At 37.5% G+C, this 57671-nt stretch carries 50 protein-coding genes, 1 tRNA gene and 2 pseudogenes (2 of these 53 cut by a window edge); 33 read left to right on the top strand and 20 right to left on the bottom strand.

The annotated features are described in order from the left end of the window. Window positions 1–824, top strand: partial view of a ParB/RepB/Spo0J family partition protein gene (locus ACFIM1_RS00475; protein ID WP_375607901.1) — the 3' portion only. 73 nt of this gene lie to the left of the window's left edge; only the last 824 of its 897 coding nucleotides appear in the window; the start codon falls outside the window, past its left edge; its stop codon occupies window positions 822–824. Window positions 825–846: 22 nt separating this feature from the next. Here the strand turns inward: ACFIM1_RS00475 and ACFIM1_RS00470 are convergent, their stop codons facing one another. The 6 genes from ACFIM1_RS00470 to dapF form a co-directional block, all read right to left on the bottom strand. Then, a complete protein-coding gene (locus ACFIM1_RS00470) occupies window positions 847–1314 on the bottom strand; it encodes a hypothetical protein (RefSeq protein ID WP_375606089.1) in 468 nt (155 codons plus the stop codon). A 695-nt stretch (window positions 1315–2009) separates the two neighbouring features. Beyond that, complete coding sequence (gene gloB / locus ACFIM1_RS00465; protein ID WP_375606087.1) at window positions 2010–2771, bottom strand: hydroxyacylglutathione hydrolase; 762 nt, start codon at window positions 2769–2771, stop codon at window positions 2010–2012. A gap of 62 nt (window positions 2772–2833) precedes the next feature. Further along, on the bottom strand, window positions 2834–3520 hold the full coding sequence (locus tag ACFIM1_RS00460) for a septation protein A (RefSeq protein WP_375609003.1): 687 nt from the start codon (window positions 3518–3520) through the stop codon (window positions 2834–2836). Continuing rightward, window positions 3517–4740, bottom strand: a complete 1224-nt coding sequence (gene ftsY / locus ACFIM1_RS00455) for a signal recognition particle-docking protein FtsY (RefSeq protein ID WP_375609004.1) — start codon at window positions 4738–4740, stop codon at window positions 3517–3519. Before ftsY ends, ACFIM1_RS00460 begins: the two co-directional genes overlap by 4 nt. A 14-nt stretch (window positions 4741–4754) precedes the next feature. Then, window positions 4755–6038 (bottom strand): tRNA (N(6)-L-threonylcarbamoyladenosine(37)-C(2))-methylthiotransferase MtaB, encoded by a 1284-nt coding sequence (gene mtaB, locus ACFIM1_RS00450; RefSeq protein ID WP_375609005.1) that lies wholly within the window; start codon window positions 6036–6038, stop codon window positions 4755–4757. Beyond that, window positions 6038–6889, bottom strand: a complete 852-nt coding sequence (dapF, locus tag ACFIM1_RS00445; protein ID WP_375607899.1) for a diaminopimelate epimerase — start codon at window positions 6887–6889, stop codon at window positions 6038–6040. The genes mtaB and dapF overlap by 1 nt, the downstream gene beginning before the upstream one ends. 226 nt (window positions 6890–7115) lie before the next feature. Here dapF and ACFIM1_RS00440 point away from each other — a divergent pair, with 226 nt between their 5' ends. The 8 genes from ACFIM1_RS00440 to lpdA all read left to right on the top strand — a co-directional run bounded on the left by ACFIM1_RS00440 (window position 7116) and on the right by lpdA (window position 18252). Beyond that, the gene (locus tag ACFIM1_RS00440; protein ID WP_375607898.1) at window positions 7116–7661 is read left to right on the top strand and encodes an AprI/Inh family metalloprotease inhibitor; all 546 of its coding nucleotides are present in this window, start codon (window positions 7116–7118) and stop codon (window positions 7659–7661) included. A 98-nt stretch (window positions 7662–7759) separates the two neighbouring features. After that, window positions 7760–8959, top strand: a complete 1200-nt coding sequence (gene zapE / locus ACFIM1_RS00435) for a cell division protein ZapE (RefSeq protein WP_375609055.1) — start codon at window positions 7760–7762, stop codon at window positions 8957–8959. 288 nt (window positions 8960–9247) lie between these two features. After that, window positions 9248–10210: a malate dehydrogenase gene (mdh, locus tag ACFIM1_RS00430; RefSeq protein ID WP_375609006.1), complete on the top strand. Its 963-nt coding sequence runs from the start codon at window positions 9248–9250 to the stop codon at window positions 10208–10210. 90 nt (window positions 10211–10300) lie between these two features. Further along, a complete protein-coding gene (gene sucC, locus ACFIM1_RS00425) occupies window positions 10301–11497 on the top strand; it encodes an ADP-forming succinate--CoA ligase subunit beta (RefSeq protein ID WP_375609007.1) in 1197 nt (398 codons plus the stop codon). Window positions 11498–11500: 3 nt separating this feature from the next. Further along, complete coding sequence (gene sucD, locus ACFIM1_RS00420) at window positions 11501–12403, top strand: succinate--CoA ligase subunit alpha (RefSeq protein WP_375607894.1); 903 nt, start codon at window positions 11501–11503, stop codon at window positions 12401–12403. A gap of 163 nt (window positions 12404–12566) precedes the next feature. Beyond that, complete coding sequence (locus ACFIM1_RS00415; protein ID WP_375609008.1) at window positions 12567–15566, top strand: 2-oxoglutarate dehydrogenase E1 component; 3000 nt, start codon at window positions 12567–12569, stop codon at window positions 15564–15566. Window positions 15567–15599: 33 nt separating this feature from the next. After that, window positions 15600–16814: a 2-oxoglutarate dehydrogenase complex dihydrolipoyllysine-residue succinyltransferase gene (gene odhB, locus ACFIM1_RS00410; protein WP_375607892.1), complete on the top strand. Its 1215-nt coding sequence runs from the start codon at window positions 15600–15602 to the stop codon at window positions 16812–16814. Window positions 16815–16845: 31 nt separating this feature from the next. Next, window positions 16846–18252 (top strand): dihydrolipoyl dehydrogenase, encoded by a 1407-nt coding sequence (lpdA, locus tag ACFIM1_RS00405; protein ID WP_375607891.1) that lies wholly within the window; start codon window positions 16846–16848, stop codon window positions 18250–18252. 1118 nt (window positions 18253–19370) lie between these two features. Here lpdA and ACFIM1_RS00400 read toward each other — a convergent pair. Both ACFIM1_RS00400 and ACFIM1_RS00395 read right to left on the bottom strand, forming a co-directional pair. Next, a complete protein-coding gene (locus ACFIM1_RS00400; protein ID WP_375609009.1) occupies window positions 19371–20609 on the bottom strand; it encodes a saccharopine dehydrogenase NADP-binding domain-containing protein in 1239 nt (412 codons plus the stop codon). A 53-nt stretch (window positions 20610–20662) separates the two neighbouring features. Next, complete coding sequence (locus tag ACFIM1_RS00395) at window positions 20663–21760, bottom strand: carboxynorspermidine decarboxylase (RefSeq protein WP_375609056.1); 1098 nt, start codon at window positions 21758–21760, stop codon at window positions 20663–20665. Window positions 21761–21926: 166 nt separating this feature from the next. Here ACFIM1_RS00395 and ACFIM1_RS00390 point away from each other — a divergent pair, with 166 nt between their 5' ends. From ACFIM1_RS00390 to mnhG, 7 genes are all read left to right on the top strand, one after another. Further along, window positions 21927–22424, top strand: a complete 498-nt coding sequence (locus tag ACFIM1_RS00390) for a BA14K family protein (protein ID WP_375609010.1) — start codon at window positions 21927–21929, stop codon at window positions 22422–22424. 226 nt (window positions 22425–22650) lie between these two features. Further along, window positions 22651–25572 (top strand): monovalent cation/H+ antiporter subunit A, encoded by a 2922-nt coding sequence (locus ACFIM1_RS00385; protein ID WP_375609011.1) that lies wholly within the window; start codon window positions 22651–22653, stop codon window positions 25570–25572. After that, window positions 25572–25910 (top strand): Na+/H+ antiporter subunit C, encoded by a 339-nt coding sequence (locus tag ACFIM1_RS00380; protein ID WP_375609012.1) that lies wholly within the window; start codon window positions 25572–25574, stop codon window positions 25908–25910. Before ACFIM1_RS00385 ends, ACFIM1_RS00380 begins: the two co-directional genes overlap by 1 nt. A gap of 2 nt (window positions 25911–25912) precedes the next feature. Then, complete coding sequence (locus ACFIM1_RS00375; RefSeq protein ID WP_375609013.1) at window positions 25913–27535, top strand: monovalent cation/H+ antiporter subunit D; 1623 nt, start codon at window positions 25913–25915, stop codon at window positions 27533–27535. Further along, complete coding sequence (locus tag ACFIM1_RS00370; protein WP_375607885.1) at window positions 27532–28014, top strand: Na+/H+ antiporter subunit E; 483 nt, start codon at window positions 27532–27534, stop codon at window positions 28012–28014. Before ACFIM1_RS00375 ends, ACFIM1_RS00370 begins: the two co-directional genes overlap by 4 nt. Next, window positions 28014–28295 (top strand): K+/H+ antiporter subunit F, encoded by a 282-nt coding sequence (locus tag ACFIM1_RS00365; RefSeq protein WP_375607884.1) that lies wholly within the window; start codon window positions 28014–28016, stop codon window positions 28293–28295. The genes ACFIM1_RS00370 and ACFIM1_RS00365 overlap by 1 nt, the downstream gene beginning before the upstream one ends. Next, window positions 28292–28699, top strand: a complete 408-nt coding sequence (mnhG, locus tag ACFIM1_RS00360; protein ID WP_375607883.1) for a monovalent cation/H(+) antiporter subunit G — start codon at window positions 28292–28294, stop codon at window positions 28697–28699. Before ACFIM1_RS00365 ends, mnhG begins: the two co-directional genes overlap by 4 nt. A gap of 15 nt (window positions 28700–28714) precedes the next feature. Here mnhG and ACFIM1_RS00355 read toward each other — a convergent pair whose 3' ends face one another. The 4 genes and pseudogenes from ACFIM1_RS00355 to ACFIM1_RS00340 form a co-directional block, all read right to left on the bottom strand. After that, the gene (locus ACFIM1_RS00355; RefSeq protein ID WP_375607882.1) at window positions 28715–29107 is read right to left on the bottom strand and encodes an MliC family protein; all 393 of its coding nucleotides are present in this window, start codon (window positions 29105–29107) and stop codon (window positions 28715–28717) included. Window positions 29108–29124: 17 nt separating this feature from the next. After that, window positions 29125–29508, bottom strand: a complete 384-nt coding sequence (locus tag ACFIM1_RS00350; RefSeq protein WP_375607881.1) for an MliC family protein — start codon at window positions 29506–29508, stop codon at window positions 29125–29127. Between the two features lie 402 nt (window positions 29509–29910). Next, the gene (gene aroB, locus ACFIM1_RS00345; protein ID WP_375609014.1) at window positions 29911–31044 is read right to left on the bottom strand and encodes a 3-dehydroquinate synthase; all 1134 of its coding nucleotides are present in this window, start codon (window positions 31042–31044) and stop codon (window positions 29911–29913) included. Next, window positions 31019–31652: pseudogene (locus tag ACFIM1_RS00340) on the bottom strand (shikimate kinase). The gene aroB and the pseudogene ACFIM1_RS00340 overlap by 26 nt, the downstream one beginning before the upstream one ends. Window positions 31653–31907: 255 nt before the next feature. On the opposite strand from ACFIM1_RS00340, the gene ACFIM1_RS00335 reads away from it, so the two are divergent. The 3 genes from ACFIM1_RS00335 (at window position 31908) to ACFIM1_RS00325 (ending at window position 34670) form a co-directional block, all read left to right on the top strand. Next, window positions 31908–32846, top strand: a complete 939-nt coding sequence (locus tag ACFIM1_RS00335; RefSeq protein ID WP_375607879.1) for a site-specific tyrosine recombinase XerD — start codon at window positions 31908–31910, stop codon at window positions 32844–32846. Window positions 32847–32923: 77 nt separating this feature from the next. Then, on the top strand, window positions 32924–33880 hold the full coding sequence (locus tag ACFIM1_RS00330) for an acetyl-CoA carboxylase carboxyltransferase subunit alpha (RefSeq protein ID WP_375607878.1): 957 nt from the start codon (window positions 32924–32926) through the stop codon (window positions 33878–33880). 40 nt (window positions 33881–33920) lie between these two features. After that, window positions 33921–34670 (top strand): L,D-transpeptidase family protein, encoded by a 750-nt coding sequence (locus tag ACFIM1_RS00325; protein WP_375607877.1) that lies wholly within the window; start codon window positions 33921–33923, stop codon window positions 34668–34670. 878 nt (window positions 34671–35548) lie between these two features. Here ACFIM1_RS00325 and ACFIM1_RS00320 read toward each other — a convergent pair. The 4 genes from ACFIM1_RS00320 to ACFIM1_RS00305 all read right to left on the bottom strand — a co-directional run bounded on the left by ACFIM1_RS00320 (window position 35549) and on the right by ACFIM1_RS00305 (window position 40291). After that, a complete protein-coding gene (locus ACFIM1_RS00320) occupies window positions 35549–36610 on the bottom strand; it encodes a CobW family GTP-binding protein (protein ID WP_375609015.1) in 1062 nt (353 codons plus the stop codon). A gap of 8 nt (window positions 36611–36618) precedes the next feature. Further along, window positions 36619–36744, bottom strand: a complete 126-nt coding sequence (locus ACFIM1_RS00315; protein WP_375607875.1) for a DUF4102 domain-containing protein — start codon at window positions 36742–36744, stop codon at window positions 36619–36621. A gap of 637 nt (window positions 36745–37381) precedes the next feature. Next, a complete protein-coding gene (locus tag ACFIM1_RS00310) occupies window positions 37382–38473 on the bottom strand; it encodes a D-alanyl-D-alanine carboxypeptidase family protein (protein ID WP_375609016.1) in 1092 nt (363 codons plus the stop codon). A gap of 996 nt (window positions 38474–39469) precedes the next feature. Further along, the gene (locus ACFIM1_RS00305; protein WP_375609017.1) at window positions 39470–40291 is read right to left on the bottom strand and encodes a lysophospholipid acyltransferase family protein; all 822 of its coding nucleotides are present in this window, start codon (window positions 40289–40291) and stop codon (window positions 39470–39472) included. A gap of 131 nt (window positions 40292–40422) precedes the next feature. Between ACFIM1_RS00305 and thiD the strand changes: the two genes are divergently transcribed. The 3 genes and pseudogenes from thiD to ACFIM1_RS00290 all read left to right on the top strand — a co-directional run. Next, window positions 40423–41280: a bifunctional hydroxymethylpyrimidine kinase/phosphomethylpyrimidine kinase gene (thiD, locus tag ACFIM1_RS00300; RefSeq protein WP_375609018.1), complete on the top strand. Its 858-nt coding sequence runs from the start codon at window positions 40423–40425 to the stop codon at window positions 41278–41280. Window positions 41281–41292: 12 nt separating this feature from the next. Continuing rightward, a complete protein-coding gene (locus tag ACFIM1_RS00295; protein WP_375609019.1) occupies window positions 41293–41868 on the top strand; it encodes an NADPH-dependent FMN reductase in 576 nt (191 codons plus the stop codon). Window positions 41869–42513: 645 nt separating this feature from the next. Then, window positions 42514–42666, top strand: a pseudogene (locus ACFIM1_RS00290) (DNA adenine methylase); the annotation flags it as partial. A 451-nt stretch (window positions 42667–43117) separates the two neighbouring features. Here ACFIM1_RS00290 and ACFIM1_RS00285 read toward each other — a convergent pair. The 3 genes from ACFIM1_RS00285 to ACFIM1_RS00275 form a co-directional block, all read right to left on the bottom strand. Further along, the gene (locus tag ACFIM1_RS00285; protein WP_375609021.1) at window positions 43118–43594 is read right to left on the bottom strand and encodes a GNAT family N-acetyltransferase; all 477 of its coding nucleotides are present in this window, start codon (window positions 43592–43594) and stop codon (window positions 43118–43120) included. A 135-nt stretch (window positions 43595–43729) separates the two neighbouring features. Beyond that, the gene (locus ACFIM1_RS00280) at window positions 43730–43882 is read right to left on the bottom strand and encodes a hypothetical protein (RefSeq protein ID WP_375609022.1); all 153 of its coding nucleotides are present in this window, start codon (window positions 43880–43882) and stop codon (window positions 43730–43732) included. A gap of 304 nt (window positions 43883–44186) precedes the next feature. Then, a tRNA-Gly gene (locus ACFIM1_RS00275) sits at window positions 44187–44261 on the bottom strand. A gap of 186 nt (window positions 44262–44447) precedes the next feature. On the opposite strand from ACFIM1_RS00275, the gene ACFIM1_RS00270 reads away from it, so the two are divergent. The 7 genes from ACFIM1_RS00270 to ACFIM1_RS00240 all read left to right on the top strand — a co-directional run bounded on the left by ACFIM1_RS00270 (window position 44448) and on the right by ACFIM1_RS00240 (window position 53562). Beyond that, window positions 44448–45425 carry an ABC transporter substrate-binding protein gene (locus tag ACFIM1_RS00270; protein WP_375609023.1) on the top strand — a complete coding sequence of 326 codons (978 nt, stop codon included), beginning with the start codon at window positions 44448–44450 and terminating at the stop codon, window positions 45423–45425. A 63-nt stretch (window positions 45426–45488) separates the two neighbouring features. Further along, window positions 45489–46385, top strand: a complete 897-nt coding sequence (locus tag ACFIM1_RS00265) for an ABC transporter permease (protein WP_375609024.1) — start codon at window positions 45489–45491, stop codon at window positions 46383–46385. After that, window positions 46378–47172 carry an ABC transporter ATP-binding protein gene (locus tag ACFIM1_RS00260; RefSeq protein WP_375609025.1) on the top strand — a complete coding sequence of 265 codons (795 nt, stop codon included), beginning with the start codon at window positions 46378–46380 and terminating at the stop codon, window positions 47170–47172. The genes ACFIM1_RS00265 and ACFIM1_RS00260 overlap by 8 nt, the downstream gene beginning before the upstream one ends. A gap of 4 nt (window positions 47173–47176) precedes the next feature. Then, window positions 47177–48217, top strand: coding sequence for a DNA polymerase III subunit delta (gene holA / locus ACFIM1_RS00255; RefSeq protein WP_375609026.1), 1041 nt, complete (start codon window positions 47177–47179; stop codon window positions 48215–48217). 1932 nt (window positions 48218–50149) lie between these two features. Further along, entirely contained in the window at window positions 50150–51082 is a 933-nt protein-coding gene (locus ACFIM1_RS00250) for a prephenate/arogenate dehydrogenase family protein (RefSeq protein WP_375608449.1), read from the top strand. Window positions 51083–52198: 1116 nt separating this feature from the next. Further along, entirely contained in the window at window positions 52199–53050 is an 852-nt protein-coding gene (locus tag ACFIM1_RS00245; protein WP_375609027.1) for a YihY/virulence factor BrkB family protein, read from the top strand. Beyond that, window positions 53047–53562, top strand: a complete 516-nt coding sequence (locus ACFIM1_RS00240) for a YaiI/YqxD family protein (RefSeq protein WP_375606049.1) — start codon at window positions 53047–53049, stop codon at window positions 53560–53562. Before ACFIM1_RS00245 ends, ACFIM1_RS00240 begins: the two co-directional genes overlap by 4 nt. Window positions 53563–53564: 2 nt before the next feature. Here ACFIM1_RS00240 and ACFIM1_RS00235 read toward each other — a convergent pair whose 3' ends face one another. Beyond that, window positions 53565–54260 (bottom strand): TlpA disulfide reductase family protein, encoded by a 696-nt coding sequence (locus ACFIM1_RS00235; RefSeq protein ID WP_375609028.1) that lies wholly within the window; start codon window positions 54258–54260, stop codon window positions 53565–53567. Window positions 54261–54292: 32 nt separating this feature from the next. On the opposite strand from ACFIM1_RS00235, the gene argH reads away from it, so the two are divergent. The 4 genes from argH to ACFIM1_RS00215 form a co-directional block, all read left to right on the top strand. Beyond that, window positions 54293–55693 carry an argininosuccinate lyase gene (argH, locus tag ACFIM1_RS00230; RefSeq protein WP_375609029.1) on the top strand — a complete coding sequence of 467 codons (1401 nt, stop codon included), beginning with the start codon at window positions 54293–54295 and terminating at the stop codon, window positions 55691–55693. Window positions 55694–55744: 51 nt separating this feature from the next. Next, window positions 55745–55924, top strand: coding sequence for a lipoprotein (locus ACFIM1_RS00225; RefSeq protein WP_375609030.1), 180 nt, complete (start codon window positions 55745–55747; stop codon window positions 55922–55924). Between the two features lie 9 nt (window positions 55925–55933). Further along, a complete protein-coding gene (gene lysA, locus ACFIM1_RS00220) occupies window positions 55934–57214 on the top strand; it encodes a diaminopimelate decarboxylase (RefSeq protein WP_375609031.1) in 1281 nt (426 codons plus the stop codon). Window positions 57215–57340: 126 nt separating this feature from the next. Then, a protein-coding gene (locus ACFIM1_RS00215; protein ID WP_375609032.1) for a TIGR02302 family protein crosses the window boundary here: on the top strand, window positions 57341–57671 show its 5' end (the start). The gene runs 2099 nt beyond the window's last position; only the first 331 of its 2430 coding nucleotides appear in the window; the start codon lies at window positions 57341–57343; its stop codon lies off the right edge, out of view.

Below are 57671 nucleotides of genomic sequence, written 5' to 3'. Positions count from 1 at the left end.
ATAATATTGCACGTTCATCAAGCTTTGATAAATTAAATGAATCCGGTAGTCTTTCTGAGCAATTTATTCCAATTGAATCTATTTCATGTAATCCTCATAATCCTCGGCGTCATTTTACTGAAACAGAGCTTGATAATTTGACACAATCAATTCGTCAACACGGTGTGGTTCAACCGATTATTGTAAGGCCTTTAAGAGATCATCCTCATCGGTTTGAATTGATTGCTGGTGAACGGCGCTGGCGTGCAGCACAACGTGCAAATTTAAACCAATTGCCAGTTATTATTCGCGATGTAGATGATAAAACGGCTTTGGAATTGGCAATTATTGAAAATGTTCAACGTGCAGATCTTAATCCTATCGAAGAAGCAAAGGGATATGAGATGCTTCTAAATGAACATGATTATACGCAAGTAGATTTAGCGCAAGTTATAGGAAAAAGTCGTAGTCATGTTGCAAATACGCTTCGTTTGTTAAAACTTCCAGAAAAAGTACAACAATTCTTAACTGATGGACAACTTTCCGCAGGTCATGCACGTTGTCTTATAACCGTTGATAATCCACAATATTTAGCTGAGAAAATTATTCGTGAAGGGCTTTCTGTACGTCAAACAGAAATACTTGCATATGAGCAAGCTAATCCTAAAACTAAAAAACGTACCAATTCGGAGAAAGATGCTGAAACAAAATCTTTAGAAAAATTACTTGCAGATGTGATAGGAATGAAAGTTATTATTCAACATGGTAAAAAAGGTGGAGATTTAAAAATACATTACTCTTCATTAGAACAATTAGATGAAATTTGTCGGCGTTTACAAAGTTAATCAATTGTTCTAAAAATGTTTTTTAACAGTTATCTTTTAAAATTTTTATTATTCTATACATATGCTCTTTAGCAAATTCTATATTGCTTGAAGGTAAAAAGTTTTTTTCATAAGTAGAATTTTCTTCATTAGTAAGTACATACAATGTCGCTTGAAGTGCTAGGTGAGCAACAACAAAATCTTTCGGTGTTATATTATTTTCTTTTAAAATATTCACAAGTTTTGGATTATTAGAAATATAGGCAGCGTATTTTTCAATATTATCATTATAAGTATTTAAATCACTTTTTTTATTCGTTTGTTCTGGTTTTGAATATAAATTTTTACATTCTATTTTGATTTTTTCCAGCTTTAAAAGAAGATCTTCTGTTAAGGGATAATTTGCAATGAAAGGCGATATAAAAGAAAGCTCATCTATTTCTTGTTTTTTTTCTTGAGCGTATGATGCAAAAGGAAAAATGAAGAAAAAGCACAATAGAAGTTTAAACATGACTAAAATTATCCTTTCTTTTTTGAATTTCAATAAATATTTTTTCGTCTGTTATTCTTTATTTTTAGAAAAACATTTGTTAAATGTAATCGAAATAAACACAATTATTAGGAATGATAAAAACACGGTGATTTTTTAATGCACGGACTTTTTTATTAGATTAATGGGATGATATTTTTTAATGTCTCATAGCTGATTAGTTGCTCAAAATGAGTTTTTCACAGCTATCTAAAAGAATTGTCGCTTTAAAAAAATGTTTTTTAACAAATTCAAGATTGTTTAGAAATATAGTATTTTTCTCAGTAGAATATTCCTTTTCAGGTACAAATATGAGAAGCGTTGATATTTCTTTAAGAGCTAAGGTTCCTGAAGCAAAATCTTTCGGTGTTATATTATTTTCTTTTAAAATATTTACAAGTTTTGGTTTACTAGAAATATAGGTAGTGTAATTTTCAATACTAGAATGGATACTAGAATCATAACTTATAAGATTATTTTTTGTTTCTGGAAGTAAATTTTTACATTCTTTTTCAATTTTTTCCAGCTTTAAAAAAAATCTTCTGTTAAGGGATAATTTGCGATGAGAGATGATATAAGAGAAGAATTATCTGTTTCCTTTTCCTCTGCCCTTGTTAGTTGAATATGTATCACGAAAAGAAAAAGGAGGAACAAACGTAATACGAACTTAAGCATGATTAAAAATTATCCTTTCTTCTTCGAATTTCAGCAAAGACTTCTTCATCTGTTTCTTCTTCCATTACAAGGTTTCTTCGCAACACACTATCATCCCAGCGGAGAAAGGGATTTGTTGTTTTTTCTTGCCCTAAAGTGACAGGAAGAGTCATGGCATTTTTTGCGCGCAGTAAAAAAACATCTTCTACTCTTTGCTGGAGTTTTTTATTATGTGGGTCAATTGTTAGCGCGAAAAGAGCGTTATTTTTTGTGTACTCGTGTCCACAATAGAGGAGTGTTTCATCGGGAAGTTTACGAAGTTTTTTTAAAGAATTTAGCATTTGTGCAGCTGTTCCTTCAAAAAGACGTCCACAACCAAGTGAAAAAAGTGTGTCTCCAGCAAACAGTAATTTTTTTTCAGAAAAATAGTAAGATAGCGCTCCTAGCGTATGGCCAGGTGTTGATAGAGCTAAAAGTGTGTGAGAACCAAAAAAAAGTTTCTCATCATGGTGAAGTGTTTGATCAAGATGATGAATCTTTTCTTTTTCTGCTTCTGGTCCAATAATTATAGCATTGTAAACTTGTTTTAATTCTGCTAGGGCTTCTACATGGTCGTGATGATGGTGAGTCACAAAAATAGTGTTAAGTGTCCAATTACGGCGCTTTAAAGCGTTATGAATCGCTTTGCTTTCTGGAGCATCTATTGCGGCTGTCATACCACTTTTTTCATCATGAATGAGCACACCAAAATTATCTTCTCGACAGATAAACTGTTCAATCAACATGTTTTTTCTCCTGAACAGTGTTTCGCAATGAATCTATAAAATAATTTGTGATGGTAAGTTTTTTAAGAATCAGATTTGTCCTCTTCTGTAAAAAGTCCTTTTGAATGTTTTATAATGATAGGCATTTGGGTAAGCATGAAAAGGACTGTTATAGGCATGACGCCAAAAACTTTGAAATTCGTCCAAAAATTATCGCTAAAATTGCGCCAAATAATTTCATTCAAAAGAGCAAGAAAAATGAAAAAAAACGCCCAACGACAGGTCAATTTTTGCCAGCCTAAATCATCAAGTTTTAAGGTAGAATCAAGAGCATAACGCAAAAGCGGTTTTTTAAAAAACATTCCACCAAAAAGTATCAAAGCAAATAAGCTATTAATGATTGTTGGTTTCATTTTTATGAAAGTTTCATTATGAAGCCAGAGAGTTAAAAAACCAAAAACTAAAACAAATATTCCCGAAATAAGAGGCATAATAGGAATTTGTTTTGCAAGGATCCATGATAAGCTTAGAGAAATAATAATTGCTACCATAAAAATAGCTGTTGCAGGGAAAATAGGCTTGCTAAAATTTTGAAAAAATTCAATGTTTTTTATCAACCATTCTCCTTTATAATTGGCAAAAAAGAAGGCGACCAATGGTCCCATTTCTAAAAGAAACTTAAGTGTTGGTGAAAGGGGCGTTTTTTTATTGTTATTCACATTTTTTTCAGAATTATTATGTGAATTAGAGTTAGATAAAGGCTGTTTCATGCATGTTTTCCTGCGATAGTTTCGGCAAAGTCAGAAGCAGAAAAGGGTTGAAGGTCTTCAATATTCTCTCCTATACCGATAAAATAAACGGGTAATTTATATTTTGCTGCGATAGCGACAAGAATTCCTCCTCGTGCTGTTCCATCCAGCTTTGTCATGACCAAACCATTAACACCAGCAATATCACGGAAAATGTCCACTTGGTTGAGTGCATTTTGTCCGGTCGTTGCATCAAGTGTTTGAAGGATTGTATGGGGCGCTTGGGGGGTGTGTTTTCTTAAAACACGAATAATTTTTGCTAACTCATCCATCAATTCAGATTTATTTTGTAAACGTCCTGCTGTATCAATAATTAATACATCACTGTTTGCTTTTTTTGCTTTCTCAAAAGCATCAAAGGCTAAACTTGCAGCATCTGCACCTAATTTTGTAGAAATAACAGGAGAATCAGTACGTTCACCCCAAATATGCAGTTGCTCAATAGCTGCGGCTCGGAAAGTGTCACCGGCTGCAAGCATAACTTTTAATCCCCCTGCTGTTAATTTGGCTGCAAGTTTTCCAATAGTTGTCGTTTTTCCAGTGCCATTTACACCTACTAGCAAAATAACATGAGGCTTATGGCTGAGATCAAGTTCTAATGGTATTGCAACAGGTTCCAGAACTTTTTTGATCTCATCAGCTACAATAGTATGAATGTCATCTGGAGAGAGGTCTTTTCCATAACGACTGGAAGCTAAAGTATTCGTGATGCGCGTTGCCGTTTTTACACCGAGGTCAGCTTGAATCAGAATATCTTCGAGCTCTTGCAGTGTAGCTTCATCAAGTTTTCTTTTAACAAAGAGGTCACTAATTGATCCGCTTAGGCGTTGTGAAGAAAGCGATAGACCTTTTTTAAGGCGTCCAAACCACGCTGTCTTTTTTTGTTCAACAAAGGATTCAGACAAAATTTCTTCATCCTTTTTTTCACGGATGGTGTTTGTGACAATAATTTTTCCATAAGGGGGAATTTTAACAGAAAGGGAAGCTTTATCAGAATGAGATTCTAAAGGTGGAGATTTTTCATCACACTTTGTAGGTGTTGACTTTTTATTTTTTGTTCTTTCATTTTTGTCCTTCTTTTTTTCTATGATATCGCTTTTATCAGGAATAGAAATTTGTTCCATTTCCTGCTCTTTAAATTTGTTAAAAGAAAATATTTTTTTTATAAAAGATTTTGTCATAAGAAATTTCCTGTTCAAGCAGCGTTTAATTTTGGAAGGACAGCAATTAATTTATCGCCATCATGGTCAATGATAAGGGCTTGAACAATTGTTCCTGCTTTTACACCTTTAATTTGTACAAGAGTATAATCTTCCGTTCGTCCGATTTCATCTCTTTCAACGAGAATTGTTTGTTGACTGTTTTTTAAATGAGCAAGATGCTTTTGGTAAGCTTCCTCACCTGCTTTACGTAGTCTTTCAGCACGCATTTTCACTATTCTACGGTTGATTTGTGGCATACGTGCGGCAGGTGTTCCTTCTCTTGGACTAAAGGGAAAGACATGTAGGTGGGTTAAATTACACTCTTTAATCAAAGCAAGACTGTTTTGAAACATCTCTTCTGTTTCGGTAGGAAAACCAGCAATTAAGTCGGCACCATAAACCATTGTAGGACGTTTGGCATGCAATTCTTGGCAAAATTGAATGGCATGTTCACGCAAATGCCGTCGTTTCATCCGTTTTAAAATCATATTATCACCTGCTTGCAAAGATAAATGCAAATGGGGCATGATTCTTTTTTCATAGGCTAAAAGATTTATGAGTTCTTCATCTGCTTCAATAGAGTCAATAGATGAGATGCGTAATCGCGCTAAGTCAGGAATATGATGCAAAATAGCTGAAGTTAATTTTCCTAGAGTAGCTTTTCCAGGAAGATCGTGGCCATAACTTGTAAGGTCAACACCTGTAAGGACCACTTCTTGAATACCCACATCTGTCAGCTTTTTAATTTGTTCTATGACAGCACCCATGGGAACTGAACGAGATGGTCCACGTCCATAAGGAATAATGCAAAATGTACAGCGGTGATCGCATCCGTTTTGTACCTGTACAAAAGCGCGGGTACGTTCTTGCATTGCACTAACCATATGTGGAGCAATTTTTTTCACTTCCATGATATCATTGATACGCACCTTTTCGGTATGGTTAATACCAAAATCAGGAAGTTGACGATAAGAATGGGCGTGAAGTTTATCTTCGTTTCCTAAAACGAGATCCACTTCTGTCATTGAGGCAAAATTTTGTGCTTCTGTTTGGGCTGCACATCCTGTTACAATGATGCGCGCATGAGGATTTTCACGGCGCGCTTTGCGGATAGCTTGTTTTGCTTGTCGTACGGCTTCGGCAGTGACAGCGCAGGTATTAAAAATAATAGCACCATCTTTAAGCTGGTCTAGCCCTGAAGAAGTGCTTTCTTTGCGAATTATTTCCGATTCGTAGCTATTGAGTCGACAACCAAAAGTTACAATTTCTACTGCCATCAGGAGTGATCCTTTTTGTAGCACCCTGTTAAAGGGCTTAAAAAACCACTAAATTGATATTTTATTGGTCCTGTCATGATAATATGATCGTCTTCTCGGTAAAAAATATTAAGAGCTCCCTTTGGTAAATTCACATCAACATGGCGCTCTGTAAATCCACGACGATAAGCAGCTACTGCACTTGCACAAGCAGCACTCCCACATGCTTGTGTTAATCCTACCCCTCTCTCCCATGTGCGTAAATTTAGACTTTTCTTTGACGTTATGCAAGCAATGGAAATATTACACCGTTCTGGAAACAGGGGGTCATGTTCAAGTTTTGGTCCATATTTTTCTAAAGGAAAATGTTGAATATCATTTTCAATAAAAAAGATAGCATGGAGATTGCCAATGGATATGAGACAAGCGTCTTTTAGGGGACCAGCCATAATTTCTACGTGATTGGTATCAACTATTTCACGTGAAACAGGCATCTCTTTTGCATTGAAATTTGGGCATCCCATATCAACAGAAATGAGATTATCGGTTTGGTATTTTCCTTCAATAACTCCAGCGGGAGTTTCTAAACGAAAACTTTCACCAAAATTATGGTCTGTGAGCCATGCAATAACACAGCGGGTACCATTGCCACAAGCTTTAGCTTTTGAACCATCAGAATTCCATATTTCGATGCGGAAGTCGGCTTTTTTCTGGGTTGGTGTGTGGATAGCCATGATTTGATCAAAATGCATTTCGGGATCTACCGATAAAGCAAGGATTGCTTGTGGTGTAAAAGCATGTGCGCTTTCACGCATATCCGCAACAATAATTTGATTTCCAAGACCGTCCATTTTGCTAAATGGCGTTTTCATGAAACTTCTCTATTTCTAATGATTACTTATTAAGGGATATATGACTGAAAATATTATAAATTTCTAGTGTTTAATAAATATAAAATTGGGTACATAAATTATTTCTTTTAAAAATAAGTGATTTTAACCTGTTTTTTTTAATTTGTTAATTTATCTTTGTAATTATAACAAATATTCGCTTAATTTTTTTGTGAACTTATTTATTGTCGTGGGAGAGAGTACAGACATGGTGTTTTCAAAAGTTTCGTTTTTCGTTGCACTATCAACTGTAATGCTTTTAGAGGGATGTTCAACAGCGCGGTTTGGTAGTAATGACAATAGTAACGCATTAGAAGTTTTTTATCCATCTCAACAAACGACAATATTGGAAGCGTCTGATCTGTCGTCTGCTTCTTCGTCGATATCTGAAGATGCAAACACTCCGATGTATGAAAAAGGAGATTCTCAGAGTGATGGACGAATGGTTAGTCTCGAATTGCCAAGCAATGCCACTGATTTATTTCCTGCAAGTATTGCTGGGGTATGGAGTCTTTCTATGGGGGGTAAAGTTTGCCGAATTGCAACGCCACAAACAAAGTTTGGACAAGGGTACCGTGCTGGTCCTTTACACTGTCCAGGGATTGTTTCTCAAGTAAGATCGTGGGCGGTTAAAGGAAAGAAATTATATTTTTATAATAACTCTGGACGTGTTATCGTTGCTCTTTATTCTTCAAGTGTTGATCGTTTTGAGGGACGTACACTTGACGATCGTCATGTTGTTTTAAGCCGTTAGATCATTTTTGACCGTTTATGAAAAAGTAAGTTATAGAAACAGATTCGTGAAAAGAATTTGTATTTTTCATTGAGAACGGTTTGAAAAAGGTTGTTTGGATGATTCTCGTTTCAACACGCTATAAGGAGTTGGTCTCTGAAGGAGAAGTTTGTTTTGATCCAGCTCAATTAGTTGTAACAGAGCATTTTGATCATTTATTAAAAAAAATTGAGGAACAAAATGTTTCTCGTCCGTGGTTTTTGGTATTTTTGTCTTTTTTAAAAAGAATACTTAAAAGGAAAAAACAAAATATTGCTCGTGTTGCAAAACAAGGGGCTGAAAATGGATCTTTTCAGGGGCTGTATATTTATGGTGAAGTAGGGCGGGGCAAAACCATGCTGATGGATTTGTTCTTTTCTTGTTTGCCGAAAGGTCATAAAAAGCGCGCCCACTTTAATGACTTTATGGCTGATGTGCATGAGCGCATTAATTTGTATCGTCAAGCATCTGGGCGTACAAAATCTAAACAGGATAATCCTATTTTAGCTGTTGCTGAAGATCTTGCACGAGAAGCAAAGGTGCTTTGTTTTGATGAATTTAGTGTAACAGATATCGCTGATGCTATGGTGTTGGGGCGGCTTATTTCTGCTTTATTTGATAAAGGAATTTTCTTTATTGCAACTTCAAATGTGGCGCCCGATAACCTTTATTATAACGGTTTAAATCGCGAACTCTTTTTGCCTTTTATTCAAGTTTTGAAAGCATATGTTCGTGTTGTTAATCTTGATGCAAAAACAGATTATCGTCTTGAAAAATCAAATCTACAGCCCGTGTATGTAACACCTTTAGGGAAAAAAGCAGATGAATGCATGGATAAAGCATGGACACTTGTATTGCAAGGAAATAAGGAGATATCTGATGGGCTTTCTATAAAGGGGCGCCTTATTCCTATTCCGCGTTTTGGTGCAGGATGTGCGCGCTTTGATTATCGAGATTTGTGTGTACAGCCTTTGGCAGCAGCTGAGTATTTGATATTAGGCGAGCGTTACCATACGATTTTTATCGATAATGTACCGGTTATGGATGATACATGTCGCAATGAAACAAAACGGTTTATTTTGCTTATTGATATTCTTTATGAGCGCCACATACGGTTATTTATGTCTGCAGCAGCAGATGTGGAGCATTTGTATAAGGGGCATGCGCAGATCACGGAAACATTTGAGTTTCAAAGAACACAGTCACGTCTTTTTGAAATGCAAAGTCACGATTATTTGAAACTTTGGGAAGAACATTTTCTTTTGAAGAAGAAGCGTTGATTATACTATTACCTTTACGTAAACTGTAAAAATAATAACTCTTTGAAATTAAAGATATGCAATAATTCTGTTGTATTTTTTTAAAATTCACTTTATCGATACATCATGATAATTTTCTAATAGTTGTTTGTGCGGAGGGTTATTGTTTTTGTGAAGAGAGAAATTTGTAAATTTCATTGCTTTACTCCTTTTTATGATATTGTTTAAATATGGTTGAAGTCAAAAATATTCAGTATACGGACGCAAATGAGTGTGCGCTGAATTGTCTAAAAGTTAGGAAAAAATAAAATGGCACGAAAAAAAATAGCTCTCATTGGTTCAGGTATGATTGGTGGTACTTTGGCACATATTATTGGGCTTAAAGAGCTTGGTGATGTTATCTTATTTGATATTGCAGAAGGTGTACCACAGGGTAAAGCTCTTGATATTGCTGAGTCTTCACCTGTTGATGGTTTCGATGTTCATTTAAAAGGGGCAAATGCTTATGATGCAATTGAAGGGGTTGATGTTGTTATTGTAACAGCAGGGGTTGCGCGGAAACCTGGTATGAGCCGTGATGATCTTTTGGGTGTTAATCTAAAAGTTATGGAACAAGTTGGTGCTGGAATTAAAAAATATGCACCTTCAGCTTTTGTTATTTGTGTTACAAATCCCCTTGATGTAATGGTATGGGCATTGCAGAAATTTTCAGGTCTTCCGGTGCATAAAGTGGTTGGTATGGCTGGTATTCTGGATTCAGCGCGTTTTCGTTACTTTTTATCTGAAGAATTTAAAGTCTCTGTCAAAGATGTGACAGCTTTTGTTTTAGGTGGGCATGGTGATTCAATGGTGCCCTTGGTGCGTTATTCAACAGTTGGTGGTATTTCTTTGCCTGATCTTGTTAAAATGGGTTGGACAACACAGGAGAGAATTGATCAAATTATTCAACGTACCCGTGATGGTGGTGCAGAGGTTGTTAGTTTGTTAAAAACAGGTTCTGCTTATTATGCACCAGCAGCTTCTGCTGTTTGTATGGCTGAAGCCTATTTAAAGGATACTAAGCGTGTTGTGCCTGTTGCAGCCTATCTTTCAGGGGAATATGGGGTTAACGATACATACGTTGGTGTTCCTGTTGTACTTGGTGCGGGTGGTGTTGAACGGGTCATTGAAATTGATCTTGATAAAGAGGAAAGAAATGCTTTTGATTATTCAGTAAATGCGGTTAAAAAGCTTTGTGAAGCTTGTATTGCTCTTGTGCCTAGTCTCAAGTAAATTGAACAGGATTTTGTTCATTAAATTAAAGTATTTAGAATATTATAACTTTAGGATTAATAATAATCCATAAAAGAAAAGGACAAATGCATGAATATCCATGAGTATCAGGCCAAACGTCTGCTTCATGAATATGGAGCACCAATTGCAAATGGTGTTGCTATTTATTCTGTAGAGCAAGCTGAAAAATGGGCAAAAAAATTACCCGGACCTCTCTATGTGGTTAAAAGTCAGATACACGCTGGTGGTCGTGGTAAGGGTAAGTTTAAAGAACTTGGTTCTGATGCAAAGGGTGGTGTTCGGCTTGCACAATCTGTTGAAGAAGTTGTTGCAAATGTTCAAGAAATGCTTGGGAAAACGTTGGTAACCAAACAAACTGGTCCAGAGGGTAAGCAGGTCAATCGCCTTTATATTGAAGATGGTGCCGATATTGAACGGGAGCTTTATCTTTCACTTTTGGTTGATCGTAGCGTTGGTCGGATTGCTTTTGTTGTTTCAACAGAAGGTGGAATGGATATTGAAACAGTTGCTGAAGAGACACCAGAAAAAATATTCACGCTGCCTATTGATGCTGTAGAGGGTGTTACTTCTGATGATTGTGCAAGGCTTTGTGATGCATTGGAATTGCGCGATAGTGCACGGGAAGATGGTGAAAAGCTTTTTCCGATTCTCTATAAGGCATTTTGTGAAAAAGATATGAGCCTTTTAGAAATCAATCCGCTTATTGTGATGAAAGATGGTCGCTTGCGCGTTCTTGATGCGAAAGTTTCTTTTGATAATAATGCTCTGTTTCGTCATCCAGATATTTTAGAATTGCGCGATCTTTCAGAAGAAGATCCAAAAGAAATCGAAGCTTCAAAGCATGATCTTGCTTATGTTGCTCTTGAGGGCACAATTGGTTGTATGGTCAATGGCGCTGGTCTTGCTATGGCAACAATGGATATCATTAAGCTTTATGGAGCAGAGCCGGCGAATTTTTTGGATGTTGGTGGTGGAGCATCAAAAGAAAAAGTGACAGCTGCTTTTAAGATTATTACGGCCGATCCAAATGTTAAGGGCATTTTGGTTAACATTTTTGGTGGTATTATGCGTTGTGATGTCATTGCTGAAGGTGTGGTTGCTGCTGTTCGTGAGGTTGGTTTAAAGGTTCCCTTGGTTGTTCGTCTTGAAGGCACTAATGTTGAGCAGGGAAAAGCGATTATTAATGAGAGTGGTTTGAATGTTATTCCTGCTGATGATTTAGATGATGCTGCTCAAAAAATTGTTGCAGCCGTGAAGGGAGCGTAAGTTATGTCGATTCTGGTGGATAAAGAGACGAAAGTTCTCGTTCAAGGGCTTACAGGAAAAACAGGAACATTTCATACAGAACAGGCGCTTGCTTATCATGGCACGCAAATGGTTGGTGGCGTTAATCCTAAAAAGGGTGGAGAAACATGGGAAGGTTCAAAAGGCGAAACTCTTCCTATCTTTGCTAATGTTGCAGAAGCAAAAGAAAAAACAGGCGCGGATGCTTCCGTTATTTATGTTCCTCCTGCAGGGGCTGCGGCAGCTATTATAGAAGCTATTGAAGCTGAAGTTCGTTTAATTATCTGTATTACGGAAGGTATTCCTGTTATAGATATGGTGAAAGTAAAGGCGCGATTAGAAAACTCAAAATCTCGTCTTATTGGTCCTAATTGTCCTGGTATTCTCACGCCAAACGAATGTAAAATCGGTATTATGCCTGGTTCTATTTTTAGAAAAGGTTCTGTTGGGGTTGTCTCACGGTCGGGAACTTTGACTTATGAAGCCGTTTTTCAAACGAGTCAGGAAGGTCTCGGACAAACGACAGCTATAGGAATTGGTGGTGATCCTGTTAAGGGTACTGAATTTATTGATGTGTTGGAAATGTTTTTAGCGGATGATGAAACCCAGTCTATTGTTATGATTGGTGAAATTGGTGGTTCTGCTGAAGAAGAGGCCGCACAGTTTTTGCAAGATGAAGCAAGAAAAGGGCGTAAAAAGCCAGTTGTTGGCTTTATTGCTGGTCGTACGGCTCCTCCAGGACGTACAATGGGACATGCTGGCGCTGTTATTTCTGGTGGTAAAGGTGGAGCAGAAGATAAAATTGCGGCAATGGAATCCGCAGGGATTCGTGTTTCTCCTTCACCATCACAGATAGGTAAGACTTTGATGTCAGTTTTGAAAGGCTAAAAGAAAATTTCACCTGAATAAGAATATATTCTTAATTCAGGTGAAAAAACTTGAGTATAAAAAGGTAAAACTTTTTTGAATGTTCAAAGCGTCGCTTGCTTTGTGAGCATTGAAAAGTCGAAAAAAGATATAAGGAGACGGAATAAATGTTCCGGAGAGGTATATGGCAAGGCAGGATGAGATAAATAGTCTTTTTGCACAGACGTCATTTCTTTATGGTGGGAATGCGGATTATATAGATCAACTTTATGCTCAATATGAAAAAGATCACACCAGTGTTGATTCACAGTGGCGTGCTTTTTTTGAAGGCCTTCATGATAACAAAGAAGATGTTCTCAAAAATGCTGAAGGAGCGACATGGCAACGTGATCATTGGCCACTAAAGGCGAGTGGGGAGTTAGTTTCTGCTCTTGATGGTGATTGGTCTTCTCTTGAAAAATATCTTGGCGATAAATTAAAGGAAAGAGCAATAACAGGGGCTGCGCAAAAGGGAAAAACTTCCAGTGAACAAGATATTATTCGTGCAACGCGTGATTCTGTTCATGCAATTATGATGATTCGTGCGTTTCGAGCACGAGGGCATCTTCGTGCGCGGCTTGATCCTCTTCAATTGGCAGAAAAATTGGAAGATTATAAGGAACTTTCTCCAGAGGCTTATGGTTTTACTCCAGCTGATTACGAGCGTCCCATTTTTATTGATAATGTTTTAGGGTTGGAATATGCAACTATTCCGCAAATGCTTGAGATCCTCAATCGTACCTATTGTTCAACAATCGGTGTGGAATATATGCATGTTTCTGATCCGGTTCAGAAAGCATGGCTTCAAGAGCGCATTGAAGGGCGAGATAATAAAATTGCTTTCACACAACAAGACAAGAAGGCTATTCTGAATAAGCTTATTCAGGCAGAGGGATTCGAACAGTTTTTAGATACTAAATATAAAGGTACAAAGCGTTTTGGACTCGATGGTGGTGAGGCGCTGATTCCCGCTCTTGAACAGATTATCAAATGTGGTAGTGCTTTGGGGGTTAGGGAAGTTATTTTAGGAATGGCACATCGTGGTCGTTTAAATGTTCTTTCACAAGTTCTTGCCAAACCGCATAGGGCTATTTTTCATGAATTCAAAGGGGGATCTTATAAGCCTGATGATGTAGAAGGATCAGGTGATGTTAAATATCATTTAGGAACTACCGCTGATTTAGACTTTGATGGGAATAAAATTCATTTATCGCTTTTGCCTAACCCTTCTCATCTTGAAATTGTTGATCCGGTTGTTATGGGAAAAGCACGTGCTAAACAAGATCAACTTATGGGATCTACGCATACTGATTCGCTCCCATTAAGTGAGCGCTCAAAAGTGTTGCCATTGCTTATTCATGGTGATGCTGCTTTTGCAGGACAAGGCGTTATTCAAGAAACTTTTGGTCTTTCAGGTCTTAAAGGTTATCGTGTTGCAGGTTCCCTTCATGTTATTATCAATAATCAGATTGGTTTTACAACAGCTCCACGTTTTTCACGTTCTTCGCCTTATCCATCAGATGTCGCAAAAATGATTGATGCACCAATTTTCCATGTGAATGGCGATGATCCTGAGGCTGTTATTTTTGTTGCTAAAATAGCAACAGAATTTCGTCAAATTTTCCATAAACCAGTGGTCATTGATATGTTTTGTTATCGCCGTTATGGACATAATGAAGGAGATGAACCTTCCTTTACGCAGCCACTTATGTATAAGGCAATCCGTAATCATAAAACAACTCTTCAGCTCTATGGTGACCAATTGGTTGCAGAAGGAGTGGTTACTTCAGAAGAAATTGAGCGACAAAAAAAATTATGGCGCGATAAGCTTGAAGGTGAGTTTGAAGCAAGTGCTTCTTATAAGCCTAATAAGGCTGATTGGCTTGATGGAAGTTGGACGGGAATCAAAACTTTTAGTAATGCTGATGAGCAAAATTCTAAAACAACGGGTGTTGAATTAAAAACTTTAAAAGAAATTGGTCAGAAACTTGTCGAAATTCCAGCAAATTTTCATGTTCACAAAACCATTCAACGTTTTTTAAGCAACCGTGCTAAAATGTTTGAAACCGGTGAAGGAATTGACTGGGCAACCGCTGAGGCTTTAGCTTTTGGTTCACTTTGTTTGGAAGGAGCGCGGGTTCGTCTTTCTGGTGAGGATGTTGAACGTGGAACTTTTTCACAACGTCATTCAGTTCTTTATGACCAAGAGAATGAAGCGCGTTATATTCCTTTGAATCATTTGCAAAAGGGGCAAGCGCTTTATGAAGTTGTGAATTCTATGCTTTCTGAAGAAGCTGTTCTTGGTTTTGAATATGGATACTCTCTTGCTGAACCACGAGGATTAACACTTTGGGAAGCACAATTTGGTGATTTCTCTAATGGTGCACAGGTCATTTTTGACCAATTTATTTCATCCGCAGAGGGTAAGTGGCTTCGTATGTCTGGTCTTGTGTGCTTATTGCCTCATGGTTTTGAAGGGCAAGGACCGGAGCATTCTTCTGCACGTTTAGAACGGTTTCTTCAACTTTGTGCGGAAGATAATATGCAGGTTGCTAATTGTACAACTCCTGCAAATTATTTTCATATTTTGCGTCGACAAATTAAGCGTGATTTCCGTAAGCCTTTGATTTTAATGACACCAAAATCACTTTTACGTCATAAGCGGGCTATTTCTTTTCTCGATGAAATGGGATCAGAAACGAGTTTCCGTCGTGTGTTGCTTGATGATGCAGAATGTCTCAAAGATTCTGTCGTTAAATTGCAAAAGGATAATAAAATTCGTCGTATCGTTCTTTGTACGGGCAAGGTTTATTACGACCTTTATGAAGAACGTGAAAAAAAGGGTATCGATGATGTTTATCTCCTTCGTGTTGAACAACTTTATCCTTTTCCTGCAAAAGTTTTGGTGAATGTGTTATCGCGCTTTTTGCAGGCAGAAGTTTTTTGGTGCCAAGAGGAGCCAAAAAACATGGGGGCGTGGTCATTTATTGAGCCTTATTTGGAATGGGTTTTGACACATATTAATGCGCAATATTCACGTGCTCGTTATGCTGGACGTCCTGCGAGTGCATCACCGGCCTCTGGGTTGATGGTGAAACACCTTGAGCAACTGGCTGCGTTTCTTAAAGACGCGTTAGGTTCTTAACTTATTATTACTCTGATGTATGGAAAGAATATTATGACTACTGAAATCCGTGTTCCTACTTTAGGCGAATCGGTTACTGAAGCAACGGTTGGCAAATGGTTTAAAAAACTTGGCGAAGCTGTCGCTATGGATGAGCCTTTGGTTGAATTAGAAACTGATAAGGTAACAGTTGAAGTTCCTTCTCCTGTTGCGGGGAAGTTATCTGAAATCATCGCAAAAGAAGGCGATACGGTTGAAGTGAATGCTCTTTTAGGAGCGGTGGAAGCTGGCGAAGCTGGTGTCTCCCAATCATTTTCGTCTTCTACTGCACCTGTTCCAGTTGCTTCATCTGAATCAGAGAAGCCTGCTTCGAGCAGTAGTACTATGCCTCCTTCACCTTCGGCAGCAAAATTGATGGCTGAAAATAATGTTGCAAAAAGCGATATTTCAGGTTCTGGAAAACGTGGACAAATTCTTAAAGAAGATGTTCTTGGTGGATTAGAACAAAGAGCAAACGCCTCTACACTTTCTTCTTCTGCGACGAGTTCTTCGGTAATTCCCGTCCAAGAAATACGTGAAGAGCGGGTTCGTATGACGAAATTGCGTCAAACAATTGCGCGCCGTCTTAAAGATGCGCAAAATGTAGCAGCAATGTTAACCACATTTAATGAGGTTGATATGTCAGCGGTGATGGATTTGCGCAAGCGTTATAAGGACCTTTTTGAAAAGAAACATGGTGTTAAACTTGGTTTTATGGGTTTTTTTACTAAGGCTGTTTGTCATGCATTGAAAGAACTTCCTGCTGTTAATGCAGAAATTGATGGAACAGATATTGTTTACAAAAATTATGTCAATGTTGGAATTGCTGTTGGAACGGATAAAGGGCTTGTCGTTCCAGTGGTGCGTGATGCAGATCAAATGTCATTGGCAGAGATTGAAAAAGAAATTGGCCGTTTGGGACGTCTTGCGCGTGATGGAAAATTAGCTGTTTCTGATATGCAAGGCGGAACTTTTACCATTACCAATGGTGGTGTGTATGGGTCGTTAATGTCGACACCGATTTTGAATGCACCACAATCTGGTATTTTGGGAATGCATGCGATTAAAGAGCGAGCAATGGTTGTTGAGGGCCAAGTGGTAATCCGACCCATGATGTATTTAGCGCTTTCTTATGATCACCGTATTGTGGATGGGCAAGAAGCTGTAACTTTCCTTGTGCGTGTTAAGGAAAGCTTAGAAGATCCGGAACGCCTTGTTCTTGATTTGTAAAATACAGTTTTCAGGATGAAAGGAGAAACGGATGTCTTATGATGTGGCTGTGATCGGAGCGGGTCCAGGTGGTTATGTAGCAGCAATAAAGGCGGCGCAACTGGGACTTAAAGTAGCGATTATTGAAAAGCGTACAACATTAGGGGGAACATGCCTCAATGTTGGTTGTATTCCTTCTAAAGCATTGTTGCATGCTTCAGAAGTGTTTGCTGAAACCCAGCATGGTTTTGAAACGCTTGGTATTTCTATTGGGAAACCTAAGCTTAATCTTGAACAAATGATGGTTCATAAGAAAGCTGTAGTGACAGCCAATACAAGTGGTGTTTCTTTTTTGATGAAAAAAAATAAAGTTGATACTTTTTTGGGAACAGCTAAAATTTTAAGTGCGAGTCATGTGGAAGTTGTTGCCAAGGATGGTAATAAACAAACGATTGAAACAAAAAATATTATTATTGCGACAGGTTCTGAGAGTTCGGGCATTCCAGGGGTGAATGTTAAAATTGATGAAAAGACTATCGTCTCTTCTACGGGAGCGCTTTCACTTGAAAAGGTACCTGCGCGTATGATTGTCGTGGGTGCTGGTGTTATTGGTTCAGAACTTGGATCAGTTTGGAGCCGTTTAGGTGCTAAAGTGACCATTATTGAATATCATAATAAAATTTTGGGTTCAATGGATGGTGAAGTTTCTCGTCAATTTCAGAAGTTAATGGAAAAACAAGGAATTGAATATAAAACTGGTGCAAAGGTAACAGCCATTACACAATCTGGCTCAACGGCTCAGGTGAGCTTTGAAACCGTCAAAGGGGGGGAGGCTGAAACTTTAGAGGCTGATGTTGTGCTTATTGCTACTGGACGTTCTCCTTATACAGAGGGGCTTGGCTTGAGAGAAGCCGGTATTCAGTTGGATGAACGTGGTTTTGTTGAAATTGATGCCCATTGGCAGACGAATATTCCAGGAGTTTATGCGATTGGTGATGTCGTAAAAGGGCCAATGTTAGCCCATAAAGCAGAGGAAGAAGGCGTTGCTGTGGCAGAAATTTTGGCAGGTCAAAAAGGACATGTTAATTTTGATGTTATTCCTAGTGTAGTTTATACTCAGCCGGAAATTGCGAGTGTAGGAAAAACAGAAGAAGAATTAAAAACTGCTGGTATTGAGTATAATGTTGGCAAATTTCCTTTTATGGCTAATGGTCGTGCACGTGCGATGCAAAAGAGTGATGGGTTTGTTAAAATCCTTTCTGATAAAAAAACAGATCGGGTGCTAGGGGGGCATATTCTTGGATTTGGTGCTGGTGAAATGATCCATGAAATTGCAGTTTTAATGGAATTTAGTGGTTCATCAGAAGATCTAGGGCGCTGTTGTCATGCACATCCTACCTTATCGGAAGCAGTGCGTGAAGCAGCTTTAGCAACATTTGCGAAACCGCTTCATATTTAAAAATCTTTTAAAAGGTACATTTTAAAAAGAGCAAGGGGGGGCAGCAAATGCTTGTGAAGCATACAATAGCACTTTAGAAGGAATAAAACCAATAATGAGGGATTCCATTTAATGTTATATGCTCAATAGTTGTTGTTTTAGAGCTCGATTGTGCTGTTTTGATTGATTATCGTGGTGTACTGTAAAATCTTATCGTTTAGAGCGGTGATATTTGGTCTACGTAAAAGTTTACGTATGAGGTATTTTTTATAGTGTTATAAAATATCTAAGGTATGGAGCGTAGAGGCCTATTTGCCCGCTTTGTTTTAAGGAAATATCTCTTCAAAGCTCCGAGAGGCTATTTCGCGATGGTGTTTGTGAATAGTATAACTATAAAATTCCTTGTGAACTATATAAAACTCATTATGCATCGTCATCTTCACGTTTAGTAAAAATGTACGCTGACACTATCCTAAGTTTTTCCATTCCTCAACATTGCTAAAGCTCTTTATTATTCGAGAGTTTTCATAAGAGGAGATTTTCTTTTATCGTTTTTTGTTTACACGTTTTCTTTGTTTGTGATGTGCGGACAAGAGATTTTAATTGATTCAATTAAGAGAGAGTTTATGATGAGAAAATCTTACAGTATTCGGCGTTATGATTCAAATTAAGAACGAAAATTGTATCATTATAAATCAAAATGTTATATATTATGATGAATCATATGAAGTGAGAAATTAAGAGGAATTGAATTGTTTAATGATTGGCGCCGGTTAAAAATTTTCATCCTTTAAGATGAAGATGGATGTCAAATATTTTACAAAATACCGCTCTTTTTTTAAGAGCGGTATTTTTATATCTTTTTGTTGATAACACTATCTTTTTGATGACAATGGCAGATCATAGAGTGTGATTAAATCAGTTCTTTTTGCCATTCTATTTTTCTTTATCATGGTTTGCTATGTCTTAAAAAGATGATCTGTATCTTCTTTAATGTTTTTAAGAAATTCCAATGCTACCAAAATATAATCCATAGTTAAAATTTAAAATATAATTTCATAAGAATATTAAATTTGTTTTTATTTGGCAGTTTTGTGATAACTTGAAAAATTAAGTTTATGCACTCTATAGGGATAAATTTAAAATTGTAATTTTTTATCCCCTTGTTGTTCTCTTATAAAAGTGGGAAGCCCCATATGATCAAGATATTTAAGGAAAGGGTGGGGTGGTAACTCTTCCACATTGACCATAGTTTTAACATCCCATTCACCTGTGGCAATAAGAAGAGCTGTTGCGGCTGCTGGTACGCCAGCCGTATAGGAAATGCCTTGTGCCCCAGTTTCATGAAAAGCTTGTTTATGATCGGCTATGTTATAGATAAAAATTTCTTTTGGTTTTCCATCTTTTTCACCTTTAATAAGATCTCCAATACAGGTTTTTCCTGTGTAATCTGGGGCGAGAGAGGAAGGATCAGGTAAGACAGCTTTTACAACTTTTAAAGGAACGACTTCTTGTCCTTCTGCTGTTTTAATGGGCTGTTCGGATAAGAGACCAAGATTTTTCAAAACGGTAAAAACAGTGATATAACGATCACTAAATCCCATCCAGAAGCGGACATTTTGAACATCAAGATTTTTGGAAAGTGAATGAATTTCATCATGTCCTGTCATATAGGCTTTTTGTTTTCCGACAACTGGAAGATCCCATTCATGACTGACTTCAAACATTTTATTGGAAGTCCATTTTTTATTTTGCCATGACCATACTTGTCCTGTAAATTCACGGAAGTTAATTTCTGGATCAAAATTTGTAGCAAACCAACGCCCATGATTCCCAGCATTAATATCGATAATATCGATGTCTGTGATTTTATCAAAATAACATTTATGGGCTAATACTGCGTAAGCATTAACGACACCGGGATCAAATCCCGCACCCAAAATAGCGGTGATACCAGCTTTTTCACATTCTTGACGCCGTGGCCATTCATAATTGCCATACCAAGGAGGAGTCTCACAAATTTTAAGAGGATCTTCGTGGATGGCAGTATCGATATAAGCGCATTTGGTTTCGATACAAGCTGAAAGAATAGACATATTGAGAAAGGCAGAACCAACATTAATGACAATTTCGCATTTGGTCTTTTGGATGAGCTTTACAGTTTCTTCTACATTCATTGCATTGAGTGTATGGCTTTTGAAGACACTTTGTTCTTTCATTGCGTTTTTTTCTTTAATAGAAGCAATGATGGCTTCACATTTTTTGAGCGTTCGTGAAGCAATGTGAATTTCACCAAGAATATCGTTGTTTTGAGCACATTTGTGCGCCACAACTTGTGCAACACCTCCAGCACCAATAATGAGAACATTTTTCTTCATTGTAGGTTCATCTCCTTTTTAATACTGTTGTATGACGTTTTTTATGGTTATCTCTATGAAAGACTTTCCTGATAGTCGTTATAGCTAAACTGGCGTTGCAGTGTTAATGTGCCATCGCATTCTTTGAGAACAATAGCAGGCATTGTAACACCATTAAACCAGTTTTTCTTGACCATTGTATACCCTGCTGCATCTTGAAAAGACAGCCTATCCCCTATTTTAAGAGGTTTTGGAAACTGAAAAGTTCCAAAAACATCACCGGCAAGGCAGGATTTTCCGCAGATCATAATTTCATGTTCTCCTTGATTGGGTTCTAATTTGGCATTTTCACGATAAATGAGAAGGTCAAGCATATGTGCTTCAATTGAGCTGTCGACGATGGCAAGATTCTTTTGATTATACAATGTGTCAAGAACACTGACTTCTAGAGTGGTGCTTTTTGTGATCGCGGCTTCTCCTGGTTCTAGAAAAAGCGTAACACCATGAGTTTTGGAAAAGTGCTTTAAGCGTTCTGCGAAAGCTTCTAGAGGATAATTTTCAGCGGTAAAATGGATTCCGCCGCCAAGGCTTATCCAGTCAACGGCAGAAAAAAGCTCTGAAAACTTTTCTTCCATATACCCAAGCATTTGATTAAAAAGATTAAAATCAGCATTTTCACAATTATTATGGATCATCAAGCCGTTGATGAGAGGCAGGACTTCTTTAATAGCACTTTGATTTGTTTCTCCTAAGCGACTAAAAGGGCGGGATGGATTGGCAAGATCAAAATTCGATGCACTAATTCCTGGATTTAATCTTAGACCTCGTTGAATGGTTTTTGTTGCATTAGAAAAGCGTTGAAGTTGTTGGATTGAGTTAAAGATAATTTTATCTGCATAACCACAGGCTTCATCAATTTCATGATCGGCCCAAGCAACTGAATAGGCATGCGTTTCTTTGCCAAACTTTTCTTTTCCTAAATGAAGTTCATAAAGGGATGATGATGTAGTTCCATCCATAAACTCAGACATTAAATCAAAAACACTCCATGTGGCAAAACATTTCAAAGCAAGCAAAACTTTTGCTCCGGATATTTCCCGTAAGCGAGAAATCGTTTGCATATTTTTGATGAGTTTCGATTTGTCTATAAGATAATAGGGGGTTTTTATCATCATTTATTCATTCTTTTTTGAAGGATCTTATTGCCAAGATAAACGTTTAGTATAAAGAGTAACAGAATGTATCAAGAAAAAAGGATTTTAGGAGAAGAAACTGTTTCTGTCTAGCAATGAAAGACTTTCTGTAACTGCTGTCGTTTATTATTTTGAGTTTTGCGTTATGAGTATGAAAAAAAAATTATATTATGCTTTAGCTTTTGTATTTGTTAGCAGTTTTTTCATTATAACAACCACTCTTACTCATTTGGTGCAAAATAGGAGTGATGCTAAAGCCAAACTGATTTCTAATGCCTCTGTCCAAGAGGATTCGGTATCTTTGATTTTTACTGGGCGTAGAGAACTTAATGGTTTTAAGGGGTATCATGATTATAGACGTGGTTATGTTAAGTATAAAGATAATTGGTGGTATCCTGAAGCGGCATTTGTTACATCTCCGCACTTAAGCACAAAAGGCGCATCATTAAAAGTTGTATCAGATACTAAAAGAGAGTTTTTAGCTTCTTCTTCAGAAAAATTAGAAAAAAAAGAGCCATGGATGCTTAAACAACATATTGAATCTTGCCGTGTGCGTTATCGCTCTTATAATAAAAATAATAATAGTTTCCAGCCTTTTCATGGATCTCGTAAACAGTGTTTATCGCACTTTTTTAAAGGATAGAAATTATTAAATAAAATTTTAATTGCTTCTTGTCGTGGGCGTTATTGTTCTTACAATAAGGAGAAAACTTGTATGGTGCGCAGTATTTTTACGCAAGCATTGTTGTTAAAAAATTTAAATGCTTTTAAGTTTTATTAAATCTTATTATCATTAAGTGTGGATGGGGGAAATATAAACTTTGTTTTGTCAATGACAAAATATTTAAGGGCAGTATGGAGCTGAAAGAATGATAACACGGGAAGCAATGTTGATATTGCTCGTTTTGCTTCCCTTTGGTGGAAGCGCTGTTATTGGCTTTTTTCATTCGACAGCGAAAAATAACGAAGCATGGTTTGCTGGAGGCATTGCTCTTTTTAGTCTTTTTTTTACAATCATGCTTTATCCTGCGGTTTGTGGAAATCATATTATACGTTTGGATATTTCTTGGCTTCCAGAATGGGGAGGGAATTTAGTCCTTCGGATAGATGGTCTATCGTGGCTTTTTTGCTTGCTCATTACAGGAATTGGGCTGCTTATCGTTGTTTATGCGCGTTATTATATGGATCCGGCAGATTCTGTACCACGATTTTTTTCCTTTTTTCTGGCCTTTATGGGTTCGATGACAGGGATTGTTTTATCAGGTAATCTCGTTTTTTTGGTTGTTTTTTGGGAACTTACCAGTATTTTTTCTTTTTTGTTGATTGGTTATTGGTATCATAATGCTAGTGCGCGTGAAGGGGCACGTATGGCTTTAACGATTACAGGTTTTGGTGGTTTTGCCCTTTTTATTGGGGTTTTATTGATTGGGTACATTGTTGGCAGTTTTGATTTGGATAAGGTTCTTCAGTCTGGAGATGTGATCCGGTCAAGTTCTCTTTATAGTCCTGTCCTTATTTGTATTTTATTGGGAGGATTAACAAAAAGCGCGCAGTTTCCCTTTCATTTTTGGCTACCCAACGCGATGGCTGCTCCAACACCTGTATCGGCTTATTTGCATTCGGCCACGATGGTGAAAGCAGGGTTGTTTTTGCTGGTTCGTTTATGGCCCGTGCTTTCTGGGACAGAGCTTTGGTTTTGGCTGGTTGGCTTTTCAGGACTTTCGACACTTCTTCTAGGTGCCTATTGTTCTATGTTTCAGCAAGATTTGAAAGGACTGCTTGCTTATTCGACTATTAGTCATCTTGGATTGATTACCACGCTTTTAAGCCTTGGGAGTCCCCTTGCATGTGTTGCAGCGATTTTTCATATGGCTAATCATGCTACTTTTAAAGCTTCTTTATTTATGGCTGCTGGTATTATTGATCATGAAACCGGAACACGTGATATGCGTAAGTTGACAGGCCTTTATCGCTTTATGCCGGTTACAGCAACTCTTGCTTTAGTGGCAAGTGCAGCGATGGCTGGTGTTCCTTTATTAAATGGTTTTTTATCGAAAGAAATGTTTTTTGCTGAGGCCGTTGAAACGCATATGGAATCATGGCTTGATTGGATTGCTCCTTATGTAGCAACGCTGGCTAGCTTGTTTAGTGTGACTTATTCTATACGCTTTATTCATGGTGTCTTTTGGGGACCAAAACCGGATAAATTACCCAAAACTCCGCATGAACCTCCGCATTTTATGCGTTTACCAATGGAACTTTTGGTGTTTATTTGTTTGGCAGTTGGTATTTTTCCTAATTTAACAATCGGGCCTATTTTAGATAATGCTATTGTGTCTGTTTTAGGACCAATGAAGATCTCTTATAGCTTAGCTGTTTGGCATGGGATTAATACGCCATTAATGATGAGCTTAGTGGCTTTATTAGGGGGCGGATTGCTTTATGTTGTCGGGCATCGTTATTTTTTATCCTGTGATGATGGGGCTCCTTTTTTTCGTCATTTGAATGGACCGCGTATTTTTGAACGTATTCTTGTGATTATTTCTTGGAAATGGGCACGTGCGGTGGAATCTGTTTTGTCAACACGCCGTTTGCAAATACAGTTGCATTGGATCTTTGGTGTGTGTTTTATTTTTGTTGGTCTTTTGCTTTGGTGTGATGGTTTAATTGCAGCAGGAGAATTACCACTTTTTCCACTTGATATTCCTTTTCTCGCTCTTTGGTTAGTCGGTGGATTGTGCGCTCTTTTAGTGGCTTGGCAAGCAAAGTTTCACCGTCTTGCTTCACTCATGCTGTTGGGGGGAGCAGGACTAATGACTTGTGCAACCTTTTTATGGCTTTCTGCGCCCGATTTGGCAATAACGCAATTGGTTGTTGAAATCGTGACAGCTGTTTTATTATTGCTTGGTTTGCGCTGGTTGCCTAAGCGTGTGCATAATCCTGCTCCAACGTCTGTTCATTTTTGGGTGCGTGTACGTCGTGCTCGTGATTTCGTCATAGCAATTATGGGAGGTGCTGGTGTTGCATGGCTCTCTTTTGCGGTGATGACACGTCCTCAAGGAACAACAGTTTCTCATTTTTTTCTGAAGAATGCTCATTCTGGTGCTGGTGGTCGAAATGTTGTGAATGTGTTATTGGTTGATTTCCGTGGTTTTGATACTATGGGAGAAATTGTGGTTTTGGGGGCTGTTTCACTGACTGTCTTTGCCCTTTTGCGTCGATTCCGCCCTGCTCCTGAAAGTATTGATGCACCGTTTCAACAACGTGTTCAGGAAGCTTTTGATAAGGCACAGCCGGATCGGAATGTGGGGGATACAGTGTTGAATTATCTCGTTATTCCTTCTGTTATTATGGGGTGGCTTTTTCCGGTTATTATCGCTTTTGCTGTTTATTTATTCGTGCGAGGCCATGATCTTCCAGGAGGGGGATTTGTTGGTGGAGTCACTTTAGCGATAGGCTTTATTTTGCAATACCTTGCACAAGATATTCGTTGGGTAGAAAACCATTTGAGAGTCTTGCCTTTACGCTGGATGGGTTTCGGTTTATTGCTATCGGCTCTAACGGGAATAGGGGCTTTGTTTTTTGGGTATCCTTTTTTAACATCATTTTTTCAATATATTCATGTGCCGTTAATTGGAAAGATTCCTATAGCATCTGCTTTTTTGTTTGATTTTGGTGTGTTTTCTCTTGTGTTGGGGGCAACGGTTCTCATTTTAATTGCACTTGCACATCAGTCAATTCGTAGTTACCGAATCGGTAAAAAACCTGCTTTGAAAGAGAAGGAAAATTGATGGAAATTATTCTTTCTTTGGCTATTGGTGTTCTTGTTGGATCTGGGATTTGGCTCATTTTACGTCCTAGAACTTTTCAAATCATTCTTGGGTTGTCTTTGATATCTCATGGTGTTAATCTTTTCATATTTGCAATGAGTAGACCCCGCAGTAATGCGGCGCCAATTGTTGATCCTACTACAGTGATTAATCCAGCTAATTATGTTGATCCTCTTCCTCAGGCTTTGGTTTTAACTGCGATTGTGATCAGTTTTGCAACGACAGCGTTATTTTTGGTTATCTTGTTGGTTTCACGCGGTTTAACAGGTTCAGATCACGTTGATGGACGTGAGGTATAGTGATGGGAGCTTGCGTGCATTATCTTCTTATTTTGCCTATTCTTTTGCCGTTAATTACAGGAGCTCTTCTTCTTTTCTATGATGAACGCCGTTCAAAACTGAAATCACTTATAAGTATTTTTTCCGCTGTATTGTTAATTGTTGTTGCTGTTTTATTGGTGAGGCGTGCTCTTGAAGTTGCACCAGCCCTGGATGTTTATCGGCTTGGTAATTGGCCTTCCCCTTTCGGTATTGTTTTGGTGCTTGATCGCTTAAGTGCTATGATGCTTTTACTTTCTAGTCTGTTGACCGCTGCAGCATTGGTTTTTGCACGAGCACATTGGTATAAAGCGGGTCCTCATTTTCAGTCATTGATGCAATTTTTCATGGTTGGAATAAACGGTGCTTTTTTGACAGGTGATTTATTTAATTTATTTGTATTTTTCGAAGTAATGTTAACAGCCTCTTATGGGCTTGCTTTGCATGGATCTGGTCTGTTACGTGTGCGTGCTGGGTTGCATTATGTCGTGGTTAATCTGGTTGCTTCATTGTTTTTTCTGGTTGGCGCGGCGCTCATTTATGGAATCGTGGGTACGCTCAATATGGCTGATTTGGCTGTAAAAATAAAATATATAGCTTCTAGCGATATGATTTTATTCGAAATAGGAGCTGCGCTTTTGGGGGTTGCTTTCTTGCTTAAAGCAGGAGTGTGGCCATTGAATTTTTGGTTGATGCCAACGTACAGTGCAGCAGTAGTGCCCGTTGGAGCTTCTTTTGCACTTTTAAGCAAAGTTGGTATTTATATTATTTTACGTTTAACATTGTTATGGTTTGGGCCTGAAAGTGGACATTTTAGCCATTTTGGTCAAACGGTTTTATTTTACGGTGGTCTTGCCACTATGGCTTTTGGTTTTATTGGGGTGTTGGCAAGCCAAGTCTTAGTACGTTTGGCAGCTTATAGTGTTTTGGTTTCTTCTGGGACTTTGTTGACAGCGATTGGGATTGGCAACACAGCATTGATTGCAGGTGCACTTTTTTATATTGTTTCCTCAACATTGGCACTTGGTGCTTTTTTTCTTGTTGTGGAGTTGGTTGAACGTTGTCAAGATGTGGCAGCCAATGTTTTGACGGTTACAATGGAAGTTTATGGTGACGATGAAGAGGATGAAGAAGATGAAGTGGGGACCTATTTGCCGGTAACTTTGGCAATTCTTGGGGCTTGTTTTGGGCTTTGTGCACTTTTGATTATTGGTCTACCACCTTTTTCTGGTTTTGTTGCTAAATTTATGATGTTCGTGGCACTCTTAAACTATAGTAAAGAAAATATTTCTACCTCTCTGCCCGTTTATCATGATTGGCTTTTTATGATTTTTGTTACCATATCTAGTTTTGCTGCTTTAATTGCGATGACACGAACGGGGATTCGAACTTTTTGGATTTCTCTTGAGGGCAGAATTCCAAGGGTTCAGGTGATTGAATTTGCTTCTGTTGCCGTTCTCCTTGCTTTGTGTTTTCTTATTACAATTGTTGCTGGTCCTGTTAGTCGTTATATGTTGGAAACGGCCAGAACTTTGTATGAACCTAAAAACTATATTGGAAGTGTTTTGGATGATTTTTCTCTAGAAAATAGGGGGATGAATCAATGAAGTATTGTTACTTTTTCCCTTTTTCTAGCGTAGCAATTGTTTTTATGTGGCTGATCTTAAATGGCTTTAGTTTCGGCCAATTGCTTTTAGGCGTTATCATCGCGTTGTTTGGGGGCTGGATGATGCGGCTTCTTGAGTCGGAAAAGACAACCATTAAAAGTTGGCGGGCAGTTTTTCAGTTGTCTTTTCGTGTGTTTATCGATTCTATCGTTTCAAATATTGCAGTGGCTTGCTTCGTTTTAACCAAAAGATCTCGAAAACATCAGTCTGGTTTTATTGTGGTGTCCATTTCGCTCGAAAGTCGTACAGCTTTAGCTGTTTTGGCATGTATTCTTTCAGCAACTCCAGGTACTGTTTGGATTGCCTATAATAGAAAAAATAGTGAACTTTTACTTCATGTTTTAAATTTTAAAAATGGATATGATTATCAAAAATTGATCAAAAAACGCTATGAGCAATTACTTTTGGAGATTTTTTAATGAGTATGGTGATCCTTTATTGGGGGCTTTATCTTTCGCAGTTTTTTTTAAGTTTGGCAATGATTCTTGCACTATTTCGGTTGATTCGTGGGCCACGGGCGCAAGATCGGATTGTGGGGTTGGATGCTCTTTATATAATCACTATTCTTTTATTTCTTACATTCGATATCCGTTCAGGAACAACTATTTATTTTGTTGCAGCACTTATTATTGGCTTGTTGGGTCCTGTATCAAGTATTGCGTTGGCAAAATTTCTCATGCGAGGAGAAATTATTGAATGAAGGATGTATCGCTTGTTGTTTCTATTGCTGTTACATTTTTTTTGATATTAGGATCTGGTCTCACATTGATTGGAACAATAGGATTGGTGCGCCTTCCCACGTTTTATAAGCGTTTACATATGCTTTCTTTGAGTACAAGTTGGGGTGCTGGCAGTATTCTTATTGCGTCGTTTCTTTATTCAATTTTTATAGATCATCATTTTGTTTTTCATGAATTTTTGTTGATGATTTTTTTATTTATAACAATGCCTGTCGCTTCTATGCTCGTATCACAAGCGTCGGCTTATCGCCACTATTCAAAAAATAAATTAAAAAAACCGCTGGCTCTTTTATCACGTCAGATGGAAGAACAAACATCTGCTTCAGAAGAAATATCATGTGATACGAGCCAGAGCGATTTTTAAGATGAATAAGCTTTTTTATTCTGTTTTTTGTTCTTCTACACACTGAATAGGGTTTTTATTTTCTGGATCATTAATGAGATCAGAGAGTATGGCTTCGTTTCCTTTTGTCCACCATATATATGGTCCTCCCATATATTTTGCTCCAGAAGCACTTATGCTACGGGAAGCGATGATACGCTTTCCGTTCCATTTGAAATCAACAAGTGAAATGTTACCAGCATTGAGATAGGTTGCTTCAACACGCTCTTTACTTGTGCCTGTATCGCATTGATAGGTAGCAACTTCTGTTGTTGGTTCTGGATTATCCGGTACCTCAATAACTAAAGAGCTAGCAAAGGCATTTAGTGAACCGAATAGTGGCATACTTAAAGCAGCAAAAAATCCTACAATAAAAGTAATTTTTTTCATGATATTTCCTCAGTTATTTAAAATAATAACAGTGATTCATCCTTACAGAGGATGGGATTTTTTTCTTCTGGATCTTGAATAAGATCATAAAGTGTTACTTCTTTATTTTTTTCCCACCAAATATATTGCTCCCCCACATACTTTGCTCCAGAAGCAGCAATAACATTAGCAGCAATAATGTGATCGCCTTTCCATTTGAAATCAACTAATGAAATATTGTCAGCGTTGTAATAGGTTGCTTCAACGCGTTCTTTATTTCCTCCTATATTACATTGATAGGTCATAGTTTGTTTTTCTGGATTATCTGATACCTCAATGATTAAAGAAACAGCCAAGGCACAGCTGACATTGAAAAATAATAAAGAGGAAAAAAATCCTAAAATATGTAGAGTTTTTTTCATAATGCTTCCCTATATGAAAAGTAATTTATCCTATACGATGGTGTCTACGGCAGGATTCGAACCTGCGACCCCAGGATTCATACCACTTCGATTTTCACCGCCAGCCTTATCGGCTGTTTGTGGTCTGGACTGTCTCTTCACCTTGAAGCTTACGCCTTTTAGGTGCTGCCCGTTCAGTCTCTACACCTTCCTCTTATAATGAAGAGAGGCTTGGCTCGGGATTGGCATATAGTCGCCCATGAAGCTTTCCCCGAATTTGAGCAGATCCACTTTGAAGATTTCTCCTCAAAGTGCCCAATTTCTTTAGGAATCCTGTGCTCTATCCTACTGAGCTACGCAGACATCATCATCTTTATTCCTTTAATAGAAGTATAAAAACGAATCAATTATATTCAATATGAATTAACGAATTTCTGTTAATTTTTGTTCCAAAAAGGACAAAACTGCATCTGGTGGAACATTTTTTGCAATAAATGATTGGCCAAGTCCGCGTGTCAAAATGAAAGTCAAATTATTTTGTGAAACTTTTTTGTCTTGGGCGATGAGATTCATTAGAGTTTCAGCATTTGGTAGACATCCTGGAATATCTTTTAATTGTGTAGGCAATCCTATGGCTTTAAGGTGTGCTTCGATGCGGTGTATGAGCGTGGAGTCTATTAGATTCAGTTGAGCAGAGAATTGATGCGCGAGAACCATTCCAATTGCTACAGCTTCACCGTGAATTAAACGCTTTGAGTCATAAGCGGTTGCTGTTTCAAGCATGTGTCCAAATGTATGGCCGAGGTTTAAGAGTGCGCGCTCTCCTTTCTCATATTCATCACGTGCTACAATGGCAGCTTTAAATTGGCATGAGCGAACAATTGCCTCTGTTCGTATAGAGCCATTAGAAAAAATTTCTTCTCCATTTTTTTCAAGCCATTCAAAGAAATCAGGTTGGTTAATGAGTCCATACTTGACTATTTCTGCGTAACCAGCACGAAATTCACGTAGTGGTAGGGTATCAAGGATACATGTGTCAGCAATAACGCATTGCGGTTGATAAAAAGCACCAATAAGATTTTTTCCATATCGGCTGTTGATACCCGTTTTTCCACCAACAGAGGAATCAATTTGTGCAAGAAGCGTTGTGGGCATTTGAATGAAGTTCATACCACGGCGGATTATACTTGCTGCAAATCCTGCTAGATCGCCAATGACACCACCGCCAAAAGCAATAACACAGTCGCCTCTTTCTAAACGCGCAGCAAGAATTTGATCGATGACAACTTGCAGGGTTGAAAATGATTTTGATTGTTCTCCCGCTTCTAAAATAATAGGGACAGTATGAATTTTATTTTTTTTAAATTCTGTTTGTAATGTATCCAAATGGAAGGATGCAACATTTGTATCTGTAACAACTGCTAAACGCGTTTGATGAAAATCTTTTTGCTGAAGAGCATGTTTAATCTGTAAAGAAGCTTGTGTAATGAGACCCGGACCAATGATGATATCATAACAGTGCTTGTCTAATTTAATGGTGACGGTTTTGGCTTGCATGCTTGTTCTTTCTATCGTTATTTTTTTGTATAGAGGTAGTGCTGTATAGATCGTATGACATTTTTTGCTACTCTGTAGGGGCTTTCTTTATGACTGTTAATTGTTAAATTTGCTTTTTCATAGAGAGGATAGCGCTGTTCCATGAGTTGTTGCATCGTTTCTTTAGGGTTTGCTGTTTGAAGAAGTGGTCGTGTTGGACGCTTGGAAACACGTTGCATAAGGATATCAAGATCTACTTTCAGCCAGATGGATATTCCATTTTGATGGATGGCTTTTCGTGTATCTTGATTCATGTAGGCGCCACCACCTGTCGCTAAAACAAGAGGGCTTTTTTTTATGAGATTGAGAATAACACGCTGTTCAAGAGTACGAAATTCCGCTTCACCGTAGATTTTAAAAATTTCTGTGATAGGCATTTGTGCTGCTTTTTCGACTTCTTGATCAGAATCATAAAAGGGTAAACCAAGCATGTTAGCAACACGTTTTCCGATGACTGATTTTCCTGCCCCCATAAGACCAACAAATACAAGAGCTTGGTTATCGAGAGATGATAAGAGTTGTTTCTTTACTTGTGACATGGAGGGATGTTGGGGTCGATTATTTTTCATAGCTTATTTCGGCATTTATCTGCTTGAAAGTCAATTCCTGTTAATCTTTATAAGATAGAATAAGAGATAGAATATTTTGGAAAAAGTTTATTATTTTATGCCAACATTGACCAGATTTTTGATGATTCTTTTTATTTTGCTTATTATTCTTTTTAGTATAATGATCACTCTTGTGGTTTTTGTTGAGCCTGTAACTGTGGATATGTCTGTTGATGTCCCTTTGGATTCATTGAGTCTTTCCTTGAGAATGAATCAATGAAAAATAACATTGTGATAGAACGTTTTCTTGAAATGATGAGTGCTGAACGAGGTGCTTCTGTTCATACGCTTGCGGCTTATCAACATGATTTGCAGTGGGCGCAAGATGAATTGTCTTCCCATTCTGTTTCGCTTTTTGCAGCACAAAAAGAAGATTTGATTGGTCTTTTGTCGCTTATGCATACGTTTGGTTTTGCTGCATCTTCACAAGCGCGTCGTTTATCGACGTTGCGTCAATTTTATCAGTTTCTTTATGCAGAAGGATTAAGAGCAGATGATCCTTCCCATGATATTGATGCACCTCGCCAAGGACGCCCTTTGCCCAAAATTATCAGTGAAGATGTGGTGACAAAATTTCTTGATTTGGCGCAGTTGGAGGTTAATCAAGCAGTTTATGGGTCCAAGGATTATTTGCGGGCATTGCGTCTTCAGTTGTTGAGTGAAATGCTTTATGCAACAGGATTACGCATTAGTGAGTTGGTGAGTTTGCCAGTGCAGGCTGTTCGGGGGAAAGAATACAGTATTTTGGTTTGCGGTAAGGGAAAAAAAGAACGAATGGTGTTGTTATCAAAAAAAGCATATCAAGTTCTGTTGCAGTGGTTGAATTTGCGTGATCAAGGAAAAGATGCAACAAGCCTTTATCTTTTTCCGGCCCATTCAGAAACAGGGTATATTGCTCGTCAAGTTGTTGCACGGGAATTGAAAAATCTTGCTAAAAGAGCTGGAATAAAAAGTAATCACTTTTCTCCCCATGTGTTACGCCACGCTTTTGCTAGCCATCTTTTACAAAATGGTGCTGATTTGCGTGCCGTTCAACATTTGTTGGGTCATTCTGATATTTCTACTACTCAGATTTATACCCATGTATTGGAAGAGGGACTTTATCGTTTAGTCAATGAGCATCATCCACTTGCCGATGAGCAAAAGGCTCGTTAAAGAAAAGGTGTTGTTTTTGAAAAAGACTTTATAAAGCGAATTATAAGTGTATAAGTGACACTGAGTGAGTTGGTACAATGTATAATTATCTTGATTTTGAAAAACCAGTTGCTGATCTCGATGGGAAAATTCTTGAATTAAAAAAAATTTCTCAGGAAAAAGACAGTCTTGATATGAGCGACGAGATTGCGCGTCTTGAAAAGCGTTCCCAAACGGCATTGAATGATATTTATAAAAAATTGACACCGTGGCAAAAAACACAAGTCGCTCGTCATCCTGATCGTCCGCATTTTATGGACTATTCTAAACGCTTATTGAGTGATGTTACACCTTTGGCAGGAGATCGCAAATTTGCTGAAGATGAAGCTATTCAAGCCGGTTTTGCTCGCTTTAAGGGGGAGGCCGTTGCTTACATTGGTCAAGAGAAAGGTCACGATACGCAAACACGTTTGCGCTATAATTTTGGTTCTGCACGTCCAGAAGGATATCGTAAAGCGGTACGTATTATGGAAATGGCTGACCGCTTTAGTTTGCCACTCCTCACTTTTATTGATACAGCGGGTGCTTATCCTGGAGTAAGCGCTGAAGAACGTGGGCAAGCGGAAGCAATTGCTCAATCAACAGCAGCAACTTTGCGCCTAAAGGTTCCTGTTGTATCCGTTGTTATTGGAGAAGGCGGTTCTGGGGGAGCTATAGCAATTGCGGCTGCCAATAAAGTTTATATGCTGGAACATGCGATTTACTCTGTTATTTCTCCAGAAGGAGCAGCTTCTATTTTATGGCGTGATCCAGCCCGTGCAAAAGATGCTGCAATGAATATGCGTATTACTGCTCAAGATTTGTATCGCTTAAAGATTATTGATGGTATTATTTCGGAGCCTTTAGGAGGAGCACATCGTGGAAAAGAAATTGCCATTGATGCAACGGGTGATGTTATTTCAGGGGCTTTAAAAGAGATGGCTGGAAAGGATGGTCAAGTGCTTAAACAAGAGCGAAGGGAAAAATACCTTCAAATTGGTCGCTCACTAGTATAAGTCATTTTTGGTGAGGGGTGTTGAATTGGAGTTTTATTCGATGATATTTAACAGATTCCTCGCTCTGTGTGTTGTGTTTGTAATGGGAATATTGACGGCATGTGAAGGAAGATTACCAGCTTCTATTCGGGCTAAAGTTGAGCAACCTCTTCCGCAGGAAATCCGAAATAGAATGGCTCTGTACAATATAGACCCATATGCACCGATTATGATGCGGTTTTTTAAGGAAGAAAATGTTGCTGAAATTTGGAAGCAATCTCGTTCAGGATCTTTTGTGTTGGTGGCGCGCTATGGCATTTGCAAATGGTCTGGTAAGCTTGGTCCTAAATATAAGGAAGGGGATCTTCAGACACCAGAGGGCTTTTATACGATTAGCGCAAACCAAATGAATCCTTATTCAAAATATTATCTTTCTTTTAATATAGGATATCCGAACCTTTATGATCAGGAAAATGGCCGTACAGGAAGCAATCTTATGGTACATGGTTCTTGCTTTTCCGCTGGTTGTTATTCTATGAGTGATAGAAATATGGCTCAAATTTATGCGTTTGCACGGGATGCTTTTAAAGGAGGGCAAAGAGCATTTCAGTTACAAGCTTTTCCTTTCCGCATGACTGAGAATAATATGTCACGTCATAGCAATGATCCTCATTATCAATTTTGGGTTATGCTTAAGAAAGGTTATGATTTTTTTGAAGAAAATCGTAAACCTCCAATCGTTGAAGTTTATGAAAAACGTTATGTTTTTAATCGCGATATTGATAAAACTTCAGTTTCTCTGATGCAGTGAGTGTTATTTTATCCTGCTGCGTACTGTAAAACACTGTCGCTTATGGTGATGATATAGGATATATAACTTTATGCATAAGGTGTTTTTTTAAGTGAGGGGTCAATGTTTTAAAGCGTTGAACTTGTTCATAGAGCTTTATGTCAGTAAATTAAATGGGGTGGGACGCCAAGAGGAACTTGTTTAGAGGAGTTATATTGTTTGCAGACCGATACAGGGAGCAATATTTATTTTTAGTGGAGAGTAAGCTAACAAAAAATGTACTTTTTTTCAAAGGATTTTATTCTTTCATGCTATAAAATTTTTCCTTGTAAGGCTGTTATGTAAGTAAGGCTGTTATATAAAATACAGTCACACATCTTAAAATACGATATTGTTCTGTCTGATTTTAGTTTTTTTGCTTCAATTTAAGAGGGTTTTGTTTCAATCTGCTGGAGAAATAAAGTTGAGTAGAATATTTAGAACCAAGAATTTGTTCAATGGGATTGTGAAATGAATCATTTGAACTGGTTCGTAGATGAAGCCCATGACGAGAAAAATACCCTGATTACAAATTGGTAAATATTAAAAAAAATTATGATAACAATTTAATTTATAATGATAATTTATTATTTTTCCAGTTTGAATCACAACCTGATTCTTTTATATGAAAATCTATTTATGATGAATCAATCAAAATTATTTGCTTGCACATTACAAATGGGAAAAGCCCGCGTGGCTAAAAACATTAAAGAAAAAAACGCCTCTTATGAATCTCAAGTGTAAAGGGTGGTGCAACATTGGAGGTTGGTAAATAATGTGATGGTGCTGGATTTCTCCTTCAAAAGCGTAAAGATGGTGGTCCTAAAGAATTTACCATTATATCATTGAAGGGAGGCGAATTAAAATTTTACGCCTGGAATGACCAGAGGGTTTTCCAAAAGCGCCGTTTTATCTGCAGTATCTATTGCTGGTTTATTAAAAAAAGCATTGAGAAGTTTTTCTATCGCTTCTTTTTCAACACCATCGGCAATGATGACAAAACGTGTTTGTTTTATTCCTTTTGGCCATGCTGGCAATCTTATGGGAGGATGAAAAAATGTTTGTACGCCATGTAATACAAGTGGGCGATAAGGGTCATCACGCAATGCGATAATTGCTTTAATACGGAGTAACTTTGCACCATAACGGTCTTGTAGGAGATCTAAAAAAGCTTCAATTGTAGCGTAATCAACAGGATCCTCACAGTTTAATGAAAAGGTACGAATGGTTTTATGGGGGGTATGATCATGTGGGGTAGTCGTAAGATTTTGTTTAAGTTTTGTATTTTCTCCTTTTTCATTCCATAATGTGTTATTTATTAATAGATTTGAGCAGAAATCTTCAGAATGGGCATCAATTATTTGTGCTGTAGGATTAATGGCTTTAAGTGTGTTAAGGAGTGTATTTGAAAGCATTTGTGGGGCTGAGAGATCTGTTTTGGTGAGAATAATTTTATCAGCAAAGATTAATTGTTTATATATTTCAGGATAGTGCTCACATATGGAAAGCGTGCTTAATGTATCAAATGTTGCAAAAACAGCATTTATGGACAATGTTTGAATAAACAGTGGGTGGCTTAAAAGTATTTGTAAAATAGGAGCGGGATCAGCCACCCCTGTTGTTTCAATGATAATGTGATTGAGTTGTTTGATTTGTCCTGTTTGGATGCGATTGATTAAATCGGTTAATGTGTCGATGAGATCACTGCGTAAATGGCAGCATAAGCAACCATTGGCAAGCTCAATAATTCCTTCTGTCGCCTTTTCAACCAGAAGGTGGTCAATACTGATTTCACCGAATTCATTGATGATAACAGCACATTCTGTTAGAAGAGGGTTTTTTAGCATACGGTTGAGCAAAGTTGTTTTGCCAGAGCCTAAAAAACCAGTAATAAGCGTGAGAGGAATGCGCTTTATTTTCATATTAATCATCAACCGTGGTTTTGTTTTAAAGAAACATCTCTTAAAGCACCCAATCTCATTTCATGGCGCCGACGATGAATGGTATAACGATAAAGCCATTGAGCACCACCAGCTTTACGTTTGTGGATAAGCAAGCCGGCATTAACACTATTTGCCGGCTTCCAATGTTGCGCGACAGCCCTTAGAACTTAAGATGGTTCATAAGAGCCACTTTAATCCTTTCTTAATAGTTTTTTACCCATATGGCTAGTCTCGCTTGTGACGTGCAAGTAAGTGATTTTGATTGATTCAAGATAAACAAATTTGAAATGAGAGAATTTTACGTTATTCGGGACTCTCAATTCAATATGAATAACGCTAAATTATCATTATAAATCAATATCTTGTTGTTTTAAAGAAACCTATCTGAATATGTTTAATCCCATTTATAATGGTACTTGTGAGGGATATAATGGTAAACACCCCATAAATCCATTATACTACTATTCTTATGCTTATAAAGGTGCACGTAGGCACTAACTACACTTCCTCAGTGGCCAATGTTGTGATAACTTTTGGTACTTGAAAAGACTTATAAGAGGAATTTTAATTTCCTGCTTTAATTATTTTATCTCTATGCTCATCCAACTGGTGGTGTGCAAGAAACTGATTTTAATTGATTCGACAGATACAGATTTGAAATGAGGAAACCTTACGATATTTGTTCTTCTGACATAAGGTGCAAAATTATTATTATAAATCAATGAATTATAATTAATTATAGATTATGGCTTACGGCTTTTTTATAGAATAGTTTTCACTTCTTTTAGACAGATTATGGGGTTTTCTTAGTGGTTTTACTGTCATTTTGGGTGTCTGTGGCGTACGAATGAGGTGTACTACTAAAGGATGAGAAAAAGAAGGTGAAGCAGCAATAAAAGGTGAGGTGAGAATAATATTTCCTTGATCATCATATGAATTTGCATGCATTTTTATGGCTTCAGGTGTGCATGTTTGTTGTCTCATATTGCTGGCTTGTGTTATCTTGCTACCATAAGGTTTTAATGTTGCTAGTGTTAATTGAGGGGTTCCTTGATGCAAAAAACCTGTTTCAAGAAGTTGTGCAGCTTTTTCTTCTCTTTCACTTATGTTGTTAGCACCTAGAATAACAGCAATAATTGTACGTTTATTGCGGGTGGCTGAGGCAACAAGATTAAAACCAGAGGCACAAATAAAGCCTGTTTTCATACCATCTATTCCATAAAAACGTCCAATCAGGTTGTTTGAGTTATGCTGGATTTTTCGATTCTTACCAAAATCAATGGCTGGAATAGAAAAATAATGAGCATATTGTGGAAATTCTCGACGTATTTGAACGGCTAAAAGAGCAATATCGCGTGCTGTGGAATAATTTTGAGGGTCTGGTAAACCACTTGCGTTCGCAAAATGGGTGCCAAACATGCCTAAACGTTTAGCTTCGCTATTCATTTTACGTACAAAATCTTTCTGTGAATTTGCAACGGCTTCACTCATGGCAATAGCCAAATCATTGGTAGATTTAACCATGGTGATACTTAAGGCTGTATCAAGTGTGAGTACAGAACCGGCTTTATAGCCTGAACGATATGAGGGAGCTTTTGCTGCATATTCGCTGATGGTGATAGGTTTGTTTGGTGAAATTTCACCTTGGCTCATAGCACGAAAAATAACATAAGCGGTCATTAATTTTGTTAAGGAAGCTGGATACCAACGTTCAAAAGCTTGATTATGTTTTAAGATATGTCCTGTTGTAACATCAACAGAAATAAAAGGCTGCGCTAGAACAGAAGCGCTGGATAAACTCAAAACGAAAGAAAAAAATAAATTATAGAAGCGATGTTTCATTAATTTAAATCGAGTTCCTTTTTATTCGTTATTTAGAATTATTTTAATGTAACACACAAAGCTTTTGAGTCCAGGATTGAAAGGACAGATGGTTAATTGCTGTATCAGTTGTGTTTCAGAGATAAAGACCAACACTCATCTTTATTTTCCCCTTGAATTTGGTTTGATAGCTTAGGTGTCTCAAGAAATACTTTTTAAATAATGAAGATTGTGCAAGATTTCAGGTTTTTGGGAGAATTGATGTTTCGCAGGAAGGAATAAGCCGGTATAATCATACATTTTGCTTGCTCTTCTGTTAGGTTGTGTTAGGACAACTCTTGGCACTTGAGATGGCCTATGAGGTATTTTTTATCTATACGTGAACCTTGCTTATGACAGACAAGGAAGTAAATTTAATGAGATTCAATATGAGAAGGAGGAGAATGAGATGATTTTACTATATTGGGAGTTATTATTTAATATGAAAAGTTATTTATCATTATAAATCAATATTTTATACATAAAAATAATACGATGCTATATTGTTTATTTTTCTTCTAATTCCACTCCGTCAAACATTTTGAGCATTGTTTGTGCATAAGTATAAAGTTCTTATTATGAGGTTCCTTTATGTATTTACTTTAATAGGAGAATACGTTCCTTGTGCAAGGCAAAACGCTTACAATAAAACACTGTTGCGTTGCCGATTCATGTGTCTGTTTTAAAGAAATATTTATTAGTCGTTATGTTTCTTTTAAAATGTGTCGCTCTTAGTATCACATGAAGCTTACAGAAAACCTCATCCTTATGTTTATGGAGAAAGATGTTGGCATTTATTATTTGCTGTCAATGCTGTGTTTATTATTTAAACGATTTTCAAGATAAGAAGAATTCTTTTTCAAAAAATTTATACATTGATCGTTTTTTATAATTTTGAATGAGGAAATTTTAAGTTTTTTTCTTATATCTTTGTTCCATAGATTTTGCTCAATATATAAAGCAATGCATTATTCTAATTCATGAGTGTCTTGATTCTAATTCATGAGTGTCTTGATTTAGTTTTTGAAGTTTTTTAACAGCGGATGGTGGCATAGGAGGAGGGGTAGGATCTTGAGCTGCTAAGAGAAGCAGTTCATCACAGGCTTTTTCAGTCTTTTGGACAAGTTGATCTAGAAAATCACGTTTGCTTAAACCAACTTCTATGGGAGGAAGAATGCGAACGCGGATTTTTCCAGGATAACGACGAAAATTATTGCGTGGCCAATATAAACCCGCATTATGTGCAATAGGGACAACTTGAAGTCCCAGTTCATTATAGAGCGCGACAATTCCTGACTTATAATCTGGTTCTTGACCGGGTTGTCGGCGTGTTCCTTCGGGAAAAATCAAGATTTGGCGCCCTTGTTTTACTTTTTCTTTTGCTTTTTGTATAACCATTTTCAGGGCTTTGATGGGTGTTGTGCGGTTAATGGGGATAATTTGTGTTTTTGCCATATACCAGCCAAACAATGGAATCCACATCAATTCACGTTTTAAAATGAGAGTGGGATCATCAAAATAGGGAACAAGACTGAAAGTTTCCCAAGCTGACTGATGCTTTGGAGCAATGATATAGGCTCCTTTGGGAAGATTTTCTAAACCTTCAATCTCATAACTTGTGCCTGCGATATATTTTTGCAAAAAGAGTGTGACGCGCGCCCATGTTTTAGGTACAATCCATGCTTTTTTACGTGGCATTAAAAAATAAACGGGAGCGTAAAGAATCATTTGTATGAAAGTGGTTGTATAAAAAGCAAACGTAAAAAGAACAGAACGAAGGATAAGCACTACATTTTCCATTTTATAGCTATAAGAGAACTTTCATATATAATATAATTTACATGAGAAAACATCTTCTTTATGTTTTTTCAAGCATCTATTTTTTTCGGTAATTTATTTTTCGATATTTAAAAACATAAGGAAAGAGCTGGATGGAATTACAGAAAGAGAAGCTTTTTATTCCACGGATTTTATCTATTGCGGGAACAGATCCTTCTGGTGGCGCTGGAATGCAAGCGGATTTGAAGGTTTTTTCAGCTATGAAAACTTATGGGATGAGTGTGGTTACAGCTGTTGTTGCACAAAATACTCAGGGCGTACGTTCTTTTCAGGCATTAGATGCTTCTTTTGTTGCTGATCAAATTGATTCTGTTTTTGAGGATATCCATGTTGATGCCGTTAAAATTGGTATGGTTGCAAATGCTCAGATTGCACAGACTATTGCAGAACGTCTTGCTTATCATAAAGCGCGTTTCATTGTTTTTGATCCGGTTATGGTTGCAAAAAGTGGTGATGTTCTTTTAAAGTCTGATACTATTGAAATTATGCGTGATGTTCTTGTGCCGATGTCAACTTTGATCACGCCAAATTTGCCTGAAGCTGCACTGTTATTGGGAGGTGAAGTGCAATGGTCTTTAGAGACTATGTATCAATATGCTCCACGACTCTTGGCGCTAGGGTGCCATGCCGTTCTGTTAAAAGGGGGGCATTTGAATACGCTTACCAGAAATAGTACAGAAAATTACGATTGTTCTAGTCCAGATCTTTATTGTGATTGTGAAAACCTTGTTATACTTGAAGCTTCACGTATCATAACGACCAATGATCATGGGACAGGGTGTACTATTGCAGCTGCAATTGCAGCACTTTTACCGACAACACCTTTGGTTTGCGCTGTTAAACAAGCAAAAGATTATCTCAATGATACTTTAGCAGCTTCAACTGTTTTGCAAGTAGGAAAAGGGCGAGGGCCGCTTCACCATTTTTGTAAACTATGGGATGAAAAATAAAGGAGAATTCTATTGAATATTGCAATTGTTTTGGGATCTATACGTCAACCCTCGTTAACGAGAGCTTTAGCTAACTGCTTGGCTGATTGCCTATTGACGCGTGGGGCATCTCTTCATTGGGTTGATTTACGTGAACAGCCTTTGCCGATTGCTGATCCAGATTATCACCATCATGTAGAGGATAATCCAAGTGCTGCCGTCCGCCAATTTGTTAAAACAATTGCAGCAGCTGATGGTGTTATACTCGCTAGCCCCCTTTATCAAGGATCTTATTCTGGTGTTTTAAAAAATGCTCTTGATCATTTAGCCTATGATGCCTTTTTAAGTAAACCGGTTGGGCTTATTTCTCATGGGAGTACGGCAAAAAGATGTGCACAACCGTGTGAACATTTATTGCCGGTGGTGCGTACGCTTTATGGGTATGCGCTACAATGTCAAGTTGCTTCGGCCAAAGAGGATTTTGCATCAGATGATGAAGGTCGTGCATGGAAAGTCATAAGCAAAGAGGTATGGACACGTTGTGAGCGGCTTGCTCATGAAATGTGTGCATTTTTACACCAGAAAGCTGGGAGAGATGATAAAAAATGATGAGCAATATCGTTATTTAGTGGTAGGTGACACGGGGATGCTTGCTCCTTTGTGTCAGTCGCTAAAGTCACAAGACGTGATTATTGCGGCGCGCTTTCTTTCTCGTCTGGATCAGCTTGAGGTGTTGCAAAAAATTATATGTGTGTGCCGTTGGATTATTATTGTACGGCTTCGCAGACACAATTTTTAGAAACTGTGACGCAATGGTGTGGGCTTAACATATTGCATATTATGGATTCATTCATCCGCCTATGCATTTTCTTGCACGTTGATTGAGCAGTTGACTCTTTTACCTAAGCCACCATGTATTCTTCATATTTTTAGTTTCAATTCTCATGATTAAATGCTTGTTGATTGCGCACGTAAGAACAAGGTTGATTTCATACCCATTAAATTAGGACGAAAAACAACATCAAATGGATGGCAGTGGCTTATCCATCAGGAGATAAGTCAACAGGTATTGGATGCAATGAAAGGTTATGCATGAACTAAAATTTTAATTATTTGAGATGGCGAATTAGGTTCGTTTTTTGTATATTTTTTTGAAACATAGATACTTTTTATGAAGAGGGCAATATAAAAGCCGATTACTGATTGCTTTATGATAGTGCTAAGAGTGAATTGTTTTTCATGCTTTGCATACCTAAGGGGAAGTTTCTAGTGTCTCTCAATGATGTACTTCAGATCCAAAAAACCTTTAGCAAATTTAAGATAAAAGAGGTGAATACATCTTAATCATGTTGTTTAAAGAAATCGTCTCCGGTTCAAGAGCCAATCATCTCAAATTGTGATTTTTAAGAAAAGAAAAAGATTCATGAAAGAGGCTTTAAATGATCTTTGAAAGTTTTTTTAAGCTCCTTTGGTTATTGTATAAAGCGAAAATTTTTTCTATTAATTAACTAACAGACTAACCATCTAACAAACTATGATGCAACTGTCGTTTTAAATGTTTTCTTTCGAGTTCTTCATAATTATCAGTAACATACAGTAGATTATCGATCATATAAAAAATTACATTTGTTCAACTTAGATTTGTGATAGATATCTTTTTAAGACAAATTAAAAAAATAAGAAAATTTGAGTGCGTCATTTGAAACAATTATGTTTGTAATAACTGATTTTAGCTTTTCACTATCAGTATTAAAGGGGATTGGTCAAGCTTCCTTGGTTATATCGATTGCTTGATCATATTTGAGTTTTGTTGAAAATAATAAATTTTTTAATTGATGAGCAAAAAAAGAGTTCATAGCTAAACCACTATGTGTTTATTGGAATAAATTTTAAATTTACCAAAGTTTGTAAAACCAAATTTTTTATAAATGCTAATTCCCTCGTGAGAGGCTTGCATACCAATTACATGACATCTCCTTCTTTTTAAATGCTCAATAGCAATTTTTGTCATGAATGTCCCAATACCTCTTTTCTGAAAATCCGGCTTGGTGACAATATCATACACTCCACCAATCCCATCCGCTTTAATACAAAAACATATTGCTACAGGATTATTATTTATATAACCAACGAACATCTCTACATCAGAGTCTTTTTTATAACAACGGCCTATTGTTTCATAAAATATAACCGCTTCTTCATCAAAAGGCTCGAATACTGATGCCATAACATTTCCGTAATCTCTAAAATCTTGAAGAGATTCAACTTCTTTGATTTTGAAGTTATCCGGCATAGAAGTAACATGTGAGTCTATATCTTGCGCTAAAGCTGCCATTCCTACCTCTGTTTCAACATGCTCTAAGCCAATAGATAAGAGAACTTCATCAACTTTATAATGAGACGAATGAGGTCCAACCCACCAAGCTAAAGGTAGTTTCTGCGCATTAAAGGAATCGATTATAGATTTTGCCTACTCTACAGGTATAGTTTCTTGTAAATTTTTAGCAGAGATAATATTGAATGTATCTGAAGCAAATGTTGAATTAATAGAAGACACGCCATTTGAAAAATCAACAACCTTCATTTTAGGGCGCAATTTTGGTAAAGACGTACTTTTGAACAAAAATTATTCTCTAATGATAAGTCAATTTTTGATTTGTTTAACATTTGTTTTTCTTGTCATTGCTCATAATTTCTAATTAATCTTTTATACGGGGGCTGTAAAAAATCCGTATAAGTTAAAAATTATTATCTTAGATCTAAGCTCCCAATCCAATGGATGATTCACAAGAAATTACGAATCTTAGAAAAACTTTGAAAAAAATAAATTGGTACAAAACCTAGTGGCAAAATATACAAAACCTGCTGGCAAGCTACACAAGCTACAACTATAACTCCATACAAGAACGAATAAATACAAAATTAAATGGAGCGGGCGATGGGATTCGAACCCACGACCCCAACCTTGGCAAGGTTGTGCTCTACCCCTGAGCTACACCCGCTCACCGATTCGATATATATCTTGCTTGTATGGCGTAGGCTTTTACGAATTGCAACAAAAAAATATCATTTCTGTTTGATTTATTTTGTCCATGTTTCGATAAAATGAAATAAAGATTGATTTTATAAGATTCTTCAGTAATAAATCATTCCTTTTTTAATTTTTGCATGGAGAGGGGTGGAGTATAATGTTGAAGAGAGCCAATATATTTTGGATTGTTATGGCGGCTGTTTTTATGATGAACAGTGTTGTAAAAGCGGATGACCAAGTTAAAAACGTTAAAGTTGCAATAACGCAAATTATGGTCCATCCTGCTGCGGATGCTGTTCGTAAAGGTGTGGAAGATGTGCTTGCAGCAAATGGTTATAAGCAAGGTGAAAATTTTCACCTTACCTTTTTATCAGCGCAGGGTAATATTTCAACAGCAACGCAAATTGCACGTAAATTTGTTGGTGATAAACCCGATGTTATTGTCGCAATTACCACGCCTTCAGCACAAACGATGCTTGCGGCAACAAAAACAATTCCTATCGTCTTTGCAGCAATTTCTGATCCTATCGGAGCTAAAATCGTTTCTTCTTTGACTAAACCTGGCGGCAATGTAACAGGGAGTTCGGATCGTATAGATGTTGCAGAAAGTGTTAGACTTTTACAAGAAGTAAAACCAGATTTGAAAAAAATTGGTTACCTTTATAATGCTTCTGAGGCAAATTCTGTTTCGACACTTAAGGTATTAAAGGATGTAGCAAAAAAAGCAGGAATTGAAATCATTCCTTCATCGGCACCAAAACCTTCAGATGTTCAGGCAGCAACACGCGCTTTAATCGGTAAGGTCGATATTATTTTTATTCCTGCTGATAATACGATTTTATCTGTTTTAGAAGGTGCAATAAAGGTCTCAGAGGAAGCCAATATGCCTGTATTTACTGTTGATGCTAATACTATCGGGCGCGGGCCTTTTATGACGCAAGGTGTGAATTTCTATGATGTAGGGGTTGATGCTGGGAAATTGGTTGTACGTATTCTAAAGGGTGAAAAGCCTGGTGATATTGATGTTGTGCAGGCGGCTAATAATGACATTCGAATTGATTTGAAAGCAGCTAAAAAAGCAGGGATTGTTATTCCGCAGGCAGTTATTGATCGTGCAACAAAAGTGATTCAATAACTTTTATTGATAGAGTGTTGATACAATAAAAATACGTTAAGTTTTCATGGGGATTGTCTTTACATGAATATATTTGCGTTTTCTGGCGCTGTGGAATTAGGCCTTATTTATGCGTTTGTTGCTATAGGGGTTTATCTTTCATTTCGGGTTTTAGATTTTCCTGATTTAACGGTTGATGGCTCGTTTCTTCTTGGTTCCTGTGTCTGTGGTGTTTTGATTCTCTTAGGTTTCAATGCGTGGATAGCTATGGCTTGCGCTTTTTGTGCAGGTATGGCGGCTGGTTTATTAACAGCTCTATTGAATTTGCGTTTTGGCATTTTGAATCTTTTAGCTTCTATTTTAACAATGTCAGCACTTTATACAGTTAATCTTCGTATTATGGGAATTATGGGAGGGTCTAATGTTAATTTAGCACTTGCTGATACGGCGTTAACGCCCTTTTATAATCTGTTTGGTTTGTCCGATATTTTTGTGCGTCCTCTTTTCGTTGGTATTGTGTTGCTAGTTATGGCGTTTTTGATTTGGCGCTTTTTGGAAAGTGAAATTGGTCTTGCTATGCGTGCAATGGGCGCTAATCCACGCATGGCGACGGCGCAAGGTGTCCATACATCAGCATTGATATATTTTGGAATGGGGCTTTCTAATGCGTGTGTTGCTCTTGGTGGTTCTCTTTATATTCAAACTGCCATCGCAACTGATATTACCGGTGGAATTGGAACAATTGTTTTTGGATTGGCAGCCGTGATTATCGGTGAAACTCTCTTTCGTACGCGCAATATTTTTTGGATTATAATCAGCTGTATTGTAGGGTCTGTGCTTTATCGTGTGGCGGTGCAATTTGCATTTGAAGCAAATGGCATTGGCATTGATACGTCGACAGATCTTCAGTTGATTACTTCGCTGTTGGTTGTTTTAACCCTTATTGTGCCACGCTATTGGAGGAGGCATAAACGTGATTGAGTTTTTTCATGTTGGGGTCACATTTAAACCGCAAACACCTCTGGAAAAACAGGCTTTAATTGATATTAACCTGAAAATTGATCAGGGTAGTTTTGTTACGGTTATTGGTTCAAATGGTGCTGGTAAATCCACTTTGCTCAGTGTTTTAGCGGGTGCAACGCTTCCCTCAACGGGGAAAGTGGTTATCAATGGACAAAATGTTTCTAGGCAATCAGTCAGTGAACGCGCTGGAAAGATTGCTTGTGTTTTTCAAGATTCTTTAGAGGGAAGTTGTGGTTCTTTAACAATTGAAGAAAATTTGGCTCTTGCTGCTCTTCGAGGAAGTCGTCGTGGTTTGCGTGCGGCTTTAAATCATGAGAAACGGCAACTTTTTCGAGAAAAAATTGCTCAATTAGGCATTGGTCTTGAAGCATATATTCATAATCCTATGGATAGTTTATCAGGTGGGCAACGCCAAGCAGTTTGTCTTGTGATGGCAACATTAGCACATGCGGATGTTTTATTGCTTGATGAACATACCTCAGCACTTGATCCTGGAATGGCTGATTTTGTGATGCGATTGACTGAAAAAATCGTTGAAGAGAAAAAATTAACGACTATCATGGTGACTCATTCTATGCGTCAGGCTCTTGATTATGGCAATCGTACATTGATGTTGCATGGTGGAAAAGTGATTTTGGATGTGAGTTATGAAGAGCGTAAGGGCTTGGATGTCAATGATTTAATTGGTATGTTTCAGAAAGTTCGCGGGGAAGTTCTTGATGATGATGAACTGTTAATAGGTTAATAATGTGGCTCAGAAAAAAGCACATGAAGTTGATCAATTTCTAACGCGTTTTTCACGTGCTTTTCCTATTGTTCTCATTTATGGGACGGATCGTGGACTGATTTGTGAGCGTGCACAACATTTTGCTAAGCTTACACGGGTGGCAATAGAAGATCCATTTTCAACAGTTCGTTTGGATGCTGGTGAAATTGATAAAGATCCTGCACGTTTGGAAAATGAAGCGCGTACGTTATCGCTTTTTGGGGGAGATCGTTTGATATGGATCTCTAATGCGGCTAACCAAAAAGGTTTTCTTGCTGCTTTAAAGCTTTTAATTGAGAAGCCACCAGAAGCTTGTTTTATTCTCATTGAGGCAGGAGATTTAAAAAAAGGAACAGGGTTGCGCAATGTTGTTGAAACAGCGTCAAAAGCAATGGCTTTGCCTTGTTTTGCTGATGATATGCGTTCTCTTGACAGTTTAATTGATGAGGTTTTAGGACAGTTTAAGAAGACTCTTTCTTTGGATGCACGTAGATGGTTGCATGAAAGTTTAGGGGCGGATCGTCTTGTGTCTCGCGGTGAATTAGAGAAGCTTTGTCTTTACGCTGAAAATGTTCATATTACTCTTGAAGATGTGAAAGCTGTTGTAAGTGATGTAAGTGTTCTTTCTCAAGATGAAGTCATTGATGCTATTTTATTGGGCGATATATCAGGCTTTGAAGCGCATTTTAACCGACATGCAGCATTGCATGGGACGCTTTTTTTTATTTTAAGTACAGCACAGAGGCATTTTCAGCAATTACAGCTCTTGCGTTATCAGGTAGAGATTGAAGGAAAATCGCCTTTTACGGTGGTTTCTCAAGCACGTCCTCCTATTTTTTTTCAACGGAAAAAAACCGTTGAACAAGCTTTAAAATATTGGAAGTTAGAACAAATTTCTTATGCGATGGAAAGAATTCAGAGTGCTGTTTTAGACAGCCGTAAAAATCCGCTTTTGGCTGAAGCTATCATTCGTCAAGTTTTGTTAGGGCTTACAATTATTGCACGACGCCAGATGGCTGCTTAGTGTTTTAAAAATATTATGATTTTTTATTTTAAATACAATACAGAAGCATTTTCAGCAATTACAGCTTTTGCGTTATCAGGTAGAGGTTAAAGGAACGCTATTTTTGAGGAGGCATTTTAAGAGCTTTAAAGTTTGATAAAAACTTTCCTTCAAAAGACAATCTTGATACAGTTTTATTATCTTATTGTGCCGCAAAACACTGTTCTTTAGGTTAGTAATATAAGGCTCAGGTGAAATTTTACGCATTCGGTGTTTTTTGTGTGGGGATGTGGTGAATATTAGGTTGGTTCATAGAGTCTTAATGGAGTAACACCCACATGTAAAACAGAGTGTCTCAAACAAAAGAAGACACTTGTATGGTAGATTCATACGCTTTCTTAGAAATATTTTTCAATGCGCGTCATATCTATTTCGCGTCGGTGTTTATGAATGGTGTAGAAGTAAAGTTCCTTGTGAAGAATATAAAACCCATAGAGCAACTTTATCTTTACGCTTAATAAAAGTGCAAGTCGACACTCATTATATACTTTGCTAGTCTCTAATGTTGCTACAGTTTTTAGCATTAGAGAGCGTTTTTCATCATTTTGCTCACATGTCTTCTTGTGACGTGTAGACAAGAGATTTTAATTGATAAGAGGGTTTGTGATGGAAGAATTTTACAGTATTCGAAGTTATGATTTAAATTGAAAACAATAATTATATTTATAAATCAATGCATTATAGATTAATTGAATCACATAAAATAGTGAGCTAGAGGAATCTTTTAGACAAGAAAATGAATTGTTTGCAGATCGGTATGAATTAAGAATTTTCTTGGGATGAGGAGAAAGTCAAAATAGATTATGATGAAAACGACAGCACCTATGGGGAAACTTTTATGTTTGATACAGAGATGATAATCTTAGCAATGAATGTGTCTCATAAACAGAACTAGCCATTGTTTATTATTAATAATTTATTATTTTTCATATTGAATCAATCAGAACAATGTCTTTTGCACGTCATAAGTGGGGGGCGTGTGGATAAAAACTGTACAAAAAAGCAATAAAAATGCCTCTTATGAATGCTCTCAAATTCCAAGGTTTTTTGCAACATTGGGGGTAGGAAAATATAATGATAGTGTTTTATTAAGTGTGAAGAGGGTCGTGCTTAATAGATTATAGTTATAACATTGATGAACACTGTCGTGAGATAGGCTAGGGAGCGAGATGCCTTTTAAAACAAACCCATGAATTTGTAATCCAAATTTATTTTGTTGAGGGCGTTCTATTTTACGTGAGGGGTGTGATTCCATTAAAGGGATATTCGGTGTTTTTGTTATCAAACTTTTTCTTTATTGAGAGGGCGTGTTTTTCTCATATTTATTTGATTTATGGTATCCGGAATCGGGAGAGGAAAATGTTTTTAATGGTATCTGTTGGTATGCGTTGTTTTACGGTGTTTTCAATATTCGCGAAACTTATGTTGATGTTGTAGGTGGAGGCGTAATACGTTTTTATATAGGTCTAATGTACAAATTAATGAACGTATCGGGATAATTGGAGAAGAGTTAGTGTCTGCTTACGCTTTTGATGTGTTTTTTTGTGAGTAAATTAGTAAGATAAAGTAAACTGATGGGATTTTATGTAGAGTCGTTGTTATCCTAATTGAGAGTGCATTTTATTTTGTTTCGGTGATGCGCTTTGATCAGTAATTAAGAGGGAGCTTTAGAGCGTGATGTTAGATTTCTCGTCATTTATTTTTTATGTGTTTTCTAGGTAAAGTGATCTGTTGTCAGCTTGTGCAGATGATAATTGGTAAATTGCGTTATTCTTTATTTCCTAGTTGTCATTTTTTAATATTTTACGCATAACTCGTGAACAAACAAACAAGAAAATTGTGATTTTACGATTGTCTTTATTGCCATTTGCAAAGAATCTTTGAAGGTGAAAGATGCTCCATATTCAGTTTGAAAAAATAGCACTCATTGGGATCGGTCTGATTGGGTCTTCTTTAGCAAGAGTGATTAAAAAGAAAAATCTTGCAGCTCAGATTTCTATTGCAACACGTCGTACAGAAACCCTGAAAAGAGCGCGTGAATTGGAGCTTGGGGACTTTTATACGACAGATAATGCAAAAGCTGTTGAAGGAGCAGACTTGGTTATTCTTTCTGTTCCTGTTGGGGCTAGTGCAGAAGTGGCAAAAACCATTCGTGATCATTTAAAACTTGGGGCGATTGTAAGTGATGTTGGTTCTACAAAAGAATTGGTTATTACAGAAATGGCACCTTTATTGCCCAAAACGGTTCATTTTATTCCAGGGCATCCTATTGCTGGAACGGAATATTCAGGTCCAGACGCTGGTTTTGCTGATTTGTTTATCAATCGCTGGTGTATTTTAACGCCTTTTGCAGATAGCGATGTTGCTGCTGTCGCACAATTAACAGCGTTTTGGGAAGCTTGTGGTGCGCGTGTCAAAAAGATGGAGCCTAAGCATCATGATCTTGTTTTGGCTATTGTTTCGCATTTACCACATTTAATTGCGTATAATACTGTTGGGACAGCGAGTGATTTAGAAAAAGTAACAAATTCAGAAGTGATTGCTTATTCTGCTTCTGGTTTTCGTGATTTTACGCGTTTGGCCTCTTCTGATCCCGTTATGTGGCGGGATATTTGTTTGCATAATAAAGATGCTATTTTAGAAATGTTGGGTCGTTTTAGTGAAGGGCTTGCTTTTTTAGAACAGGCAATTCGTTTAGGGGATGGTGAAACACTGTTTAATTTTTTTACGCGTACGCGTGCTGTACGTCGCAATATTATTGATGCCGGACAGGAAATTGATGTCCCTGACTTTGGGCGTCATAGTCTTCCTAAAGAGAGGATGTAAATTAAGAGATTTTTGAATTTTGTGTTGTTTTGCTTATTCCTATCATGCCTCTTTATTGGGATATATGTCCTTTTAAATTGTGTGTTATGATAACAATACGGTGCAATTCTCAATAATTTGTACGATAATAAGTGCACTTACCTTTGTCTTTTAGTCTGTGCTCTAAAATGATTTTTGACCTTTATGAGGAGTGCTTGTGGTTTTGGTTAGCTAATCGCAAAAATTAAAGCAAAATTCATGGAGATATGCTTTAATTTTGATTTATTTCATATCAATGGACATGTAATTCTCATTCAAAGGATTACGATTAGAAAAAGTATAAAATCATTTTTTGAAAGATAAAATCTTTGTTCAATAATCTTTCGTATTGCTGAGAGTAAAGACCTATAAAACTCTTCTATAATTTGATTTTCACGAATATAATCTAAGAGATTTGCGAAGGGTTTTTCAGGGAGAGGGGGGTGTATGAGTTTCTGTAAATCAATGCAAAGAGTGTTGTATTATGAGTGTTGTCTCGCAAAGTATTTTATAAAAAACAGGAGAGTATTCTCTAATCGGTAGCCAGTATATTTTTCATTTTATGATATGGTTTTCTTCATAAAGCTTGTATAGTTGCTGTCAATTGTAAATTAATATTCAAATCTCATGCAGCAACATGTTTGAAATAAATATTAAGATGCTTCAGTGTTTTCGTTTTTTTAGCTTTTGTATGCCTGTTTGGGGCGGGAATATCCTCTCTGTTTGATTGATCTGTTGAAGCGAGAAAACAACTTTATTTGAGAAAACTATAAAAGAAGGAAAGGGAGAAATTCTTTTTCATCTATCTCCTTTTAATGAAATTTTACACTGTGAAAAAGAATTCATTGAAATATTTTTGCCTCACATTTTTTTCGCGTTTTATGATTACGCTACTTAATGTAAAACAAAAGTCTTCAAACAGAATACAATTGCTTGGTACAATTTGTTGGCTTATTCTTTTCATTTTTGGGACAGAGTGAGACTTGACCGCGTGGATTATTGCCCTTTATACTAAAAAATGTTTGTTTTTAAAGTCTTGATGGTTTTTATAAAGCTTAGGATATCTGAAAAAAGGATGTTACCAGAAAGTATTGAGATTTGTTAAAAAATATCTTTTGGTATAGCTATCGTATTTTTTGTGACGCAATAAGCCATTATTGGCGTGATAATGGAAGTGCTTTTGCAAGCCATGTTGCGCTATCAGGGCTTTTAGCATTTTTCCCTTTCTTTATTTTTGGAATATCTTTTGCTCGTTTTCTAGGAGCTTTTACCTATACACCGCAAAAAATTAAAGCACTAGTGCAGTTATTGCCTGATGTTATTGCAGAGCCTTTATCTCAGGAAATTGTCAATGTTTTAACCATTCATCGAGGAGGTGTGTTGACGCTTTCTGTCATTGGAGCGGCTTATTTTGCTTCTAATGGGATAGAGGCTTTGCGTACGGCTTTAAATAAAGCTTACCGTGTTACTGATCGACGGAGTTTGTTGTTTTGTCGTTTTCAAAGTCTGTTTTTTGTAATCCTTGGAGCTTTTGGTCTTGTTGTGATTAGCTTTTTATTGATTCTGGCGCCTTTGCTGACCAAAATTATGCAAAATCATTCTTTTTTTATGACTGAATACATTGGTGTTATTCGTTTATGGCGTTATACAGTTGCAGTCGTTATTTTGTTTATCAGTCTTTTGATTGTTCATAAATGGCTTCCAGCAGGACAGCGGAAATTTATAGATATTTTACCAGGAATCGTGGTGACAATGTTTGTATGGTTTATGGCTTCTCTTGCTTTTGCACAATATTTGACGATGTTTGATTATATTTCAACCTATGCGGGGTTAGCATCTATTATGGTTGCCATAATTTTTCTTTACATCTTAAGCGCAATTTTTATTTTGGGAGGTGAAATAAACGCCGCAATAATGTTTTATCGTAACTATTGGCGCTCTCTTCGATGAATGAAAAAAACAGTAGATCGTACGAAAATCAAAAGATAGATAGAGGAATAAAACTTGCCATTACTTTGTTGGTTGATGCGGATGCTTGTCCCGTAAAAGATGAAGTTTATCGTGTGATGAATCGTTATCAGCTTAAGACATTTGTTGTGGCAAATCGTTCTTTGTTCCTTCCAGATGAAGCGCTCATTGAGAGAGTAGTCGTTGCTGGTGAATTCAATGGTGCTGATGATTGGATCGTAGAACATGTGCATGAGGCGAGTATCGTTATTACCAGTGATATTCCTTTAGCAGCAAGGGTTGTGCAAGCTGGGGGTTTTTGTCTTTCGCCAACGGGGCGTATTTTTGATGTAAATTCAATTGGTCAGGCTTTGGCGATGCGCAATTTGATGGAAGATTTGCGTGGACAGGGCAGTATAATAGGTGGTCCCCGTCCTTTTTCTCGTAAAGACCGTTCTGCTTTTTTGTCAGCACTGGATCTTGTTATACAACGTTTAAAAAGACGCGGTTATTAAAGTTATAGGGCCTCTTTAATCACTGCTTTTATAAGTGTTTTGGCATCGTCATTGGCCCATGGAGCTGCACCATTGAAGGAAGCAATGAGATATCCCTCTTTATCAATGAGCAATGTAATGGGGAGTCCTAAAGCAAGCCCCTGTTTTCTAACATTATTGAAAATATCCATTGTTTCATCGCGATAGTAAAGCAAATTATCTGAATGAATATCTCGTAAAAATTGCTGAATTTTTTCAGGAGAAGCAGTTTTATCGATATTAATCGCTATGACATCAAAGTTTTCTCCACCTAATTCACGTTTTAATTGCGCAAGTTCGGGCATTTCTGTGCGGCAAGGTGCACACCAAATAGCCCATAGATTGACCAGCATTGGTTTTCCGGTAAATTCGCTGAGTGTACGCTCTTTTCCTAGAATATCCTTGAAAGAGAGTTTATTCATATCCGAGGGTGTATCAGCAAATCGTATGTGGCTAAAAAACCCTTTTGCTGCTTTTCGTATCGCCATCATTTTTTCTGCTCGTGCTTTATCAGTGTTTATTTCTTGTGCTTGTGCTGCTGAAATGAAATTGAAAAGAAAAAACTCTCTTTTAGTATCGTAGTTTATGGTTGCGTATAAACTCAATGCAATGATAAAGAATGCAAGGGAGAATTGCCTTTTTTTATTGTTTTTTTCGCTGATGAAAATTTGAAAAATCATAATTTTGTCCTTTGGATGGGTGTTTTCAGAATATGACAGATGAGAAGTTAAAGAACCAAATATGGGGTGGTCGGTTTACGGCAGGTCCTGCTGCAATTATGGAAGAAATTAATGCCTCTATTGATTTTGATCAAAAACTTTATCGACAAGATATTGAAGGTTCTCTTTCTCATGCGGCTATGTTAGCGCAAACGAAAATCATTTCACAATCAGATTATGAAAAAATTGTTCATGGTTTGAAACTTATTCGCCAAGAAATTGAAGACGGTAAATTTGTTTTTTCACAAAAGCTTGAAGATATTCATATGAATATTGAAGCGCGGTTGAGTGAATTGATAGGTTCTGTAGCAGGGCGTTTGCATACGGCGCGTTCACGCAATGATCAAGTTGCTGTTGATTTTCGCTTGTGGGTACGTGAAGCAACGCAAAAGATAGCACAAGCTTTAAAAGGATTGATAGAGCAATTACTTATTCGCGCAGAACAACATGTTGATACCTTTATGCCGGGCTTTACGCATTTACAATTAGCCCAACCTGTAACATTGGGCCATTATATGATGGCTTATGTTGAAATGTTCGGTCGAGATTTATCGCGAATGCGTGATGCTCTTGAGCGAATGAATGAATCGCCTTTAGGGGCTGCTGCTTTGGCAGGAACAAGTTTTCCGATTGATCGCTTTATGACAGCACAAGCACTAGGCTTTCGGGAACCTACACGCAATTCAATTGATAGTGTTTCTGATCGTGATTTTGCGTTGGAGTTTTTAAGCGCTGGTGCTCTTTGTGCGGTGCATCTTTCGCGTTTGGCGGAAGAAATAATTCTTTGGTCAAGTGAACAGTTTTGTTTTATTCATTTGTCAGATGCCTTTTCAACGGGTTCGTCTATTATGCCACAAAAGAGAAATCCGGATGCGGCAGAGTTAGTACGAGCGAAAGCAGGTCGATTGAATGGTGCGCTTATGGGATTGTTAACGGTGATGAAAGGATTACCGCTTGCTTATTCAAAGGATATGCAAGAAGATAAAGAGTATGTGTTTGATGGGGCTTTGAGTTTGGAATTATCACTAGCAGCAATGACAGGGATGATTGCTGATTTGAAAGTGAATAAAAAAGCCATGAAACAAGCAGCGGATTTGGGGTATGCAACAGCTACGGATTTTGCTGATTGGCTTGTACGTGAATTAGGGATTCCTTTTCGTGAAGCACATTACATAACAGGGCGTGCTGTGGCATTAGCAGAAAGAAAACAGTGTCGCCTTCAGGATTTATCATTAGATGAACTTCAAGCAATTTGTCCTGATATTAATGCAACACTTTTTGATGTTTTGACCGTTGAAAAATCTGTTGAAAGTCGCAAAAGCTTTGGGGGAACAGCACCTTCAGAGGTTCTTCGGCAAATTGCATATTGGAAAAAGCGTCTCGTGAGCGCTTGAATAATTGTATTTTAAAAGTAAAAAAGAAAGCAAGATGAGGAAAGAGGACTAATGAAAGTTATAATAAAGGGGTTGATGGTTGTCCTTTTAGGGGGCTTTGGTGTCGTTGGGTGTGGGCGTAAAGGGTCATTGGAGATGTCTCCTACAAGTGTGGAAAAACCTACGCAGGGAACATCTGTTGCTAAAAGTGAAGATGATAAACCTTTTATTCTTGATCGTTTGATAAAGTAGGAGGCAAGTGTGGATTTTTTCTCCTATCATCAAGGTATGCTTCATGCTGAGGGTTGTTCACTTGCTATGCTTGCACAGGAGGTGGGAACTCCTTTTTACTGTTATTCAGCCAATGCATTGGTTACACATTTTAAGGACTATCAAAGAGCATTTCAAGGGATGCCCAGCCTGATTGCTTATGCGGTTAAAGCGAATTCTAATCAAGCAGTTTTGCGGCTTTTAGCTAACAATGGAGCGGGAGCTGATGTGGTTTCAGAAGGTGAATTACGGCGTGCTCTTGCTGTTGGTATTCCGGCGCATTGTATTGTTTATTCTGGGGTTGGTAAAACCGTGAGAGAGATAGATTTTGCTCTTTCTCAGAATATTTATTGTTTTAATGTTGAATCAGAGCCGGAACTTGAACAGTTATCGCAACGCGCTGTTGCACTTTCAAAAATAGCACGTGTTTCATTGCGCATTAATCCAGATGTTGATGCAAAGACCCATAAGAAAATTACAACAGGAAAATCTGAAAATAAATTTGGTATTCCCTTGTTGTTGGCAAGAGAGGCTTATAAAAGAGCGTCCTCTTTACCTGGATTGCAGGTTTGCGGTATTGATATGCATATTGGCAGTCAAATTTGTGATTTAAAGCCGTTTGAGGAGGCGTTTATTATTATCGTAGATTTGGTGCGTCAATTGTGGAGTGATGGTTATGCAATAACGCATATAGATATTGGTGGCGGGCTTGGTATTGCCTATGGTTGTGAACAACATACCGTACCCTCCCCTTTTGATTATGCCGCGCTGGTAAAGAAGCATATTGCTCCTTTAGGGATTAATATTGTGGTGGAGCCGGGGCGGAGCATTGTGGGTCAAGCTGGTGTGTTGGTAACCTCTGTTCTCTATTTAAAAAAGGGGCAAGGGCGGAATTTTGTTATTGTGGATGCGGCGATGAATGATCTGATGCGTCCAACGCTTTATGATGCTTGGCAGAATGTCGTCCTTGTGAAACAAGCAGCAAAAGACGCCCCCCTTATTCGTGCAGATATTGTGGGTTCTGTTTGTGAGACTGGTGATTATTTAGCATTAGATCGTTGCTTGCCAATTTTGGCCCCCAGTGATCTTTTGGCAATTACGCAAGCTGGGGCTTATGGTGCTGTGATGGCGAGTACTTATAATAGCAGACTTCTGGTCCCTGAAGTTCTCGTTCAAGATATGCGTTATGCAGTTATTCGTCCACGTCTTGATTATGCGCAATTAATGGGATGTGATCATATTCCTGATTGGATTGAGCCCAAATTAGATTGAGCATTATTAAATATTTTTGGTCTTATTTTTACTAAACTTTGATGAAACAATTTATTTTCTAGAAATTGTTCTGTATGGGGTTTATGATCTTAATGCACCACGGTAAAAGGGGATAAATGCTTGTTTATGAAAAATAAAAACATCAAAGGCTTTGCAATGAAGCTTTTGTGTGTGCGCATTTTGATGTGGGGGATCCTTTCATTGGAACGGATCTGGGGTCGGTTATTACCATTTTTCCTTGTTCTTAGTCTGTTTTGTTCGTTTAGCTGGTTGGGACTTTTTGGCGTTTTGGGCTATTGGTTCCATTGGCTTTTACTTGGGGCTATGCTTGTTTGTGCTGGGGTAAGTTTATTTTTTCTTATTGGTTTTCGGTTTCCCACAATGCGGGAAGTGGATCACCGTCTTGAACGTGTCAATGGCCTTAAACACCAGCCTTTGAATATTCAGACAGATCGTT

Source organism: Bartonella sp. AC158YNML (assembly GCF_042196725.1).
Taxonomy (GTDB): domain Bacteria; phylum Pseudomonadota; class Alphaproteobacteria; order Rhizobiales; family Rhizobiaceae; genus Bartonella.
This window is presented reverse-complemented; position numbering and strand designations above follow the sequence as displayed.

Bases quoted from the DNA above. Each gene is read 5' to 3' on its own strand.
- mtaB (WP_375609005.1), bottom strand. From the start codon at position 6,038: ATGGCAGTAGAAATTGTAACTTTTGGTTGTCGACTCAATAGCTACGAA.
- ACFIM1_RS00235 (WP_375609028.1), bottom strand. From the start codon at position 54,260: ATGATTTTTCAAATTTTCATCAGCGAAAAAAACAATAAAAAAAGGCAA.
- odhB (WP_375607892.1), top strand. From the start codon at position 15,600: ATGACTACTGAAATCCGTGTTCCTACTTTAGGCGAATCGGTTACTGAA.
- ACFIM1_RS00285 (WP_375609021.1), bottom strand. From the start codon at position 43,594: ATGGCAGCTTTAGCGCAAGATATAGACTCACATGTTACTTCTATGCCG.
- lpdA (WP_375607891.1), top strand. From the start codon at position 16,846: ATGTCTTATGATGTGGCTGTGATCGGAGCGGGTCCAGGTGGTTATGTA.
- ACFIM1_RS00270 (WP_375609023.1), top strand. From the start codon at position 44,448: ATGTTGAAGAGAGCCAATATATTTTGGATTGTTATGGCGGCTGTTTTT.
- ACFIM1_RS00440 (WP_375607898.1), top strand. From the start codon at position 7,116: ATGGTGTTTTCAAAAGTTTCGTTTTTCGTTGCACTATCAACTGTAATG.
- mnhG (WP_375607883.1), top strand. From the start codon at position 28,292: ATGAAGGATGTATCGCTTGTTGTTTCTATTGCTGTTACATTTTTTTTG.
- ACFIM1_RS00390 (WP_375609010.1), top strand. From the start codon at position 21,927: ATGAGTATGAAAAAAAAATTATATTATGCTTTAGCTTTTGTATTTGTT.
- ACFIM1_RS00355 (WP_375607882.1), bottom strand. From the start codon at position 29,107: ATGAAAAAAATTACTTTTATTGTAGGATTTTTTGCTGCTTTAAGTATG.
- ACFIM1_RS00395 (WP_375609056.1), bottom strand. From the start codon at position 21,760: ATGATAAAAACCCCCTATTATCTTATAGACAAATCGAAACTCATCAAA.
- ACFIM1_RS00380 (WP_375609012.1), top strand. From the start codon at position 25,572: ATGGAAATTATTCTTTCTTTGGCTATTGGTGTTCTTGTTGGATCTGGG.
- ACFIM1_RS00310 (WP_375609016.1), bottom strand. From the start codon at position 38,473: ATGAAACATCGCTTCTATAATTTATTTTTTTCTTTCGTTTTGAGTTTA.
- thiD (WP_375609018.1), top strand. From the start codon at position 40,423: ATGGAATTACAGAAAGAGAAGCTTTTTATTCCACGGATTTTATCTATT.
- sucD (WP_375607894.1), top strand. From the start codon at position 11,501: ATGTCGATTCTGGTGGATAAAGAGACGAAAGTTCTCGTTCAAGGGCTT.
- argH (WP_375609029.1), top strand. From the start codon at position 54,293: ATGACAGATGAGAAGTTAAAGAACCAAATATGGGGTGGTCGGTTTACG.
- ACFIM1_RS00250 (WP_375608449.1), top strand. From the start codon at position 50,150: ATGCTCCATATTCAGTTTGAAAAAATAGCACTCATTGGGATCGGTCTG.
- ACFIM1_RS00335 (WP_375607879.1), top strand. From the start codon at position 31,908: ATGAAAAATAACATTGTGATAGAACGTTTTCTTGAAATGATGAGTGCT.
- ACFIM1_RS00415 (WP_375609008.1), top strand. From the start codon at position 12,567: ATGGCAAGGCAGGATGAGATAAATAGTCTTTTTGCACAGACGTCATTT.
- ACFIM1_RS00385 (WP_375609011.1), top strand. From the start codon at position 22,651: ATGATAACACGGGAAGCAATGTTGATATTGCTCGTTTTGCTTCCCTTT.
- ACFIM1_RS00460 (WP_375609003.1), bottom strand. From the start codon at position 3,520: ATGAAACAGCCTTTATCTAACTCTAATTCACATAATAATTCTGAAAAA.
- ACFIM1_RS00350 (WP_375607881.1), bottom strand. From the start codon at position 29,508: ATGAAAAAAACTCTACATATTTTAGGATTTTTTTCCTCTTTATTATTT.
- zapE (WP_375609055.1), top strand. From the start codon at position 7,760: ATGATTCTCGTTTCAACACGCTATAAGGAGTTGGTCTCTGAAGGAGAA.
- ACFIM1_RS00370 (WP_375607885.1), top strand. From the start codon at position 27,532: ATGAAGTATTGTTACTTTTTCCCTTTTTCTAGCGTAGCAATTGTTTTT.
- ACFIM1_RS00470 (WP_375606089.1), bottom strand. From the start codon at position 1,314: ATGTTTAAACTTCTATTGTGCTTTTTCTTCATTTTTCCTTTTGCATCA.
- gloB (WP_375606087.1), bottom strand. From the start codon at position 2,771: ATGTTGATTGAACAGTTTATCTGTCGAGAAGATAATTTTGGTGTGCTC.
- ACFIM1_RS00400 (WP_375609009.1), bottom strand. From the start codon at position 20,609: ATGAAGAAAAATGTTCTCATTATTGGTGCTGGAGGTGTTGCACAAGTT.
- ACFIM1_RS00305 (WP_375609017.1), bottom strand. From the start codon at position 40,291: ATGGAAAATGTAGTGCTTATCCTTCGTTCTGTTCTTTTTACGTTTGCT.
- aroB (WP_375609014.1), bottom strand. From the start codon at position 31,044: ATGCAAGCCAAAACCGTCACCATTAAATTAGACAAGCACTGTTATGAT.
- ACFIM1_RS00330 (WP_375607878.1), top strand. From the start codon at position 32,924: ATGTATAATTATCTTGATTTTGAAAAACCAGTTGCTGATCTCGATGGG.
- dapF (WP_375607899.1), bottom strand. From the start codon at position 6,889: ATGAAAACGCCATTTAGCAAAATGGACGGTCTTGGAAATCAAATTATT.
- ACFIM1_RS00375 (WP_375609013.1), top strand. From the start codon at position 25,913: ATGGGAGCTTGCGTGCATTATCTTCTTATTTTGCCTATTCTTTTGCCG.
- mdh (WP_375609006.1), top strand. From the start codon at position 9,248: ATGGCACGAAAAAAAATAGCTCTCATTGGTTCAGGTATGATTGGTGGT.
- sucC (WP_375609007.1), top strand. From the start codon at position 10,301: ATGAATATCCATGAGTATCAGGCCAAACGTCTGCTTCATGAATATGGA.
- ACFIM1_RS00225 (WP_375609030.1), top strand. From the start codon at position 55,745: ATGAAAGTTATAATAAAGGGGTTGATGGTTGTCCTTTTAGGGGGCTTT.
- ACFIM1_RS00320 (WP_375609015.1), bottom strand. From the start codon at position 36,610: ATGAAAATAAAGCGCATTCCTCTCACGCTTATTACTGGTTTTTTAGGC.
- ACFIM1_RS00365 (WP_375607884.1), top strand. From the start codon at position 28,014: ATGAGTATGGTGATCCTTTATTGGGGGCTTTATCTTTCGCAGTTTTTT.
- ACFIM1_RS00240 (WP_375606049.1), top strand. From the start codon at position 53,047: ATGAATGAAAAAAACAGTAGATCGTACGAAAATCAAAAGATAGATAGA.
- ACFIM1_RS00265 (WP_375609024.1), top strand. From the start codon at position 45,489: ATGAATATATTTGCGTTTTCTGGCGCTGTGGAATTAGGCCTTATTTAT.
- ftsY (WP_375609004.1), bottom strand. From the start codon at position 4,740: ATGACAAAATCTTTTATAAAAAAAATATTTTCTTTTAACAAATTTAAA.
- ACFIM1_RS00325 (WP_375607877.1), top strand. From the start codon at position 33,921: ATGATATTTAACAGATTCCTCGCTCTGTGTGTTGTGTTTGTAATGGGA.